At 61.0% G+C, this 57,146-nt stretch carries 49 protein-coding genes (1 of these 49 running past the window's edge); 23 read left to right on the top strand and 26 right to left on the bottom strand.

Going from position 1 to position 57,146, the window contains the following annotated elements:
• Nucleotides 1–1,553, bottom strand: the 5' portion of a protein-coding gene (locus tag ACK59Z_RS02050) for a glutamine--tRNA ligase/YqeY domain fusion protein (protein ID WP_108191020.1). 151 nt of this gene lie to the left of the window's left edge; the window shows 1,553 of its 1,704 coding nt (coding positions 1–1,553); its start codon is at nt 1,551–1,553; its stop codon lies off the left edge, out of view.
• 248 nt (nt 1,554–1,801) lie between these two features.
• On the opposite strand from ACK59Z_RS02050, the gene ACK59Z_RS02045 reads away from it, so the two are divergent.
• Nucleotides 1,802–2,302 (top strand): peptidylprolyl isomerase, encoded by a 501-nt coding sequence (locus ACK59Z_RS02045; RefSeq protein ID WP_003248071.1) that lies wholly within the window; start codon nt 1,802–1,804, stop codon nt 2,300–2,302.
• Nucleotides 2,299–3,021, top strand: coding sequence for a UDP-2,3-diacylglucosamine diphosphatase (locus tag ACK59Z_RS02040; RefSeq protein ID WP_047604957.1), 723 nt, complete (start codon nt 2,299–2,301; stop codon nt 3,019–3,021). The genes ACK59Z_RS02045 and ACK59Z_RS02040 overlap by 4 nt, the downstream gene beginning before the upstream one ends.
• Nucleotides 3,022–3,142: 121 nt before the next feature.
• Here ACK59Z_RS02040 and ACK59Z_RS02035 read toward each other — a convergent pair whose 3' ends face one another.
• Nucleotides 3,143–5,455 (bottom strand): acylase, encoded by a 2,313-nt coding sequence (locus tag ACK59Z_RS02035; protein WP_409292206.1) that lies wholly within the window; start codon nt 5,453–5,455, stop codon nt 3,143–3,145.
• Nucleotides 5,456–5,651: 196 nt separating this feature from the next.
• Here ACK59Z_RS02035 and ACK59Z_RS02030 point away from each other — a divergent pair, with 196 nt between their 5' ends.
• Nucleotides 5,652–6,026 carry a fe2+ zn2+ uptake regulation protein gene (locus ACK59Z_RS02030; RefSeq protein WP_108191018.1) on the top strand — a complete coding sequence of 125 codons (375 nt, stop codon included), beginning with the start codon at nt 5,652–5,654 and terminating at the stop codon, nt 6,024–6,026.
• Between the two features lie 36 nt (nt 6,027–6,062).
• On the opposite strand, the gene ACK59Z_RS02025 is transcribed toward ACK59Z_RS02030, so the two are convergent.
• Nucleotides 6,063–6,251: a hypothetical protein gene (locus ACK59Z_RS02025; protein ID WP_003248064.1), complete on the bottom strand. Its 189-nt coding sequence runs from the start codon at nt 6,249–6,251 to the stop codon at nt 6,063–6,065.
• A gap of 151 nt (nt 6,252–6,402) precedes the next feature.
• Between ACK59Z_RS02025 and ACK59Z_RS02020 the strand changes: the two genes are divergently transcribed.
• From ACK59Z_RS02020 to ACK59Z_RS02010, 3 genes are all read left to right on the top strand, one after another.
• Nucleotides 6,403–6,861 (top strand): hypothetical protein, encoded by a 459-nt coding sequence (locus tag ACK59Z_RS02020; RefSeq protein ID WP_003248060.1) that lies wholly within the window; start codon nt 6,403–6,405, stop codon nt 6,859–6,861.
• 251 nt (nt 6,862–7,112) lie between these two features.
• Nucleotides 7,113–7,481, top strand: coding sequence for a Mor transcription activator family protein (locus ACK59Z_RS02015; RefSeq protein ID WP_409292203.1), 369 nt, complete (start codon nt 7,113–7,115; stop codon nt 7,479–7,481).
• A 179-nt stretch (nt 7,482–7,660) separates the two neighbouring features.
• A complete protein-coding gene (locus ACK59Z_RS02010) occupies nt 7,661–7,927 on the top strand; it encodes an antitoxin Xre/MbcA/ParS toxin-binding domain-containing protein (RefSeq protein ID WP_409292201.1) in 267 nt (88 codons plus the stop codon).
• Between the two features lie 137 nt (nt 7,928–8,064).
• Here the strand turns inward: ACK59Z_RS02010 and ACK59Z_RS02005 are convergent, their stop codons facing one another.
• Nucleotides 8,065–8,433 (bottom strand): histone-like nucleoid-structuring protein, MvaT/MvaU family, encoded by a 369-nt coding sequence (locus tag ACK59Z_RS02005; RefSeq protein WP_409292199.1) that lies wholly within the window; start codon nt 8,431–8,433, stop codon nt 8,065–8,067.
• A gap of 489 nt (nt 8,434–8,922) precedes the next feature.
• On the opposite strand from ACK59Z_RS02005, the gene ACK59Z_RS02000 reads away from it, so the two are divergent.
• Together ACK59Z_RS02000 and ACK59Z_RS01995 are read left to right on the top strand one after the other, a co-directional pair.
• Nucleotides 8,923–9,129 (top strand): hypothetical protein, encoded by a 207-nt coding sequence (locus ACK59Z_RS02000; protein ID WP_409292197.1) that lies wholly within the window; start codon nt 8,923–8,925, stop codon nt 9,127–9,129.
• Between the two features lie 763 nt (nt 9,130–9,892).
• Nucleotides 9,893–10,450, top strand: a complete 558-nt coding sequence (locus tag ACK59Z_RS01995) for a TetR/AcrR family transcriptional regulator (protein ID WP_326431187.1) — start codon at nt 9,893–9,895, stop codon at nt 10,448–10,450.
• Between the two features lie 85 nt (nt 10,451–10,535).
• Here ACK59Z_RS01995 and ACK59Z_RS01990 read toward each other — a convergent pair whose 3' ends face one another.
• From ACK59Z_RS01990 to ACK59Z_RS01980, 3 genes are read right to left on the bottom strand one after another with little or no spacing between them, the layout of a single operon-like run.
• The gene (locus tag ACK59Z_RS01990; RefSeq protein ID WP_085616564.1) at nt 10,536–11,939 is read right to left on the bottom strand and encodes an efflux transporter outer membrane subunit; all 1,404 of its coding nucleotides are present in this window, start codon (nt 11,937–11,939) and stop codon (nt 10,536–10,538) included.
• Nucleotides 11,939–15,064 (bottom strand): multidrug efflux RND transporter permease subunit, encoded by a 3,126-nt coding sequence (locus ACK59Z_RS01985; protein WP_409292194.1) that lies wholly within the window; start codon nt 15,062–15,064, stop codon nt 11,939–11,941. The genes ACK59Z_RS01990 and ACK59Z_RS01985 overlap by 1 nt, the downstream gene beginning before the upstream one ends.
• A gap of 15 nt (nt 15,065–15,079) precedes the next feature.
• Nucleotides 15,080–16,213: a MexC family multidrug efflux RND transporter periplasmic adaptor subunit gene (locus ACK59Z_RS01980; protein WP_409292192.1), complete on the bottom strand. Its 1,134-nt coding sequence runs from the start codon at nt 16,211–16,213 to the stop codon at nt 15,080–15,082.
• Nucleotides 16,214–16,307: 94 nt separating this feature from the next.
• Between ACK59Z_RS01980 and ACK59Z_RS01975 the strand changes: the two genes are divergently transcribed.
• Nucleotides 16,308–16,886, top strand: coding sequence for a TetR/AcrR family transcriptional regulator (locus tag ACK59Z_RS01975; RefSeq protein ID WP_256573343.1), 579 nt, complete (start codon nt 16,308–16,310; stop codon nt 16,884–16,886).
• A gap of 46 nt (nt 16,887–16,932) precedes the next feature.
• Here the strand turns inward: ACK59Z_RS01975 and ACK59Z_RS01970 are convergent, their stop codons facing one another.
• Nucleotides 16,933–18,132, bottom strand: coding sequence for a PucR family transcriptional regulator (locus tag ACK59Z_RS01970; RefSeq protein WP_409292190.1), 1,200 nt, complete (start codon nt 18,130–18,132; stop codon nt 16,933–16,935).
• Between the two features lie 292 nt (nt 18,133–18,424).
• On the opposite strand from ACK59Z_RS01970, the gene ACK59Z_RS01965 reads away from it, so the two are divergent.
• Nucleotides 18,425–19,294 (top strand): phytanoyl-CoA dioxygenase family protein, encoded by an 870-nt coding sequence (locus ACK59Z_RS01965; protein ID WP_409292188.1) that lies wholly within the window; start codon nt 18,425–18,427, stop codon nt 19,292–19,294.
• A 116-nt stretch (nt 19,295–19,410) separates the two neighbouring features.
• On the opposite strand, the gene ACK59Z_RS01960 is transcribed toward ACK59Z_RS01965, so the two are convergent.
• The 7 genes from ACK59Z_RS01960 to ACK59Z_RS01930 form a co-directional block, all read right to left on the bottom strand.
• Nucleotides 19,411–20,373, bottom strand: a complete 963-nt coding sequence (locus ACK59Z_RS01960; protein WP_085616576.1) for a YCF48-related protein — start codon at nt 20,371–20,373, stop codon at nt 19,411–19,413.
• Nucleotides 20,374–20,383: 10 nt separating this feature from the next.
• A complete protein-coding gene (locus ACK59Z_RS01955) occupies nt 20,384–22,798 on the bottom strand; it encodes an efflux RND transporter permease subunit (RefSeq protein ID WP_409292186.1) in 2,415 nt (804 codons plus the stop codon).
• A gap of 8 nt (nt 22,799–22,806) precedes the next feature.
• Nucleotides 22,807–24,453: a DUF1302 domain-containing protein gene (locus ACK59Z_RS01950; RefSeq protein WP_326431176.1), complete on the bottom strand. Its 1,647-nt coding sequence runs from the start codon at nt 24,451–24,453 to the stop codon at nt 22,807–22,809.
• A gap of 24 nt (nt 24,454–24,477) precedes the next feature.
• A complete protein-coding gene (locus tag ACK59Z_RS01945; RefSeq protein ID WP_192440026.1) occupies nt 24,478–25,899 on the bottom strand; it encodes a DUF1329 domain-containing protein in 1,422 nt (473 codons plus the stop codon).
• A 472-nt stretch (nt 25,900–26,371) separates the two neighbouring features.
• Complete coding sequence (locus tag ACK59Z_RS01940) at nt 26,372–27,019, bottom strand: hypothetical protein (protein ID WP_143492640.1); 648 nt, start codon at nt 27,017–27,019, stop codon at nt 26,372–26,374.
• A gap of 177 nt (nt 27,020–27,196) precedes the next feature.
• Nucleotides 27,197–27,412, bottom strand: a complete 216-nt coding sequence (locus ACK59Z_RS01935) for a hypothetical protein (protein ID WP_054905267.1) — start codon at nt 27,410–27,412, stop codon at nt 27,197–27,199.
• A gap of 71 nt (nt 27,413–27,483) precedes the next feature.
• On the bottom strand, nt 27,484–28,371 hold the full coding sequence (locus ACK59Z_RS01930; RefSeq protein WP_409292375.1) for a phytanoyl-CoA dioxygenase family protein: 888 nt from the start codon (nt 28,369–28,371) through the stop codon (nt 27,484–27,486).
• Between the two features lie 388 nt (nt 28,372–28,759).
• Between ACK59Z_RS01930 and ACK59Z_RS01925 the strand changes: the two genes are divergently transcribed.
• From ACK59Z_RS01925 to ACK59Z_RS01880, 10 genes are all read left to right on the top strand, one after another.
• Nucleotides 28,760–29,338, top strand: coding sequence for a TetR/AcrR family transcriptional regulator (locus ACK59Z_RS01925; protein WP_326431172.1), 579 nt, complete (start codon nt 28,760–28,762; stop codon nt 29,336–29,338).
• A gap of 303 nt (nt 29,339–29,641) precedes the next feature.
• Nucleotides 29,642–31,168 carry an NAD(P)/FAD-dependent oxidoreductase gene (locus ACK59Z_RS01920; protein WP_326431170.1) on the top strand — a complete coding sequence of 509 codons (1,527 nt, stop codon included), beginning with the start codon at nt 29,642–29,644 and terminating at the stop codon, nt 31,166–31,168.
• The gene (locus ACK59Z_RS01915; protein WP_054905271.1) at nt 31,165–32,040 is read left to right on the top strand and encodes an alpha/beta fold hydrolase; all 876 of its coding nucleotides are present in this window, start codon (nt 31,165–31,167) and stop codon (nt 32,038–32,040) included. Before ACK59Z_RS01920 ends, ACK59Z_RS01915 begins: the two co-directional genes overlap by 4 nt.
• 218 nt (nt 32,041–32,258) lie before the next feature.
• Nucleotides 32,259–33,416: an iron-containing alcohol dehydrogenase gene (locus ACK59Z_RS01910; protein WP_326431169.1), complete on the top strand. Its 1,158-nt coding sequence runs from the start codon at nt 32,259–32,261 to the stop codon at nt 33,414–33,416.
• A gap of 12 nt (nt 33,417–33,428) precedes the next feature.
• Nucleotides 33,429–34,760, top strand: a complete 1,332-nt coding sequence (locus ACK59Z_RS01905; RefSeq protein ID WP_409292182.1) for an APC family permease — start codon at nt 33,429–33,431, stop codon at nt 34,758–34,760.
• Nucleotides 34,761–34,839: 79 nt separating this feature from the next.
• Complete coding sequence (locus tag ACK59Z_RS01900; protein ID WP_409292180.1) at nt 34,840–36,264, top strand: gamma-aminobutyraldehyde dehydrogenase; 1,425 nt, start codon at nt 34,840–34,842, stop codon at nt 36,262–36,264.
• Between the two features lie 45 nt (nt 36,265–36,309).
• The gene (locus ACK59Z_RS01895) at nt 36,310–37,560 is read left to right on the top strand and encodes a diaminobutyrate--2-oxoglutarate transaminase (protein WP_326431166.1); all 1,251 of its coding nucleotides are present in this window, start codon (nt 36,310–36,312) and stop codon (nt 37,558–37,560) included.
• Nucleotides 37,561–37,656: 96 nt separating this feature from the next.
• Complete coding sequence (locus tag ACK59Z_RS01890) at nt 37,657–39,036, top strand: aspartate aminotransferase family protein (RefSeq protein WP_196145913.1); 1,380 nt, start codon at nt 37,657–37,659, stop codon at nt 39,034–39,036.
• A gap of 54 nt (nt 39,037–39,090) precedes the next feature.
• Nucleotides 39,091–39,999 carry an NAD(P)-binding domain-containing protein gene (locus ACK59Z_RS01885; protein WP_326431164.1) on the top strand — a complete coding sequence of 303 codons (909 nt, stop codon included), beginning with the start codon at nt 39,091–39,093 and terminating at the stop codon, nt 39,997–39,999.
• Nucleotides 40,000–40,065: 66 nt separating this feature from the next.
• Nucleotides 40,066–40,218, top strand: coding sequence for a hypothetical protein (locus ACK59Z_RS01880; RefSeq protein ID WP_326431162.1), 153 nt, complete (start codon nt 40,066–40,068; stop codon nt 40,216–40,218).
• A gap of 49 nt (nt 40,219–40,267) precedes the next feature.
• Here ACK59Z_RS01880 and ACK59Z_RS01875 read toward each other — a convergent pair whose 3' ends face one another.
• The 7 genes from ACK59Z_RS01875 to ACK59Z_RS01845 all read right to left on the bottom strand — a co-directional run bounded on the left by ACK59Z_RS01875 (nt 40,268) and on the right by ACK59Z_RS01845 (nt 47,443).
• The gene (locus tag ACK59Z_RS01875) at nt 40,268–41,926 is read right to left on the bottom strand and encodes a cation acetate symporter (protein WP_409292177.1); all 1,659 of its coding nucleotides are present in this window, start codon (nt 41,924–41,926) and stop codon (nt 40,268–40,270) included.
• Nucleotides 41,923–42,246 (bottom strand): DUF485 domain-containing protein, encoded by a 324-nt coding sequence (locus ACK59Z_RS01870; protein WP_213660794.1) that lies wholly within the window; start codon nt 42,244–42,246, stop codon nt 41,923–41,925. Before ACK59Z_RS01870 ends, ACK59Z_RS01875 begins: the two co-directional genes overlap by 4 nt.
• Before the next feature lie 56 nt (nt 42,247–42,302).
• Nucleotides 42,303–43,955 (bottom strand): acyl-CoA synthetase, encoded by a 1,653-nt coding sequence (locus tag ACK59Z_RS01865; protein ID WP_409292175.1) that lies wholly within the window; start codon nt 43,953–43,955, stop codon nt 42,303–42,305.
• Between the two features lie 83 nt (nt 43,956–44,038).
• Nucleotides 44,039–44,806, bottom strand: a complete 768-nt coding sequence (locus ACK59Z_RS01860) for an SDR family NAD(P)-dependent oxidoreductase (protein WP_192440023.1) — start codon at nt 44,804–44,806, stop codon at nt 44,039–44,041.
• Complete coding sequence (locus ACK59Z_RS01855; RefSeq protein ID WP_213660793.1) at nt 44,806–45,978, bottom strand: acyl-CoA dehydrogenase family protein; 1,173 nt, start codon at nt 45,976–45,978, stop codon at nt 44,806–44,808. Before ACK59Z_RS01855 ends, ACK59Z_RS01860 begins: the two co-directional genes overlap by 1 nt.
• 53 nt (nt 45,979–46,031) lie before the next feature.
• Entirely contained in the window at nt 46,032–46,388 is a 357-nt protein-coding gene (gene lvaB / locus ACK59Z_RS01850) for a 4-hydroxypentanoyl-CoA kinase subunit LvaB (RefSeq protein WP_010953701.1), read from the bottom strand.
• Nucleotides 46,385–47,443, bottom strand: coding sequence for a phosphotransferase family protein (locus ACK59Z_RS01845; RefSeq protein ID WP_326431151.1), 1,059 nt, complete (start codon nt 47,441–47,443; stop codon nt 46,385–46,387). Before ACK59Z_RS01845 ends, lvaB begins: the two co-directional genes overlap by 4 nt.
• Before the next feature lie 202 nt (nt 47,444–47,645).
• Here ACK59Z_RS01845 and prpR point away from each other — a divergent pair, with 202 nt between their 5' ends.
• A complete protein-coding gene (gene prpR, locus ACK59Z_RS01840; protein ID WP_409292172.1) occupies nt 47,646–49,598 on the top strand; it encodes a propionate catabolism operon regulatory protein PrpR in 1,953 nt (650 codons plus the stop codon).
• A 292-nt stretch (nt 49,599–49,890) separates the two neighbouring features.
• Entirely contained in the window at nt 49,891–50,505 is a 615-nt protein-coding gene (locus ACK59Z_RS01835) for an HNH endonuclease family protein (protein WP_409292170.1), read from the top strand.
• Nucleotides 50,506–50,626: 121 nt separating this feature from the next.
• On the opposite strand, the gene ACK59Z_RS01830 is transcribed toward ACK59Z_RS01835, so the two are convergent.
• Genes ACK59Z_RS01830 through ACK59Z_RS01820 form a run of 3 tightly spaced genes read right to left on the bottom strand, consistent with a single transcriptional unit; the run spans nt 50,627 to nt 53,915 of the window.
• The gene (locus ACK59Z_RS01830; protein WP_409292168.1) at nt 50,627–51,532 is read right to left on the bottom strand and encodes a plasmid partitioning protein RepB C-terminal domain-containing protein; all 906 of its coding nucleotides are present in this window, start codon (nt 51,530–51,532) and stop codon (nt 50,627–50,629) included.
• Complete coding sequence (locus tag ACK59Z_RS01825) at nt 51,529–52,422, bottom strand: ParB/RepB/Spo0J family partition protein (protein WP_099452842.1); 894 nt, start codon at nt 52,420–52,422, stop codon at nt 51,529–51,531. The genes ACK59Z_RS01830 and ACK59Z_RS01825 overlap by 4 nt, the downstream gene beginning before the upstream one ends.
• Entirely contained in the window at nt 52,422–53,915 is a 1,494-nt protein-coding gene (locus ACK59Z_RS01820; RefSeq protein WP_260680790.1) for a recombinase family protein, read from the bottom strand. Before ACK59Z_RS01820 ends, ACK59Z_RS01825 begins: the two co-directional genes overlap by 1 nt.
• A 182-nt stretch (nt 53,916–54,097) precedes the next feature.
• Between ACK59Z_RS01820 and ACK59Z_RS01815 the strand changes: the two genes are divergently transcribed.
• On the top strand, nt 54,098–54,451 hold the full coding sequence (locus tag ACK59Z_RS01815) for a hypothetical protein (RefSeq protein ID WP_021782005.1): 354 nt from the start codon (nt 54,098–54,100) through the stop codon (nt 54,449–54,451).
• Nucleotides 54,452–54,858: 407 nt separating this feature from the next.
• Here ACK59Z_RS01815 and ACK59Z_RS01810 read toward each other — a convergent pair whose 3' ends face one another.
• Nucleotides 54,859–56,964, bottom strand: a complete 2,106-nt coding sequence (locus tag ACK59Z_RS01810; protein WP_143999712.1) for an AAA family ATPase — start codon at nt 56,962–56,964, stop codon at nt 54,859–54,861.
• Between the last annotated feature and the right edge of the window lie 182 nt (nt 56,965–57,146).

The following is a 57,146-nucleotide window of genomic DNA, read 5'->3' as shown; positions in this document are numbered from 1 at the left end:
CACCCGCTGAGTACTTGCAGCGAAGCCGGGTTGATGTTGTCCAGGAAGCTGCCGCCCTCCTCGGTCTTTTCCGGGTTCGGCGAGCGGAACAGGCGGTCGTACAGACGCACTTCGCACTCGACGCTGCCCTCGGCCGGCACCCAGTGGATCACGCCCTTGACCTTGCGGCCTTCAGGGTTTTTGCCCAGGGTGTCGGGGTCGTACGAGCAATGCAGTTCGACGATATTGCCGTCGGCGTCCTTGATGGCTTCGTCAGCACGAATCACGTAGCTGCCGCGCAGACGCACTTCACCGGCCGGTTCCAGGCGCTTGTAGCCCTTCGGCGGTTCTTCCATGAAGTCGTCGCGGTCGATGTACAGCTCGCGGGAGAACGGCAGCACACGCACGCCCATGTCTTCCTTCGGGTGACGTGGCAGCTCAAGCTGCTCGACCTGGCCTTCAGGGTAGTTGGTGATGACCACTTTCAGCGGGCGCAGCACACACATCGCGCGTGGCGCGGTGCGGTCCAGGTCGTCACGGATGCTGAACTCGAGCATCGACATGTCGACCACACCGTCGGAACGGTTGGTGCCGATCATTTCGCAGAAGTTGCGGATCGAAGCCGGCGTGTAGCCACGGCGACGGAAGCCGGACAGGGTCGACATGCGTGGGTCGTCCCAGGCATCGACGTGCTTCTCGTCCACAAGCTGCTTGAGCTTGCGCTTGGAGGTAATGGTGTAGTTCAGGTTCAGGCGGCTGAACTCGTACTGGCGCGGGTGTGCCGGCACCGGCAGGTTGTCGAGGAACCAGTCGTACAGCGGACGATGCCCTTCGAACTCCAGGGTGCAGATCGAGTGGGTAATGCCCTCGATGGCGTCCGACTGGCCGTGGGTGAAGTCGTAGTTGGGGTAGATGCACCACTTGTCGCCGGTCTGGTGGTGGTGGGCATGGCGAATGCGGTACAGGATAGGGTCGCGCAGGTTCATGTTTGGCGAGGCCATGTCGATCTTGGCCCGCAGCACACGCTCGCCGTCCTGGAATTCGCCAGCCTTCATGCGGGCGAACAGGTCGAGGTTTTCTTCCACGCTGCGCTCGCGGAACGGGCTGTTCTTGCCCGGCTCCTTGAGGTTGCCGCGGTATTCCTTGGCTTGCTCAGGGGTGAGGTCGCAGACGTAGGCCTTGCCGCGCTTGATCAGCTCGACCGCCCAGTCGTGCAACTGGTCGAAATAGTCGGAGGCATAGCGCACGTCGCCGGCCCAGTCGAAGCCCAGCCACTTCACATCGCTCTGGATGGCGTCGATGTACTCCTGGTCTTCCTTGGCCGGGTTGGTATCGTCGAAGCGCAGGTGGCAGACGCCGCCGAATTCCTTGGCCAGGCCGAAGTTGACGCAGATCGACTTGGCGTGGCCAATGTGCAGATAACCATTGGGCTCCGGCGGGAAACGGGTGACGATACTGCTGTGCTTGCCCGAGTCCAGGTCGGCCTGGATGATCGGCCGCAGGAAGTTCGCAGGGACAGCGGGGGCGCCTTTGGCAGCGGCGTTGGGCGCGTTGTCGGCAGTGGGCTTGCTCATAGGATCCTTGAATGCGTGTGTCCAGCCTGGGTAGGCCGATTGAATCAAAGGGCCTATCATAGCCGAAGCAGTCAAGCTGCTGACAGCCGCGCCCGGACAAACTGATGTGATTTATCACGGCTTTTTGCCGCAGCCTGGCAAAATGGCCAGTGCGCGCCATGTGTCGTGATCGCCTGAACATACGTCAGGTGATAACCGGCGCCCTGCGCACCCTAATTTCTGATTGCCTTGAAAGAGCGAGTTTCAGCATGTCCAAAGTCAAACTGACCACCAACCACGGCGACATCGTCCTGCAACTGGACGCCGAGAAAGCGCCACTGACTACCGAAAACTTCGTTCAGTACGTCAAGGACGGCCACTACAATGGCACCGTATTCCACCGTGTGATCAAAGGCTTCATGATCCAGGGCGGCGGCTTCGAGGCCGGCATGAGCCAGAAGAAAACCCGCGCCAGCATCCAGAACGAAGCCGACAACGGCCTGAAGAACAAGAAGTACAGCATTGCCATGGCCCGTACCATGGAGCCGCACTCCGCCTCGGCGCAGTTCTTCATCAACGCCTCCGACAACGACTTCCTCAACCACAGCGGCAAGAACGTGCAAGGCTGGGGTTATGCCGTATTCGGCGAAGTGATCGAAGGCCGTGAAGTGGTCGACGCCATCGAAAAAGTAGCCACCGGTTCCAAAGCTGGCCACCAGGACGTACCGAAGGACGACGTGATCATCGAGAAAGCCGAGATCATTGAGTGATTCTGCTGATCTCTGATCTGCACCTGCAAGAAGAACGCCCGGATATTTCCCGGGCGTTTCTTGATCTGCTCGATGGCCGCGCCCGCCACGCCAAGGCCCTGTACATCCTTGGTGACTTCTTCGAAGCGTGGATTGGCGACGATGCCATGACGCCCTTCCAGCAGTCGATCTGCCAGGCCATGCGCCGGCTGAGCGACAGTGGCACGGCCATCTACCTGATGCATGGCAACCGTGACTTCCTGATTGGCCAGGCCTTCTGCGATGCCGCTGGTTGCACCTTGTTGCACGACCCCAGCGTGATCGAGCTGGGCGGTGAACAGGTGCTGCTGATGCATGGCGACACCCTGTGCACCCGCGACCTGGGCTACATGAAGATGCGCCGCCTGCTGCGCAATCCGCTGAGCTTGTGGATCCTGCGCCACCTGCCGCTGTCGGCCCGCTACAAGCTGGCACGCAAGCTGCGCAGCGAAAGCCGCACGCAAGTGCGGATGAAGTCCACCGAAATCGTCGACGTCACGCCAGAGGAAGTCCCCAAGGTAATGGCGGCGCATGGCGTGCGCACCTTGGTGCATGGCCATACCCATCGGCCAGCGATTCACAAGCTGGTGGTCGATGGCCAGCCGGCACGGCGTATCGTACTGGGCGACTGGGACCGCCGCGGTTGGGCCTTGCAGGTTGACGAGCAGGGCTTTCAGCTGGCGCCGTTCGAGTTTTCCTGACCCGGCGGGTCGCCTTCTTCGCGGGTAAACCCGCTCCCACAGGCTCCGCATCAACGCTGCAAGCGGAGCGATTCCTGTGAGAGCGGGTTTACCCGCGAATGGGCCGGCGCAGGCTGACGCTTCAGGGCTGGCTGACTACCACCCCCTTGTCCCGCTCACTGATCACCACTTCCCGATACGCCGGGTCTGCCTTGATCTGCGCCTCGGTAAACGGGATCAGCGCCAGCTGCTTGGCCGCAAAGGCCTTGGTCTGGTCACTGGCATGCGCCGAAGCCTTCTCACTCGACTGGGAAAACGCAAGCAGGCCACGGGCTTCTGGCCCCTTGTCGGTAAAGCTGACCAGTTGCAGGTAGCTGGTGCCACTCACCACCAGCCGCTTGCCCTGCCCGTGCGGCACGCTGTAGATCGCGTTGTACACCCCTAGCGCCTGCGGGCCGCCTGGTACCGGTGTACCATCAAGGGCCTGTTGCACCTGCCCCCAGCGCGCTTCCCCGGCCACGCCACTTTCACTGACCTGCTTGAGCGACGCCAGTGCGGCCTGATGTACCAACCTGCTCACCGCCGCCTGCTCGACAGCCAGGCCGCGCGGGGTGTGCTGCGGGTCGGCCGGGTTGAATGCCACTCGCCAACTTTCCGGGTGCTCGGCCAGCGCATTGAACAGGTTCTGGAAGTGCACCAGGCCCATACCACTGTCGAGGTCGGCCTTGCCGTTCCAGGCGGTCAGGCTGCTGCACACGGCCTGCACATCTGCGCTGGCACCCTTGCACCATTGCAGCAGGTCTGGCAACACCAGGCTGGCCAGGTACACCTCGTCATCGGTGACCATGCGCTGCAGTTCATCTACACCTAACCGGGCTTTGCCCTGCAGGCGCTGCAAGGCAAAGCGGCCACGCATGCCCAGCGGCTGATCATTGCGGCTGATCAGTGGAGAGTAGCCGGTCAGCGGCTGCGCCGGGTTGGCCATCCAGGCCGGGTCGTTGGAGTTCTGAACGAAGTCTTCACGCTCCAGGCTTGGCAGCACCCGCGCCGGGAAGATGCCCGGTTGCGCCGCCTGCGCGTCAACCTTCCACTGGCATGCGCTCCGCGAGCCATCCAGCACCACCAGGCGCCCTTGTGCCTGCGGGCTGCTGCAGGTATCCAACAGTTGCTGGTCAACATAGGGCACTACCGACTGGTTCAGGTACAAGGCCCGCCCTCCCTCGTCCACGGCCAGCGTGTTGACCCAAGGGATACCTTGCAACTGCTCGACCGATCCCTTCAATGCCGCCAGGCTGTCGGCTCGGTTGATCTGGTACCACTGCTGCAACACCCGCGAGTTCTCAAGGTTGGCGTCTCGCACGCTGTAGGCCGCCTGCGCATCCCAGTCCAGGCGGCCTGGCCATTGCACCACCGGGCCGAACTGCGAACTGTAGACCGGCCGCTCAATCTGGCTCAGGCTGCCATCCGTGCCCTTGACCGCCACACGGATGGTTTGCCGGGCCATCGGCAGCGACTTGCCATCGAGCACATAGCGGGTCGGGTCTTTGGGGTCGAGTTGCAGGCGGTAGAGCGTGAAGTGCCTGGAGGTGTCGACGGTGTGCGTCCACGCCAGGTGCCTGTTGAAACCGATGTTGACCACCGGCAGGCCCGGTAGCGCCGCGCCCATCACATCAAGCTGGCCGGGAATGGTCAGTTGCATCTGGTAGAAGCGCATGCCGCCCATCCACGGGAAGTGCGGGTTGGCCAGCAACAGGCCGCGGCCATTGGCTGAACGCTGCGCGCCTACTGCCACCGCATTGCTGCCGCGCTCCGCGGCGAACCGCTCCTGCCGGGCCAACGCGCTGGCAAAGCCCGCTGACGATTGCGCACGGGCCAGCGTTGGCGGTTGCGCCCCTGCCAACGCCTCGACGAACTGCCCGACACCGCCCTCGGCCAGTAAACGGCGGGTCAGTTTGACCAGATCCTGGCTGCTGATGGGCCGCACCCACTCACCATCGCCACACTCGGCGGGCAGCCCTTGACGACGGCGTTCGACTAACGCCCGGTTGTAGCCGCTGGCGTATCCCGCCAGCAACGCCTGCACCGGCGCGGGTTGCGCCTGCAGGAAGGCATCGACCACCGCTGGGCTGTTGAGCCAGGTGAAGAACAGGTCGCTGGTCAGGTTGTCACGCTGCTCTAGGGTCTTGCCCTTGGCGCCGAAATAGCGTGAGCGCTCACCGCTCACGGTCAGCACTTCATTGGCGAGCAGGCATAGGTTGTCCTGGGCGTAGGCATAGCCGACGCCATAGCCCAGGCCACGCTCATCCTTGGCCACGATATGCGGTACGCCGTATCGGGTATAGCGGATCTGGGCACTGGCGTCGGCTATCGCGGGCTGCGCCTGCACACCGACGCTGAAGGCCACCAGGGCAGCGGCCAGGCCGGCGCACGTCATGGGACGGCAAAGTGGAAACACGGGCACTCCTCGGGTTCGGGGGTCATCCCGATCAGACGAATGGCCAGATGAATATTTTACGTATTACAAGGCGATGGAACGTCTTGATGAGAAACAGGCATTTTTTTCACGAATGGGTTGCAGTTTTTGCGTTCTCATTCGTCCTAGTAAGTGAGCCACCCACATTTCGGGTTCGTCCACGAAAAGGAGCATTCGCATGTACAACCCGCAAACCTCGATCCAGGCCGGGCGCGCGCCAGGCAAAGCGTCCAAGGGACAGGACGTATTTGCTGAAGAACGAATCGGCAACGAACAGATCCGCGAGCTGTTGCGCACCTTCGGCCTGCGCACCAGCCTGATCCGCCTCAAGGTTATCGATGCCTTGCACGCCGCCGATCGCAATGGCCGCAGTATTGGCGTACGCGGGGTGCACGCACAACTGGAACAGCTGGATATCCCGCTGTCGTTCCTCAGTGTGCGTGAAGTGCTCAAGCGCCTGTGTACCGAAGGCGTCATACAACTGGGTAGCGACAAGTGCTACAGGCTCAACCCCCAGGCGCGCGCCGTACTGGAGCAAACACCCTCGCGCTGAGCGCATGGCCGGCCATACCTGGCCGGCCCGCGCAGATCAGGGCTTGACCTTGCGCCGCAGAATGCCGTTGATCACCACGACCACCACGGCAATGGCGATGGCCAGCATCTGGAAGGTCTGCTCACTGATCGTGCCCTGCTTCTGCAGGTGGGACAGGCCCAGCATCAGGCCCAGTACCACCAGGATGATCAGAAGTGAATATTTGAGGCGCTGCACGTGTGTCATCGAATGTTCCTTGCAACATCAGGGGCAAATGGCTCGCAACGAGCCGCGGCAATGATACAACGGTCACCGCCCCCGGCGCTGGATTTCCTGCTGGGTGGGGTGACGTCAGCCTGAAAGCATGGGGCTTCCTAGCACCCACGCCGGAGGCACCATGTACAAACCCCTGTTGTTCGCATCGCTGTTACTGACCCCGCTCTCCCTTCATGCACTGGACACCCAGCAGACGCCGGCCGAACACCTGCTCGAACTGGGCCGCGAGTTGGCCACCCATGCCGGTGCCAGCCAATGGCAACAACTGTGGCAACGCGTACGCCAGGCCGGTTACCTGCAGACCGAAACTGCACCGGTACATTTCAGCGTGCCCACAGCCCGCTTGCCCGACCTGGCCCGACAAACGCTGGCGCAGGCCGACCAGGCACAGCCTCTGAATCAGACCCAGGTACTGTACCGCCGCCACTTTGCCGACCAGGTCATCGGCCAGCGCAACGGCCAGCCGTTGCACGCGCTGTGCCTGCTGGTCGATTGGCGCACGTTGCCGCCGGGCATGCGCGCCACCCCTCAAGCCTATCTGGGTAGCGCCAGCTTGCTGAGCAGCTATCCGTGCGATTGAGGGGTGCCGCACCCGCTCCGCATCATCGCGAGCGACCCGACAGGAAACCGGGAAGCACAGCCAGATGTCGACGCCATTTCCTACAGCGCCAGATATCGCTGCCTGCAAATCCTGTTCACCGAAGCTACAACCCCCAACCCATATGCCGCCTAGCGACGCGCCTCGGCTGTCGCACAGAATTTGCTCACACCTTCGACATAACGCCGCGGGTGATCGGGTCGCACATCCCATCTACCCCGAAGGAGCGCCATATGCAAATGCCAGATTTGAGCCAGATCGATATCAGCCAACTGCCCCACTCGCTGCAGGCACTGATCGACTGTATCGGCATCGAAAACGCCTACCAACTGACCTGCGCCTATGGCGGCAGGCCCAAGTACATCCCCAAGCACCGCGAGCGCACCAAGCTCGCTGACGTGCTGCCGGCCGAAGCGCTCGACGCACTGATCAAGCGCTTTGCCGGGGTCGCCCTGGAGATCCCCAAGGCTGACCACTTTCTGCGTCAGCTGCGCAACCAGCAGATCCAGAAGGAAAGCGCCAACGGTTTGTCCCGCAGCCTGCTGGCCAACAAGTACGGCCTGAGCCTGCGACAGATCGGCAACATCCGGCGCCAGGCGTAATTTTTCAACTTAAACAAAAAATTTTTCACAAAAAAATAAAATGAAGTCTCACTTACCGCCCCTACTACCAAGGATCTAACCGATGTTACTACCTCTCATCCTAGTACATACGGGGATGGCGCTGAGCGCTCAGCGAGTTCATAGTATTGAGGTGTTCATGCGCACCTCGGAGCGTCTCCATGAATGGTCAAATTATTTACGGAATCGCCGATCAGCTTTCGGCTCACTGCTGGACCATTCCCCATCACGCCTTCTTGACTAGGTGTAACTGGATCGTCCAAAAAGCTACCGGAGTATTGGGAAGCCATGAGGCTGCCGAACGGTGGCTAACCCATCCCGCTTTGGGGCTTGGACATCAAGCGCCTTGCACGATCCTGGGCACCAGCGAGGGCTATACTCAAGTTTATAGTTATCTTTGCCGAATTGAGTACTGCATTTACACATAAAACCTACAGATTAACGATAAGGCTGCCATACCAATATCAATTACCTTTGGGCATCAAAATCCATTTCCGCGGCCTTCCTCTAAGAAACCGCCTCTCAGGACGGCTTCTGGCTGCACATCACTGACGTGAAGAAGAGCTCATCGGGTAAGCCAGCTCTCCACCTCCTCTGGCCCGTACTCTGCTTTCCATTCCTTAAGCAGCTTGTGATTGCCCCCTTTGGTCTCGATGATCTCGCCGTTATGCGGGTTTTTGTACTGCTTAACCTGGCGTGCCCGGCGCGGGGCTCTCTCATCGACCGATGAAGCTACAGCACGACGACTGGCCTGGGGATCCAAGATGTTGATCACATCGCGCAGGTTGCAGCCATACTCGGCGAGCAGATCGCGAAGCTTGGTCTCGAATGCCATCTCTTTCTGAAGCTCAGAGGAGCTTTTCATTTCTTCCAGCTCAGCCAACTGAGCGGCCAATTTCTGTTCAAGCTGACGAAATTCTGCCAGACGGGACATAAGTACTTCCTCGTTACCAAATTATATTGATCGATTACATTTACCACATCTGAAAGGACTCCACTTAAATTTTCTTTATAGCCCGATGAATTCCGCCACTACGGCGACCTAGGTCAACCCACCTACCGGCCATGGGCTTACCCATGCCGTAGCTACGACAAGAGCCCAGCGCGACACATGATGGCTAGGCATACGCCCTATGTCCGCGCTGATCACTTCATGTCTGGCCATAGCTCCCTATAATGATCAAGAACTGGTCTGAGCGTGATGGTCATGAAGCGCACATCCATTGGACTCATCGGGACAGGCGAGCCGCTGATACGGCAAGCTCTGGAGTCCATTCGTAAAGCCCATGAAGCTGAACCTTCTGGTTTGCCCGCGGATGAGGTGCTGCGTCTTAAACTATTGACGGATTCGAGCTGTCATTGCCTTTCAGCTTGGCAAAGCTAGCGAGCCACCGTCGATCATTCGCTAGGGTGTTTCCATTAAATGACGCAAAAATCACCATTTCTTTATCCTGATCACCCTATGTATACCCAGGCAACGGACGCATTAAAGCGATATCACGAAGCTCAAGCTTCTGGCTGTCCTACCGAAGAAATCGAACGTCTCCGTCAAATTGCGGAAGCAGAGTTCCAAGCTGTAAACGAATATCAACTCCGAGCTCTGGGCTGCCATTTCCGCAAGAGCCATTGAGGGGCGCAGCAAGCAGGCTTCTCGAGGGTATATCCGTCACCTGAGCGCATCACTAAATGAGCAGTCTCCCAGCGAGCGAACACCGACCTGCCCCGGTTCCGCCCCTACCCCTTCGACGATTCAAAACTGCGCCTTTATACTCAGCCCCACCAACTCATCAGCTTTCGAAGGGGGCTTTTAGTTCTGACAATTAAATCTTATCCGATCTAATCGCGACAAAAACTAATTAATAATACGTTCAACGTATGAAATAATACATAATTACTAGGAATTGTCGTCTCAGTTCCCCTGGCGGTAGAAGCAGTGGCGCCGCGGCCGAGGCGTTAATCACCGCTTGCCCGTCGTGGGCGCCCGGTTAGAGATCGCGACGCCAAAAGGTCCGAGTTGCTGGCGGCGGCGATCGCGGTGATCGCGCAAGAAGGCTATGGCGGCGCTGCCTTTCGAATCCGAGTCCGTTAGCGCAGAGCGCGGGAAGGCCTTGATTGACGCCTTTATTGTCATGATTTCCTCATCCAAAATCGCCAAGTCCTCAGTCGCCTTCCCTAATCCCGGCGCCATCCCAGGAGTGCTTCACTCTGCCCCTGAACTTCGCCGCCTCCCTCGTTCTGGCACACCGAAGGAGGCGGTGCCGGTACACGTGCAAGCAAGCACCCGTACGTCTACGACCTGCAAGCCCTGGTTGAGCCATTATTTACTCAAATGGGTGTCCTATGAGTCGTTTTCCTTCACAATGCTTGCACGATATGCAGTGTGGAATCTTCTGATGCACCTCCCTACCGATGAGCGCCTGCTCAAAGCGCTGGCCGACGCGATCGTCGTCCACCCCCGAGCCACATTGAAGGAGCTGGCCGAGGCGGCGGGCGTGAGCAAGGCGACCCTGCACCGTTTCTGTGGAACCCGTGACAACCTGGTGAATATGCTGGAGCGCTATGGCGACCAGGTCCTCTCTCAGGTCATCGGCAACGCTGACCTGCACGGCAGCGACCCCAGCGCAGCCCTGCATCGCCTCATCGTCGAGCACCTCAAGCATCGCGAGATGATGATCTTCCTGCTCTTTCAGTACCGCCCGGACTCGTTCGACGACAGCGAGGCGAACCGCCCGTGGCGGGCCTATGCCGACGCACTGGATGCCTTCTTCCTGCGTGGCCAGCAAGCGGGCGCTTTCCGTATCGATATCAGCGCGGCGATCTTCACTGAAATGTTCCTGAGCATGGTGTACGGCATCGTCGATGCCGAACGACGCGGGCGAGCAGCCAGCGCGACATCCGTGCAGACGCTGGAGCTGCTATTCCTCGACGGCGCTGCGGCACCTGCTCGCTGACCTGCCTTCGCCAGCCCAAAAAAAGGCCCCAGGACATCGGTCTCTGGGGCCAAGTGGCTGGACATGCCAACCAAAGGAGGCTGTTTCAGCCCTTGCCCGGCCAGCCGCCACCGAGTGCGCGGAACAGGTCGACCAACGCAAGCTGGCGCTGGGTACTGGCTTCGATGAAGGCTGCTTCGTTCACGTAGCTGTTGCGCTGCGCGTCCAGATAACGCAAATGGCTGTCCACCCCACCCTCGTACCGCGCCTTGGCCAATGCCAGCGTCGCACGGCTGGTGTCGACCAGGGCCCGGCGCGCGGTTTGTTCGCGGCGCAGGGTGTCGGTGGCAGCCAGTGCGTCGGACACTTCGCGGAAGGCGACCTGGATCACGCCTTCATAGGCGGCCACGGCCGAGTCCTTACGTGCCTCGGCCAGGCTGAGCCCGGCACGGTTGCGCCCGGCGTCGAACAACGGCAGTGACAACTGCGGCATGAAGCTCCAGCTACGCGAGCCACCGTCGAACAGCCCGGACATCTGCGCACTGGCGGTCCCAAAGCTGCCGGTCAGGCTGATACGCGGGAAAAAGGCTGCCCGCGCCGCGCCGATATCGGCATTGCGCGCACGCAGCCGGTGTTCGGCAGCGAGGATATCGGGACGGCGCTCGATCAATGCCGACGGCGCGCCCGGCGCAATGTCATTGAGCACCATTGGCTCATCTGGGCGCTCAACGGGCATCGCCTTGGCCGCCTCGGCGCTGCCCAGTAACAGCACCAGCGCGTTGTAGGCCTGGCGCTGCTGGCGCACGGTGACTTCAAGCTCGGCACGAGACTGCTCGACCAGCCCCAACGCCTCCTGATGGTCCAGCGCCGTGGCCGTGCCGGCAGCGCGACGCTCACCGACCAACGCCAGAGAGTCCTCGCGGCTGGCCAGGGTCTGGCGGGTCAGCGCCTGGCGCCGCTCGGCACCGTCCAAGGTCAGGTAGGCCTGGCTCACCTCGGCGATCAGGGCGATGCGTGCGGCACGCCCGGCTTCCTCGGTGGCCAGGTACTGCTCCAGGGCCGCATCGCTCAGGTTTTTGACCCGTCCGAACAGGTCCACTTCATATTCCGGCAATGACAAGCCCACCTGATAAGTGCTGGTGACGCCTTCGCGGCCATCGTTCGAAAGTGCCGAAGGCAGGTGCTGGCGATTGCCCGCGGCGCTGGCGTTCAGCCCAGGCACCCGGTCGGCCCGCTCGATCCGGTATTGGGCGCGGGCCTGCTCGATGTCGAGCAGGGTCTGGCGCAAGGAGCGGTTGTTGTCCAGCGCACTGGCGATCAGCTGACGCAGCACCGGGTGGACAATGAAAGCCTGCCACTGCATCTGCTCCACCGAACGGCCGGCATGACCGGCAGCATCGCCCCATCCGGCCGCCACCGGTGCTTCTGGGCGCTGATAGGTGGGCGCCAGGGAGCAACCGGTCAAGGTCAAGGACAGGACCAAGGGAAGCACACGATTGAATTTGATCATCACTTGGCGACCTCGACCGGTTGCTCAGGTGCGGGCTTGCGCTTGAGCAGCGTCAACACCCAGACGAAACAGATCGGCACGAAGACCACGCCCAACAAGGTGGCACTGAGCATGCCGCCGATTACGCCGGTGCCGATGGCGCGCTGGCTTGCCGCCCCCGCGCCGGAGGCGATGGCCAATGGCACCACGCCGAGGATGAACGCCATGGAGGTCATCACGATCGGACGGAAACGCAGGCGCGCGGCCTCGATGGCGGCGTCGCCCAGGCTGTAGCCCTTCTCCCACAGTTCCTTGGCGAACTCGACGATCAGGATGGCGTTCTTCGCCGCAAGGCCAATGATGGTGATCAGCCCGACCTTGAAATACACATCGTTGGGCATGCCGGTGAGCGTCACCGCCCACACCGCACCCAAGGCACCAATCGGCACGATCAACATGACCGTCAGCGGAATCGCCCAGCTTTCGTACAGCGCCACCAGCAGCAGGAACACCACCAGGATGGCCAGGGCGAACAGGCTGGCCGCCTGGCCGCTGGACACCTTCTCCTGGTAGGAAAGGCCCGTCCAGGCGTAGCCGATACCCGGCGGCAGCTCGCTGACCAGACGCTCCATCTCGGCCATCGCCTGGCCAGTACTGTGCCCCGGCGAAGCGTCGCCGGCGATGCGGATGGACGGGTAGCCATTGTAGCGCACCAGTTGCACCGGCCCCTCTTCCCACTGGATGGTGACGAAGGCGCTGAACGGCACCTGCTCGCCGTTGGCATTCGGGGCATAGAGGCGCAGCACGCTTTCGGGGGTCATGCGTTCGCCTTGCTCAGCCTGCACCACCACGCGCTGCTGGCGCCCGGCATTGGTGAAGTCGTTGATCACCGCCGAACCGAAAGCAGTGGCCAAGGTGCTGTTGATGGCCTCGAAGCTCACCCCCAGCGTTCGGGCCTTTTCCCGGTCGATGTGCACGCGCAGCTGCGGCGCCTCGGCCAGGCCTTCCATCATCGCGTAGAGAATCACCGGATTGCCGTTGGCACGGGCCAGCAGTTGGTCGCGGGCGGCGAGCAGTGCTTCACGGCCAAGGCCGCCACGGTCCATCAGGCGCAGGGCGAAACCGCCGGAGTTGCCCAGGCCGTCGATGGGCGGTGGCATGACCGCGGTGATGGTGCCGTCACCGTTGGCGGCGAATTGTGCATTGATCGCTGCCGTTTCCGCCTCCGCCGATTGTGTCTTGTCACGCTGCGACCAGTCCTTGAAGGTTGGGAACGCCAGTGCTGCGTTGTCGCCCTGGCCCGAGAAGCTGAAGCCGCTGACGATGAACGAGTTGGCCACCGCCTCACGAGACATCAGGAATTTCTCCAACGCCTCGGCGGTGTAGTCTGTACGTACCCGGCTGGCGCCCGGCGGCAGCTGTACGTCGACGACGCTGTAGCCCAGGTCTTCAGCCGGCACGAAGGCCTCCGGCAAGCGCAGGTAGGAATAGCCCAGCACCACCAGGATGCCGACATACGCCAGCATCCAGCGCCCGGCACGCGCCACCAGCTCGCTGTTGAGCAGCGAATAGCGCTCGGTGATACGGGCGAAGCCACGGTTGAAGGCGCCGAAGAAACCGCCCTTTTCATGATGGCCATGGGGCACTGGCTTGAGCAGCGTGGCGCACAGCGCAGGGGTGAAGGTAAGGGCCAGGAAGCCGGAGAACAGGATCGAGACAGCCAGAGACACAGAGAACTGCTGATAGATCACCCCCACCGAACCGGACATGAACGCCAAAGGCAGGAATACCGCCGCCAGCACCAGGGTAATACCAATAATGGCCCCGGAAACCTGCCCCATGGCCTTGATGGTCGCCTCCACCGGCGACAGGCCTTCCTCGGCCATCAAGCGCTCGACGTTCTCCACCACCACGATGGCGTCGTCCACCAGGATGCCGATGGCCAGCACCATGCCGAACATGGTCATCATGTTCACCGAAAAGCCGAGCAGTTTCATGATCATCAGCGTCCCGAGCAGGCACGCCGGTACCACGATCGAGGGCACCAGGGTGTAGCGCACGTTCTGCAGGAACAGGAACATCACCAGGAACACCAGCACCATGGCTTCGATCAAGGTGTGGATCACCTTCTCGATGGCCACGTCGACGAAGCGCGAGGTGTCGTACGGCACCGAATACTCGACCCCTTCGGGGAAGAACTGCGACAGCTCGGCCAGGCGCTCCTTGACCTGCGTCGCTGTCTGGATGGCGTTGGCGCCCGGCGCCAGCTGCACCGCGCCGGCCACCGCCGGGTGGCCATTCAGACGTGCCGATAGGTTGTAGTTCTCGCTACCGATGGCCATGCGCGCAACATCACCCAGACGCACGCTGGAGCCATCCGGGTTGGCGCGCAGGACGATGCCGGCGAACGCCTCTGGCGTGTCGAGGGTGCCCTGCACGGCCAGGGTCGCGGTCAGCTCCTGCTCGCTGGCGCCCGGCGTGCTGCCGAAGCTGCCGGCCGGCACCTGGACGTTCTGGCCGCGAATCGCCGCGTTGATGTCGTCGATGGACAGGCCATAACCCACCAGCTTCTGCGGATCCACCCAGACGCGCATGGCCGCTTCGGACGCGAAGAACTGCAGCTTGCCCACGCCGGGCACGCGCAGCAGTTCGTTGTTGATGTTGCGCGCGGCATAGTCGGCCAGGGCCGTGGTATCGCCACGGTTGCCGACCGTGCTGGTCAGGGCGTAGATCAGCAGGAAACCGGAGCTGGCCTGCTCGACTTTCAGCCCTTGGGTCAGCACCGCCTGAGGCATACGCGCCTCGGCCTGTTTCAAGCGGTTCTGCACATCGACCTGCGCCATGTCCGGATCGGTGCCAGGCTCGAAGGTCACCATCACTTCGGCCACGCCGTTGGAGTTGTTGGTGGACTCGTAGTACAGCAGGCCCTTGGCGCCGTTGAGCGACTGTTCGATGATGCTGGTCACCGACTCCACCATGACCTTGGCCGAAGCGCCGGGGTAGGAGGCAGTGATGGAAATCTGCGGTGGCGCCACATTGGGGTACTGGGCCACGGGCAAGGATGGAATCACCAGCAATCCTGCCAGTGAAATGAACAACGCCACGACCCAGGCAAAGTTCGGGCGATGGATGAAAAACCTGGACATCTCACGTTCCTCGCGTCACTGGGCGGCAGCCGTTTGTTGCTGTGCCGGCGCCACCGGCATACCGGGAGCCAACCCTGCCGGGCTACCGACGATCACCTGATCACCTGGCTTGAGCCCTTCGTTGATTTGCCAACGCGAGCCTTGCATCACACCGGTTCGCACGACGCGTGCCTCGGCGATGCCATTGGCGGCGACCATGACCCGTGCCTGGCCATCGCTGCCTCGCTGGACCGCACGCTGAGGAACCAGGATGGCGTGGTTGTCGGTACCTTGAGGTGTGCGCACGCGCACATACATGCCCGGCAAGAGGATGCCGTCGGCATTATCGAAACGCCCACGCAGGACGACCTGGCCGGTACCGCGGTCCACACTCACATCGGTGAACATCAGCTCGCCTGAGCGCTGGAAATCGGTGCCTTCCACTTGCGCGGTCAGACCCTGGCTGTTGGCCGAGAGTGCGCCGTCCATGACCGCCTGCCGCAGGCGCAGCGCGTCAGCAGCAGATTGCGTGAAGTCGATGTAGATCGGGTCCAGTTGCTGTATCCGTGCCATCAGCGTCGCCTCCCCCTGCCCCACCAAAGCGCCTTCGGTGGCCAGCGCACGGCCAATGCGTCCGGAGATCGGCGCAGTGACAGTGGCGTAACCCAGGTTAAGGCGTGCGGCCTGCACATCGGCCTGCGCGGAACGTACTGCCGCACGGGCACTGCGCAACTCGGCAGTGGCGCTGTCGAAGTCCTGCTGGCTGACCGCCTCGATCTTGACCAGCGGCTCATAGCGTTTCACACGTGCCTGGGCTTCCTGCTGCACGGCCTGGGCACGGGCGAGGTCCGCCTCGGCGCGGGCCAGGGCGGCCCTGAACGGCGCCGGGTCGATCTGGAACAGCATATCCCCCGCCTTGACGTCAGCCCCTTCCTCGAAGCGCTTGTGCAACACGATACCCGGCACCCGCGCCCTTACCTCTGCGACCCGCATCGGCTCGACCCGGCCCGGCAACTCAGCGGCCAGAGTCACCTGCTCGGAGGCCAACGTCACGATTTCCACCGGGTAGCTCGCGTTGGCTGCGCCGTCCTGCTCTGCTGCGGGCTCGCACCCGGCCAAGGTAATCGCCACGGCCAGTACGCCCACTCTTATCGAACCTGTCTTGCCCATCACTCACCCGAGCCTTGATTGAAAACGGGGCGAATGCTACTTTTCAAACCCAAATGAGTCAATTATGTCTCAAAAAAATCAAACAAGACTCCTCATGACCACTTCAGGCTTCCCTCCTTCATCGCTTTCCACCAAGCTGGTGAATGCCCTCTATGCCGCTGCCGCCTTGCGACCCAGAGCGTCCATGGGTGAACTGGCGGCGTTGGCTGGCATCAGCCGGGCTACCTTGCACCGTTACTGCGGGACGAGAGAAAACCTCGATAGCCAGCTCGAACAGCACGCCAAAAACACGCTCATGCAGATCCTCGACAACAGCGGCGCGCTGGCTTCCACAGAGCCCCTGGCCGCGTTGCGTCAGCTGATTCGCGAACACCTGGCCCAAGGCGAACTGATCGCCTTCCTGGCTTCCCGTTACCCTGTGCACATGAGCGTGCAACACGACCTGCGGCTCTATCTGGAAACGCTCGATGCGTTGTTCTTCAGCGGCCAGCGACAGGGTGTATTTCGAGCGGATGTCACCGCGGCGCTGCTGACCGAGATGTTCGTATCGCTGTTGCACGGCATGGTCGATGCCCGCCAGCGAGGGCATGCGCCAATAGAGCGTGCAAAGATGCTGGAGAACGCGTTTCTGCAGGGCATTGCAACGCGGGCGCCCTGTTGGGCGCCCGCGTAGGGCAACCGCCGTTAAGCGCTATTGCGCCAAAGGAAGGGGATAACTGCTATTGCTCGTCGCCATCGAGCGGCGTACTCCAGATCACCAGCTCAAGAGCGGCGGCGATCTGGATGCGATGATCGGCAAGCGGGACAGGCAGCAGGTCCTGGGCGCGCTCCAGTCGGCGCAGCAAGGTATTGCGATGGGTGCCCAGCACCTCGGCGGTCTGGGTGATGTTGCAGCCGTTGGCCAGGAAGGCGTGCAACGAATGCTGAAGCACCGTGGGTTCGGTCGCCAGGCGCCCCAGGGTGCTCAAGACGAACTGCCTGGCCGCGCGGGCATCCTGGGTCATCAACGACACCATCCTCACCTGATCGATCGTGGCAACGGCGGGGGAACCCGCCAAACGGCCCATCAACCGCTGGGTGGTCAAAGCTTCCAGGTGCGAGCGCCGGAACCCATTCATCCCCGCGCCCGCCGAACCGATTGCCGCGCGAATCTTGGGAAATTGTCGAGTGACGCCTTGCAGCAGGTTCAGGTCCAGCGGCTTTGCCGCACTGCTCCAGGCCCACAGGGTCGCAGTGCCCGCAAATACGATCAGGGGCGCTACCGTGCCCGTGAGCTGCGCCAGCGCACGCGCCATATCTTCCAGGGGGCGAATCTCGGCGTCCGGGGTTTCGCTCCAGACGAGGCAGGCATGGTGTCTCTGCGCAAGGCTGTAGCCCAGTCGCCTGCCGAACTGCTCCGCGTCCACATCCCTGCCATCGAGCAGCCGGCTGACCAGGCTGCGTTTATCGACAGGATCATCATGGGCGTGGGCGCTCTTTTCTTCGAGGATGATCTGCGTCACCACACGCATGTTGCTGTCGATGAATTCCGAGATCGAACGCGACGAGACCTTCAGGAATTCCTCGAGCACCACGGGATCCTGCGTCAGGCTGAAGGCCATCTTCATCCATAGGTCCCAGGCTGCGTTCTGTGTCGACCTTGCAACATTCATCAGCAGCTCGGACAACCCCCTGCGGGCGAGCTCCCTGGCCGTGTCCACCATGTCAGCAGACACGTAGGGCTCCACCGGCTCACCAGGGCGCTGCAGGTTGGCATTGGCCCAATGCAGCAACTCTGCCCGGTTGGCGCGCCGGCACGACGCGAGGATAACCGGGTCCTCCAGCAACCTGGCATCTTCGGGTGAAGAGAACAGTGACTGGTTCAGCCGCTCGACCCACTCAGGTGGCAGCGCCTGAGCGAGTTCGGCGCCTTTGCGCATAAGCTCGCGAACGGCTTCCGAGGGGCGTGGCCAGGGCGATGGCGTGCTGGTCATGGGCGGTGCAAATCACTCAAAAATCGGCTGGAAAATGGTGCAGTTCGTACCTTGGCGCAGGGCCAGTGCAAACCTAGCATGAACGCACTGCCTGAACAAAAAGAACAAGGAGGCACCGTGGCGCTCCATGTCCCTTTCCTGGGTTTAGCGCAGTAGCAAGCAGGCCTGTTTCCTGATGCCCGTTGACCAAACGTCAACCCGCCTGCGCAACCGTTCCTTTCAATCCGGAGTGTTCTCAATGTCAGCCTCTCGCGACTCCACGCCAAGCCTGCCAGTTGTAAGCCGCTCGACTTGCGCGCAAGAAATTGCGCTGCTGAGCGACCAGGCAGGTGCCGTGATCATCCGCAACTTCATGGCCCCTGAACAAGTCGCACGAATCAACAGCGAACTCGACGCCCCCCTGGCCGCGCTCGATGCCGGCTCCAGGCACGAGCACGCGCTGATCGCCGAGTTCCATGGCCACCAGACCAAACGGCTTACCAACCTCGTCACTCACAGCAAGACCTTTCGTGAGGAAATTCTCGATGACGACCTCTTTCACGAACTGGGGAACGTGCTTTACGCCCCGGAGTGCGGTGACTGGTGGCTGACCACGGCCCAGTTGATCGAGATCGGCCCAGGCAACAAAGCGCAAATGCTGCACCGTGACATGATGCAGTACCAACCGTTCGTGGCCATGAACAGGCATGCACCACGCGCCATCACCAACCTGATGCTGGCGCTGACCGATTTCACCGAGGAAAACGGCGCCACGCGCTTGATCCCCGGGAGCCAGGACTGGGATGACTTTTACGATACAGGCACCCCAGAGATGACGATCCCCGCCCTGTTGAAAGCCGGCGATGCCATGCTGTTCGGCGGGAAAGTCGTTCATGGCGGCGGTGCCAACGTGACCGCCGACCATTACCGTCGCGGGCTGACCATCCCTATGCAGGCTTCGATCATCACGCCTGAAGAAGCCTACCCGTTGATCGTGCCGCTCGAGCTGGTACGCACGCTTTCTCCACGGGTCCAGAAGATTCTCGGTTTCCGCTCCCAATACCCCAATGGCAGCCCTGGCCTTTGGCAACATAACTACGCAGACCTGGCGGATTACCTTCAGCTCTAGCGTCCAGCGTTGACTTGCCTGGGCCTGATGGTGCCACGACCACCCAGACGCCCAGGCAAGGAAACACGCCAGGCATCGCTTTGCGATGCCTGGCCTCTGAACGAGTGGCCGGCCCTTCACTCCTGGCAGGGCATAACCCCTCGGCGTGAAAACAAGACAGGTACGCCCTCGGCGTTGAACAACGCCGCCGTCAGTGAAAGGCCATCAGCGGTCTGCGTTTCCTGAAAACTGTGCCCGCCATCGCTGCTCTGCACGCTCAGCCCATCCAGCCCGACCGCCAACACACGAGAGCCCGCTACCGCTACGCTCGTGACAGAGCCTTTGCTTTGCGTTGGCACTCGGCGAAAGCCCTTGCCGTCCGCTGAACCCTGCAACAGGGTGCCGCGCTGGCCACCCAGCAGCAGACGCCCATCGGCCAGTACTGCGCCAGACCACAGGGTGCCTTCGTAGCCGGTATCCAGGTAACGCCAGTTCTTCCCCTGGTCTTCGGAATGCAGCACCTGCCCATGCTCGGCCGTGGCGTACAGCCTGCCGCGGCTGTCGGCAAACAACCCCATCAGGTTGAGGTCGGCCCGCTTGGCCCCCGGCGGAGCCTGCAGCGGCTGCTCAGCCCACGTCTGGCCCCCATCTTCGGTCGTCAGCACCAACGACCAGAGGCCTACTGCAACACCCTGCCGGGCATTGAAGAAGTGCACCGCGAACAGTGGCCGGTCTTCTTCGGTGGCCAGTCGCTGGGCCTGCCAGGACTCCCCGCCATCGGTGGTGGCCAGGATCGCGCCCCAGTGGCCAACCGCCCAGCCGCGTTTGGCATCCACGAAAGACACGCCCGTCAATGGCGTGGACAGCGGTACCGACCTCGCCTGGCGCCACTGCATGCCCTGATCGTCGGACAACAGCACGACACCGTGGTCGCCCACGGCCACCATGCGCGCCCCCGCCCAACCGGCGGCCAGCATGGTGGCCTGCGTGGCATTGCTCGCCTGTACGGCCGGTACGGCCTGCAACGGCGCGGCCTGAAGAGACATCAGCGGCACTGCTGCTGCGAGCAAGGCTGCGGTGAATGAAACCCTGAACTTCATGCTTCTCTCCTCAGTGCACCAGCGCGCCAATCATGCGCACGGGGCGCTTACGTGGGAATACCCGCTCCAGCCACACGGCGAAGGCCGGCAGCACGGTCATGGCCATGACCATGTTGACGATGAACATGAAGGCCAGCAGCTTGCCCATGTCGGCCTGGAACTTGAGTTCCGAGAAGGCCCAGGTGGCCACGCCCACAGCCAGGGTGATGGCAGTGAAAATAGTGGCGACACCCACTTCGAGCAGCGCGTATTCCACGGCCTTGGTAATCGACTGCCCATGAGCCAGGTGCAGTTGCAGACGGTTGTAGATGTAGAAGGCGTAATCGACGCCGATGCCCACCGCCAGCACCATCACCGGCAAGGTGGCGATGGTCAGTCCGATCTGCAGCTCCTTCATGAACCAGTAGCCAATGAAGGTGCCGATGGTCAGCGGCAGGCAACACACCAGGACTGCCCGCAAGTCGCGATACACCACGAACACCAGCAATGCGATGGCGGCATAGACATAAAGCAGCATGGGTGTTTCGCTTTTTTCCACTTCTTCGTTGATGGCTGCCAGCACCCCGGCGTTGCCCGAAGCGAGGCGCACCGAGATGCCTGGCAGGGGGTATTCGCTGCGGAATGCCTTGGCGGCATCCACTACCCGGTTGATCGTGGTGGCTTTGTGATCGGCCAGGTACAGGTGCACTGCGGTCATGCTGCAGTCGGTGCGCATCAGCCCGGGCGTGCGCGCAACCTCGGTAGCCAGGGCGGCGTAGTTCATCGGGTCGATGGGCACCGCTGCCATCTTCGGGTTGCCTTCGTTGTAGCCCTCATTGAACTGGCGCATGTTGCTGGAGAACGACGTTACCGACAGGACACCGGGCACCCCCTGCATAGCCCACACGAAGCGATCCTGGTACTGGCCCAGGGCAACATCCTCGCAGGCCACCTGGCTGTCTTCGCCAGAGGGCTCCTTGTTGACTTCGAACACCACGCTGAGCCAGTCCAGGCCAATGTCGTAGTTGCCGGCGATGGAAACCGCATCGCGATTGAAGCGGGCGTCCTCGCGCAACTCCGGCGCGCCCGCCTGCAGCGTGCCCACGACACGGTCATGGCTTTGCCAGATCGCCACCAGGAATACCACCAAGGCAAAGCCAAGCACCCATTGTGCCCTGCGTGGCTCGGCGAGCCGGGCCAGGCCACGCAGCCAGCGGGTGCGGCGCTGCCGGGACACTTCCTGGGCGGCTGCGTACTTGTCATCGACACTCAGCAGCGACGCCATCAACGGCAACATCACCAGGTTGGTGATGATCTTGTAGGCCACGCCAAGCGAGGCCGTGATCGCCAGTTCCCGCACCATAGGGATCGGGATCAACAACAGCGTCACGAAGGAAACCAGCGCGGTCACCAGCGCCAGCGTCCCGGGAATCAGCAACCCCGTGAAGCTCGAACGCGCCGCCGCTTCGGCGCTCTTGCCGGTGGCGATCTCGCGGACGATGAAGTTGATTTGTTGCACGCCATGGGACACCCCGATGGCGAATACCAGGAAGGGCACCAGCACCGCCAACGGGTCGAGCCCGTACCCCAACAGGCGCAGGCTACCGAACTGCCACACCAGCGAGGCCAGCGAACAGACCAGGGCCAGCAGCGTGAAGCGCAGCGAGTGGCAATACCAGTACACCGCCCCCGCCGTCAGCAGCAACGCCAGCAGACAGAACTCCAGCACGGCTGAAGCCCCGTCAGCAATATCACCGATCTGCTTGGCAAAACCGATGATCTGGATTTCGAAATCGCCATCCTCGAATTGCTGGCGGATCTCTTTCTCCAGCCTGTGGTTGAACGCCACATAGTCAAGGTGCGCACCATTGGTGTCGTATTCGTTGAGTTCCACCGTGATCATCGCACTGCTCTGATCCCGGGAAACCAGCGTGCCGATGAAACCACCCTGGGCGGTGGAGCTGGCGATCGTCGCGATGACCTGGTCATCCAGGTGCTCGGGCGAAACCGTTCCTGGTACCAGTGGGTCAGCGCGAAAACCTTCTTCGGTGATTTCGTTGACGAAGGCATTGGGCGTCCACAACGAACGCACGCTGCTGCGGGAAACCCCCGGGAGGAAGGTCACCGCCTGGGTGACGTCATACAGCCGTTTCAGGCCCGGGGCGCTCCAGATATCGCCCTGTCGGGCCTTGACCACGATGGTCAGCCGGTTCGCTCCCAGCAGGTCGTTGCGATAGGCCTCGAATGTCTTGATGTATTCGTGGCCTACCGGCAATTGCTTTTCGAAGCCTGCATCCATGCGCAGTTGCACGGCGAACCAGCCCATGATCAGCGTGAACACCGCCAGGCTCGCCAGCACCAGACGACGATGCCCGAAGAACACACCCTCGACACGTGACAGCAGGCCAGGTGCCAGAGCTTCGGATAACTTTACAGAACCGTTCACGGCGGGCCTCACAAGGTGCGGGAAATCGCGATGCCGACATAGTCGCGGTCACGATAAAGCTGGTCGTAGGGCGTGTCGCCGCCCATGAACTTCGCGTAGTTGAGGGAGATCTGCCAACTGGCCGGGTTTCGCACGAAGTTCAGATACAGGTTCATGCTGCTCGCGTCTTCGGTGAAGGTCGCACTCAGGTTCGGCGTCCTGCCCCCCAGCGAGCGCGAGTAGAAGACACCTGGCGTGACCTGCCAACCCGGCAGCAACGTGCCGTCATAGGTCAGGCTGAAGTCCAGGTTGATGCCAGAGGACGTCTTGTCGCCACGAGGCTTGGGCGCTGTCGCAGGGTCCAGCTGCCAGGTATTGAGCCCTGCAGCGAGTGGCTCGCCATTGACCTCGTTATGCAGCCCTGGGTATTTGATGACCACAAGCTCGGACAGCAAGGTGCCCGTACTGGCTCCGGTGAAGTCGAGCAGCGTCGGGGAGTTCGAAGGCGTGAAGCTGTACAGGCCGGTGAGGTGCCACTGGAACTTCTTTTCGTCCTTCCAGCATTTGCCGCCATTGCTGGAGCATAGGTCGATGACCGGGTTGAGCATGACTGAATCCTTGGGCCGGTACGAAAGCTCCGTACCGACGGCCCAGTCACCGATCGGCATGTTGGCACTGATGCCATACATCATCCGGTCTTCCTGGTACTCCCAGGTGGGGGCAGCGGCGAAGGTGTCCGGGTCAAGAATGGCGACGCGCAATGACGGCAACTTGTCGTGATAACGCATCACGTAGAAGCCGTAGTTTATGTCGCTGTCCTCTGGTTGCCAGCGCAGCGAAAGGCCCCACTGGCCGCTGTCGCGGGCGTCCTTCTCGGAGAACCCGTAGTCCCCCCTGCCCTCACCCAGCGCGTTGTTGGTGGACCAGTAGCTGCCCACCGGCGGCAACTCGCTCTTGTTCCAGCGGAACTGATAGTAGGCCTCGACGTTGACACCCGAGCCAAGGCCCGAAGCGACACTGAGCATCGGCGCGGGCAGCACGGCCTCCTTGAGCTGCACGCCGGGACGTGCCAGGGCCTGGTAGTCGTAGGCGTTGGTGTTGTTGATGCCACCGGCCACGAACAGGCTTTCACCCCAGTTGATCACCTGGTTGCCCAGGCGCGCGCGGACCCGCTGCCCGCCCATGTCGAAGCCTTTGCTCACCCACAGGTCCAGCAGGCGAACCTTGAAGGCGAGGTCGTCGCGGGCGTCGTCACTCAGCCCGTTGCTGCCGACGCTCTCTGGGGTGTTGAACGACAGCGTGCCGGTGGTATCGGTGGCAGCGAAGTCGCGGATCCAGGTCCCGCGCGCCATGAAGGTGAAGTCTTCGGGCATCTTCAGCAACAGCTCATGGGTACCCTTGAGGTAGTTGGTGAACATGTCGCCGCGGTCGTAGTTCAGGTCGCCCTGGTCCGCCACGCCGGAACTCTGCGCCAGGCAGCCGGAGGGCACGTTGTGCCCGGTCGGCCCCTGGTTGATCAGGTTGCAGCCCCGCGACTCGGTACGCAGGCCCATGCCTGCGGTGATCGTGGAGTCGAAGGAGCCATTGAGGGTTTCGGTTTCAAAGGTGAACCCCATTGCCAGTGGGGTTGCGCACACGATGACAAGGCCTGACGCTTTCGTAATTATTTTTTTCATGTGGGCTCTCGATCTGGCGTCGGTTTAGCGCTCGCTGATGGCTCGCAGGTTGTCGGAGGTGAAGAAGTCGCGTTTCAGGCGAGGGTTGCCACTGTCTTCGGTGAGCCAGCGAATATCGTTCTTGCCCGCGCCGATCGAGGTCATGTCGAACAGGTAACGATGATCGGCGAGGTTGTACTGGACCTGGGCCTGCACATCGCACGCGCCGGTCTCGTAGACGGGGATCGAGAACCCTTCACGCACCTTCCAGATCTGCCCTTGCTTGTCATAGTCAACGGCCAGCAACGGGTTCCAGCTGTCCTCGTCGATGTAGAACAGGCGCTTGGGTGCTTGGTGGCGCATGCCCTGGCGAACATTGGCCTCGACGACCCAGACACGATGCAATTCGTAGCGGCGCGACTGTGGCGCGATGGAATCGTCGCCGGCGAAGCTTTCCACCTTGGCTGCGGTGTCATAGGCGCCAAAGGCGTTGTACGGCACCAGCAGCTCCTGCTTGCCGATCAGTTTCCAATCGAAGCGGTCCATGGCTCCGAAGAACACGTTCGCCTCATCGACGGTGTATTGGTTGTCCAGCCCGATCTGCGGAGCGTCGTAGGAATACGATGGCATGCGCCTGACCCGACGCTGGCCGGGGAAATAGTAGAAGGTGGTGGCCTGCTCGCCGGCTACAGTCGTCTGCACACCAGCCTGGCCGGCCAGCGCCGCTGGCTCCCGGTAACTGGAGAACGTGGCGTTTTCCAAGCGGCCAATGGACGAAAAAAGTGCACTGCCTTTCTTTCCCCAGGGCGTGAAGAAAAAGGTGTCTGACGACTGGCGTAACCACTCCCCACCCTTGCGCGGCGAAATGCCTGAAATGCTTTTGGGAATCTCGACACCAAGGCCGCGATAGCGCATCTTCATGTTCCACATCACCTCTGCGCCTGTACTGGGCAGAGGGAACGGGATGCCCGGCACATGGGCGTCCTCGAGGGCAACCCCTGTGGAGTCGAGCTTGGCGAAGCCAATGTTCTGCCGCGTGTTATCCGCCACGAAGTCCGGTACGCCACAGGTGCGGCGGGTCGGGTAGACCTCCATGCGATAGCCCGGAATCTTCTTGAACAGTTCGAGCTGGCCGGGGGACAGCTTGCTCGCATACTGCGCCACGCTATTCGAGTCGATGCTGTAGAGGGGTTTGTCATCCTTGAACTTCCAGTGGTCCCCCCGCACCTGGCCATAGCTCCAGCCCCCCCCTTGCGGCCCCGGAGCAGTCCAGGCCGGAATATCCCCGCTTGAACTAGCAGCCACCTCACCGCCCAATGGCGTCAGCTTCGAACCCAGCTCCCCGGCCCCCTGGGGTGCGGCCTGTACCGAGCACATCGCGGTCGATACCGCGAGGGTAACCAGCAGCTGCCTGAAAATACAGCCGGCGGACATGTCGTCTTTCTGCCCTGTAGATACTTCTTTCATTGGAGGCTCCTCGAACAAAGGGCCTGGACCGGCAACCCGACCATCCACACGGAAATGGGCACCTATCGCAAGCTGATCATTTGACATGGTCACGTGACCATGTCGGGTGATCAGAAAGCAATCCACATGCCAGAAGTCTCGTGGAATGATTAAGTTAGATAAATCAGGTATTTAGTCGATAGTGGCGATCTATGTTCCTCAGATGCCTGCACCTTAATGGGAAGTAAAGAAACATGTGTTACCAGCGCATGCCCAACCATGATGCATTGCTAATTATACTTACCCATTGCAAGCTGCCGTTTACATTGAGCAAGCCTTAAATATTTCCATTGGAAACCCAACCATGGAAATGAATCAATTACCCATAAAAAAACCGCCCCTGGAGGCGGTAAAGAAGCGGGCCTATGGCCCGACATGGAGTTACTTCGAATCAAGGGATTGGCGGCACAACGACGCACCTGCGCCGCTCAATTCAACGAACATTGAGTAACGCCTCAACTGAGGCACTTCTAGAACGCTGAAGTGCACCATAGGCATAGAACGATTGCACAATCGAGTACGACCAAGTCAAGAAAGCAAAGGTCATGAATACCACCTTTGAATCGTCACCCGGAATCGGAAAGAAGTCATACCGGAATGCTATCGTTAGCCCCGCCACTCCGCCCAAGGTGGTAGCCAGCGCATGCAGAAGCTCTCTGGCACAAACCAGTCGCCAAATGAAATAGGCCAGGTACGCTGTGTAAGCCAGCCACATCACCATATAAAAATAAGGCAGGAACTGCTTGAATGAACTCGACATGAAGTAAATGGCTGCAACCGTAAAGCCCGCCAGGAAAAACACAATGTCATTCACCGGGGACGGCTTGTAATCGTGCGTTACCGCCATCAAGCCAAGCGTTGCAATAACAGGAATACCAACGCCCCGGGAAAAAGCATCGAGGAATATGGCAACGTTATAATTTGCCAGCCAGCCCGTAACGAGGAAGATCGCGAAATTCGTTGCGGATATCCCGACAATCAAAAACTCTCCGCCGAGCAGATAATTTCTTCGCCCGATGAATGCCGCCCCATAATACAAGCCACAGATGATTAGCAATATACATGAGCCCAGGATACTCACTTCTATCAGTTCCACGAGAACAGCCTCTCTCAATCTGAGGATCGACATCACACTGCATGTCGAAATCGGCAACCAATCGGACGACTATTGCAAACCCAATCAGCGGGGAAATACGGGCTGAATTATTTGACCTGCACCGGTAACTTAAGTTATACGAGCAGGTCAGCATGGCCGCGATTAGTCGACCAGAGACCTCAGGTCGCTGTCGATTTTATTCAGCGTTTCCTGAGAAATAAACCCGCCAGAATATTTTGCCGCCGTCACTAAGGCAAAGCCACGGGCCATGCCAATTTGTGGGTGTTTACCGATACCGGGCAGGTGCTTTTCAAGGATCTGGCTCGTAGTGCTGTTATCCAGCAGCTCGCCAACTTTCGAGTCGATTGAGAACGCCATGGTGTCATCTCCTTGGTTGCGCCCAAAAGGGCAGAAATTCAATACGCAGCAGGCTGTGTAAACTCAGGATCTCAGAAGCCTTTTCCCGGTTCGGAAAAAGCAGGCATGCCCAAGAGCTCTTGTGGGTCACGCATCTGGCCATCAATTTCCACCCAGCCCAGCAGCGTGGAGCTCACACTCCAGCCCAGCAGGCGTTGCATTTCTGCGGGGAGCTGGCGAACCCGTTCAATGGGAATGGAAAGGAAGTGATTTTCTTCGAGGCGCAGGATGGCCAAGTCGTAGGCCATGGTCAGACCAGTACGAGGAAACGCTGTGGTATTGGCGCCACCGCCGTGATAGACCGACCCCAGCCACAACAGCGCAGAGCCTGCTTTCATCTCGGCGGCGATGGTTTCTTCCTGGGTCGGCCCGCGCTCGTCATCCCATTGATGACTGCCCGGAATAACGCGCGTGGCACCGTTCTCTTCGGTGAAGTCCGAGATGGCCAGCATGATCTGCAGACGGGCCTCGCGCCCGAAATGGGGATGTCGCCACAGCGAGGTGGCATCGTCGCGGTGCAGGGGCTGAAGGCCTTGGCCCGGGCCGATCTGAATGGCCTGGGTAATGCTGAGTTGAATGTCAGGTGCCATCTCGATGCGGTCGCTGCCCACCCAGACATGGGTTGGTGTCTGCAGGATCTGCCTGGCCGCGCCGATGAACAACGGGTTTAGTGCCACCTCCACCGCCGTATCGCTTCGCCCGATGATGCGACCGATACGACGGGTCTGCATGCCTGCGAAATAGGGGTCTTCTCCGCAGGGCGTGACATTCAAGTAGGTGTCCAGCTCTTCGGTGAGGCACTTGAGCGTCTCTGGCGAGACGAAATCAGCAATGATGACCCCGCCGTCACGCCGAATGATTTCCACCACTTGTTCCACCGACGCATCACTGGTGACCGTCGAGAGTTTTTGTGTATCCATCTGCCTTCTACCTGTCCGGTTTTTCATTGTTCTATCCAGCGAGCCCGGGCAACCGCCTCGTCCCACCGGCGCAACCACCACAGCAACCTCTTATGCCGCTGCCGAAGCCCGTAATGATCTGCTCGGCATTGCCATGATTATTGAATATAGTCATTTGATCAAGTCATTTGATCTGGTTTTTTTACCACCTCGCCACTGCCCCGGCCTCGGTGAGGTACGGCAGTCAGCATCTGCCTCTGGGCAATGGCCACATACCGACGGCAAGACCGCAGACGGAAAGGGTTGCATCGACTCATCTCATGGATTGGGCCAGGACTTTGCGATAGCATTCGTCACCGCCGACGCCGGACCCGGCGGTTGGCGCAAGGCCAAAAGGGGAGAACGCTGAATGGCTCGGATAGGCGCGGAAGAACGCAGACAGGATTTCATTGAAGCGACCATCAGGGTGATCGCAGAACACGGCATAGCCAACGCCACGACGCGGCGCATTGCGGCAGCGGCAGATTCGCCGCTGGCCTCGCTGCATTACGTTTTTCACACCAAGGAAGACTTGTTCTATGCGGTCTACGAGTCCTTGATCAACATGCCGCAGCAATCGCTGCAGGCTCCGGCAAACGCTCTCCCCGCCGAATCGGTAGGGGAAATGCTGCGCCAGTTGGTCAAGTGGTTCATCGCACACCCCGAACGGGCCATAACCCAGTTCGAGCTGTTCTTCTGGAACCTGCGCAATGACCCGGAAATGGCAGCGAAGATCTATACCGTTTCCATCGAAGCCACCCAACAGGCCATCCAGAAGGCGACCGGCGATGCGCTGGATCAGGCCGCACGCACCACAGTCAGTCGGCTGCTCATCAACCTTTTCGATGGTTTGCTTCTCTCCTGGACCGCCCACGGCAACCTCGAACGCCTGGAGGCTGAGACAGAAACGGCTTGCCAGGCGGTTAAGCTGCTGGTGGCCAGCTACTGAGACGTCATTCAGATTGCCGTGGTCCGGTGTGACACGGCAATCCGGTATCCATAGGGTCTGACAGACAAACGGACTGTCGCCTCTTGCCACCCAAACCCACATACCGCCCTGTCATAACGACGCCAAAACCTGGAGTCGCCCGACGCGCAATACCCCCTACCCCAATCCCACCAGGTTCAAATCATCCCAAAAAAATTGCTTCTCGGTGCATTTTGCACCTTGCCCCGGGTAATCTGTCGTCTCATCATGGTCAAATGATCAAGTCAAAAGATCACCCCCTATAACACAATAATGGGAAGCCCTATGTCCTCGCACACTGCTCTTCCGGTTGAGCCACTCGATATATTGATCATGGGAGCCGGTGTGTCTGGCATCGGCGCGGCCGCCTATCTGCGACGCCATCAGCCTCACAAGACCTTCACGATTCTCGAGTCTCGTGAGCGAATGGGCGGCACCTGGGACCTGTTCCGCTATCCCGGCATCCGCTCTGACTCCGACCTGTACACCTTCGGCTTCGACTTCAAGCCCTGGACCAAGGCGAAATCATTGGCGGACGCCGCAGACATTCTCGAGTACCTGCGTGAAGCGATCGACGAGCATGAGCTGGAGTCCTTGATCCAGTACAAGCAGAAAGTCATCTCGGCGAACTGGCAAACGGACAAGGGCTTGTGGGCGGTGCGGGTGGAGGACGGTCACCTGGGGCAGGCCCGCACAATCGAATGTCGCTGGCTGTTCAGCGCGGGCGGCTACTATAGGTACGACCAAGGATTCAGCCCCCGCTTCGAGGGAGCCGAACAGTTCAAGGGGCAGATCGTTCATCCGCAACACTGGCCAGAGAACCTGGATTACACGGGCAAACGTGTCGTAGTGATTGGCAGCGGCGCGACGGCAGTGACCCTGATTCCGGCGATGGCGGACAAAGTCGCCAGCATCACCATGCTGCAGCGTACGCCCTCCTACATCATCAACCAACCAGCCAATGATGCGGTTGCGGCGTTTCTGCGCAAGATCCTGCCCGAGCAAACCGCTTACTCTCTGACACGCTACAAGAACGCCAGGATCACCCTGGCCTTCTGGGCCTTCTGCCAGCGCTTCCCCAAGCTTTCCCGCAAACTGCTGCTGTGGCTGACGCGCAAGGAGCTGCCGAAAGGCTACCCGGTCGACGTCCATTTCAATCCGCCCTACAACCCTTGGGACCAGCGCTTGTGCACGGTACCTGAAGGCGATCTGTTCAAGGCGATCAGCGCGGGTAAGGCCGACATCGTCACCGACCATATCGAGCGGTTCACCGAATCCGGTCTGTTGCTGAAATCCGGCAAGGCGTTGGAAGCTGACATCGTAATTACCGCCACGGGGCTGAATGTGCAGATGTTCGGGGGGATCAGTCTGTACAAGGACGATAAGCCAGTGGTGCTGAGCGACACTCTTGCCTACAAAGGAACCATGCTATCCGGTGTACCCAACTTCGCGTTCGCGGTGGGCTACACCAACTCCTCCTGGACCTTGAAAGTGTGCCTGCTGTGCGATCACTTCTGTCGCTTGCTGGGTTTCATGGACAACCACGGCTACAACGTTTGCGAACCCCGGGCGCCAGACGGGATCGAGACCCGCCCTCTGCTGGATTTCGGTGCCGGTTATGTGCAACGCGCCTTGGACAGCATTCCGCGCCAAGGGCCAAGCGAGCCCTGGGTGATGTCGATGGATTACTTCCGCGATACCAAACTCCTGCGCCGCGGCGCTGTGGCTGACAAGTGCCTAGCGTTCTCCTCCGTACCCAGCACGCCCCGGTGCGCGAACGTCGAGCTGCAACAACAGGGTAGCCGCGGATGAGCCCCGACCGCTTCTGCGAACTGCCTGGCAAGCGCCCTATTTGCTATCGCAGCCACGGGCTCGAAACGGCGCCTGCGGTCATTCTCATCGTCGGCCTGGGGCTGCAATTGACCTACTGGCCGCAACCGATCATCGCCGGCCTGGTCGAGCGGGGGTTTCGCGTCATCACGCTGGACAACCGCGACTCGGGCCGGTCGTTCTTCACCGACGTAGTGCCTCCCACGGCCATGCAGCAGTTCTTGCGCAAGCGCACCCCCGGCTATGACCTGGGTGACATGGCCAATGACGTGATCGGGCTCATGAACGGCCTGAACCTGGCAACGGCGCACGTGGTGGGCATGTCGATGGGCGGCATGATCGCCCAGATCCTCGCTGCCCGTTACCCCGAGCGTATCAGGACGCTCACCTCGATCTTCTCGACCACCGGATCGCTGCGCGTCGGCCAGCCGGCGTTGAAATCCATTCGGCAGTTGCTGCGCCGCCCGCCGCGCAGCGAGCAGGAAAGCGTTCGCGACTACCTGGACATCATGCGCCTGATCGGCTCGACCCTGGAATGGAATGAGCCCGCCTTCCGTGACTATGCCCTGTTGGCCTGGGAGCGAGGCGGTGGCGAGGCCAGCAACATCGGCACGGCCAGGCAGATCGGCGCGATCATCAATTCCGGCGACCGCACCCAGGAACTGCAACGGGTTCATTGCCGCACCCTGGTCATCCATGGCGATGAAGATCTCATGGTCGCGACCAGCGGCGGGTACGCCACGGCAGCAGCTATCCGTGGTTCCAGCCTGGTGCTGCTGCCAGGGATGGGGCACGACTTCCCACCTTGCCTGTCCGGCACGCTGCTGTCCCTGCTGGCAGGACACATGCTGTAGCACGATCACCCTTTCAGGGGCGTGCAGCTTGGCCGCCCCTCTTTTTACCCCCCGAAGGAGGCCTTCGACCAGGTTCAAGCAAAACCAAGAACAACAAAATGCTGGCTTGCGCGAAATGCCAGGCCACACATCACCCGCTTGAGCTGTTATCCACGGCCTGGCGCAGGTGCTCCTCTACTGCCCTTTCAACAATGACAACAATTGAGCAAGAGGTACGTATGGACTTCAAGTTTTTACTCCCCAGCAAAATCGTGATGGAACCTGGTCTGCGCGAGCGCACCGGTGAACACCTGCACTCACTTGGCCTGGCCCGCGTGCTCATCGTGACCGATCCTGGGGTCAAGGCGGCGGGCCTGCTGGACAGCGTCTACGCCAGCCTGGAGAAGGCAGGCATCGCCTTCGAGGAAGTGTCGGACATCAAGGCCAATCCGCGCAGCGAGGACGTCAATCAGATCGCGCAGCGATATCGCGGCAAAGGTATCGATGGCTTGTTAGCCGTAGGCGGGGGCAGTGCCATGGATGCAGCCAAGGCCATCAGCGTGCTGCTCAGCCATGAGGGACGGATCGAGGACTACGAAGGGTCGTTCACGCTCACCCATGCCATCCCGCCTATCGTTGCCATTCCGACCACGGCTGGCACCGGCAGCGAAGTAACCTGCTTCTCGGTGATCACCGACACCGCCCGTCATTACAAGATGAGCGTGCATGATTACCGACTCGGGCCAGTCCTGGCCTTGCTTGACTCTCATATCCTCGACACGCTGCCCGCGTCGATTGCCGCCGCAACCGGCATGGATGCCCTGACCCACGCCATCGAAGCCTACACCTGCCGCGTGTCGAACCCCATCAGCGACGGCCTGGCGCTGCATGCCATCCGCCTGATCAGCCAACACCTGAAGCCCGCCGTGCTGGAACCCGGCAACCTGCACGCCCGCGAGCAGATGCTGGCGGCCAGCCTGATCGCCGGCATGGCCTTCGGTAATGCGGACGTAGGTAGCGTGCACTGCATTTCCGAAGCCATCGGTGGCATGTACGACACGCCACACGGCGTGGGCAACGCGATCTTCCTGCCCTTCGTGTTCGGCCATAACCGCGATGCCGACATCATTCGCCATGCGCAGGTCGCCTACGCACTGGGCATCGACCCCAACCTCTCGCCGGTCGAGGCCGCCGAGGCCGCCGTCGGCTACCTGTTCCAGATGAGCAAGGACCTGGGCATCCCCCGCTTCGCCGAGGTGAAAGGCGTGCGCGAGGAAGACTTCCTGGCCATCGCTGAAAAGTCGAAGAAGAACTTCTCCGATGGCAGCAATGCGAAGGAGATGACCGTGGAAACCTACCGTGAAATCGTCGCCACTGCTTACCACTTCGTATCGTGAGGGCTGTCAGTCATGAGCGAATCAACCCCCAGCGCTTCGCTGAAGCGCACCCTGGGCCCGTTTTCGGTCCTGTTGTTCGGTCTGGCGTTCCTTGCCCCGTTGATCGTCTTCGGCACCTATGGCGTGATCTCGCAGGCCAGTGGCAACACCACGGCGATGGCCTACCTGATCGCGGCGACGGGCGTGGTGTTCACGGCGTTGAGCTATGGCCGGCTGGTCAGGGTGTTCCCGGTAGCCGGTTCGGCCTACACCTATACCCGCAAGATGCTCAGCGCCAACCTCGGCTTCATGGTGGGCTGGGCCGCACTGCTCGATTACTTCTTCATTCCGATGCTGATCTGGCTGCTTGGCGCCAGCTATCTCAACATGGCCTTTCCAGATGTGCCGCAGTGGGTGTGGATTACCGGTTTCATCGTCTCTACCTCGCTGCTGAATGTGCTGGGCATCCAGGTCGCCAACCGCTTCAACCTGCTGTTGATGGGCGCGCAACTGGCGATCATCGTGGTGTTCATCGGCCTGTGCGTGCATTACATCGTGGCTGCCAATGGCCCTGGTGGGCTGCTTTCGGCCAAGCCGTTCTTCAACCAAGATGTGCCCTTCGCCACCAGCATGGCCGGCGCCGCCATTGCCGCGTACTCGTTCCTGGGCTTTGACGCGCTGTCCACGCTCAGCGAGGAAACCCGCGACCCGGGTCGCACGCTGCCGCGTGCCATCCTGCTGGTCGCCTTGATCGGCGGCTCGGTCTACGTCGGCTCCTCGTACTTCATGTACCTGGCGCACCCCTCCCCCACCTTCGAGTTCGTGGACGGGGCCGCCTTCGAGATCGCCCGCATGATCGGCGGCGACCTGTTCTTCGCGCTGGTCCTGGCGGGGATCATCATCGCCCACTTCGCCGCGGGCATGTCGTTCCAGGCCAGCGTGGGCCGGCTGCTGTACGCCCTCGGCCGGGACAACCAACTGCCGCGCAAGCTGTTCGGGGCCTTGCACCCTCGCTACAAGACCCCGGTCTTCAATATCCTGCTCTGCGGCATTTTCGGCACCGCGGGCTTTGGCCTGACGATCGCCACCGCGACGTCGCTGGTCAACTTCGGCGCGTTTCTCGCCTTCACCGCCGTCAACCTCTGCGCGTTGCGGCTCACCTTCGACGCACAGGTCAAGGACAGCGCTGGCCTGCTGCGCGGCGTGCTCTTCCCACTCATCGGCCTGGTCACGGCCGGCTGGATGCTGGCCAGCCTGGATAAAGACGCACTGATCATGGGCTGTATCTGGCTCGCCCTGGGCGCGGTTTACCTCGCCTGCCGGACCAGTTTCTTCCGCAACCCGGTGCCCGACGCGCTGGCGTAGCGGCCAGCTTCCTATCGAATGCCCTGACGACAACCACAAGGCAAGGCCCTGGCCTTGCCGTTCAATGGCGAGAATCGACATGCAAACCAAACTCCTGATCAACGGTGCCCTGGTGGCCGGCGAAGGCGAAAACCTCGACGTGTACAACCCGTCCCTTGGCAGTGTCCTGGTACAGACCACCGAAGCCAGTCGCGCCCAAGTCCATGCCGCGGTGCAAAGCGCCGATGCAGCCTACGACGCCTGGTCGCAAACGCCGCCCAAGGACCGCGCGGCACTGCTGCTCAGGCTCGCTGACCGCATCGACGCCCAGGCGCCGGTGTTCGCCCGCCTGGAGGCGGACAACTGCGGCAAGCCGTTCACCGCCGTGCTGCAGGACGAACTGCCAGCCGTGTCCGACGTGTTCCGCTTCTTTGCCGGTGCCGTGCGCTGCCTGCAGGGCTCGGCGGCGGGCGAGTACATCCCGGGCCACACCTCGATGATCCGCCGCGACCCGGTGGGCGTGGTCGCCTCCATCGCGCCGTGGAACTACCCCCTGCTGATGGCGGCCTGGAAACTGGGCCCAGCCTTGGCCGGCGGCAACACCGTCGTGCTGAAGCCGTCGGAACACACGCCGATGAGCACCTTGAAACTGGGCGAGTTGCTCGCCGACATCTTCCCCGCCGGTGTGGTCAACATCGTGCACGGTCGCGGCGCCTCGGTGGGTGAGCCGCTGACCAGCCACGCCCAGGTACGCATGGTGTCGCTGACCGGCTCCGTGCGCACCGGCAGCCGCATCATCGAAGGCACCGCCGACAGCGTCAAACGCATGCACATGGAGCTCGGTGGCAAGGCACCGGTGTTGATCTTCGACGATGCCGACATCGACGCCGCCGTCGAAGGCATCCGCGCCTTCGGCTTCTACAACGCCGGCCAGGACTGCACCGCCGCATGCCGCCTATATGTGCAGAAGGCGGTGTACCTGGAGTTCGTGCGCAAGCTCGGCGAAGCCGTGTCCAGCATCAAGTGCGGGCTTCAGGATGACCCGGCGACCGAGATGGGCCCGCTGATCACCCAAGAGCACCTGGAGCGTGTCGAGGGCTTCGTGAACCGTGCCAAGGAACTGCCTCACATTGAGGTGGTCACCGGCGGCAAGCGCGCTGCGGGCGGCGGCTTCTTCTTCGAGCCGACGGTCCTGGCCGGCGCTACGCAGGAGGACGAGGTGGTGTGCCGTGAAATCTTCGGCCCGGTGGTGACGGTTTCGCCATTCGAAGACGAAGCCCAGGCACTGGCATGGGCCAATGAATCGGACTACGGCCTGGCCTCGTCGGTATGGACCGCCGATGTGGGTCGCGCCCATCGCTTGGCCGCTCGCCTGCAATACGGCTGCACCTGGGTCAACACCCACTTCATGCTGGTGAGCGAAATGCCCCATGGTGGCGTGAAGCTGTCCGGCTACGGCAAGGACCTGTCGATGTACGGGTTGGAAGACTACACCGTGGTTCGCCACGTGATGTTCAAACACTGACCGCCCACGACCCAGATAGCCCAGATCATTTTTCAAGAGGTTTGCATGAACATCGAGACATTCGAAAGGCTCGAGTCTAACGTGCGGATGTACTGCCGTGACTTGCCGCTGGTGTTCGATACCGCCCAAGGCAGCAAGATCCGGGGCGAAGACGGCCGCGAGTACTTGGACTTCTTCGCTGGCGCCGGCGCCCTGAACTATGGCCACAACGACCCGCGCATGCGCGATGCCTTGATCGCGTATCTGTCGTCCAACGGCGTGACCCACGCCCTCGACCTGCACACCACCACCAAGCGCCAGTTTCTCGAAGCGATCGAGCGCGACCTGTTCAAGCCACGCGGCTGGGACTACAAGGTGCAGTTCACCGGCCCGACCGGTGCCGACGCCGTCGAGGCGGCGTTGAAACTAGCGCGCAAGGCGACGGGGCGTACCAAGGTCGTCTCGTTCTATGGGGCTTACCACGGCATGACCGCCGGCGCCCTGGCCGTCACCGGCAACCGCACTCGCCGTGGCCCTGGGCTTTCCACCGACGTGGTGTTCGTGCCGTACGAAGACAGCCCCTACGGCGAATTCGACAGCATTGGCTTCCTCGAGCGCCTGGCCAACGACCAGGGCAGCGGCTCGGAGCTGCCAGCGGCGGTGATCGTCGAGTCCGTGCAGATCCAGGCCGGCGTCTACCCGGCTTCCAACGAATGGCTGCAACGCTTGCGCAAGTGGACCAGCGATCACGGCGTGTTGCTCATCTGCGACGAAATCCAGGCCGGCTGCGGGCGCACCGGCGACTTCTTCGGCTTCGAGCGCTCCGGGGTGGTGCCAGACCTGATCACCTGCGCCAAATCGATCGGCGGCTTCGGCCTGCCGATGGCGATCGTGTTGATTCGCGCCGGGCTGGATGTGTGGCAACCGGGCGATCACATCGGCACCTTCCGCGGCAACCAACTGGCCTTCTTGACGGCCCAGATCGCGCTCGGCTATTGGCGCGATGAGTGGTTCCTGAAGTTGCTGGCCACCAACTGCGCGGCCATGGAGCGCGCGGTCGCCGGTTTCGCGGAAATTCCTGGCGTCGCCTCCGCGCGCTGTCGCGGCATGATCGCCGGCATCGACTTCGGTCGCGGCAACGTCGCATTCGCCAAGGATGCCCAGCAGCGTGTGCTGCAGGCGGGTGTGCTGGTCGACCGCTGCGGCCCGAACGGCGAAATCATCAAGCTGATGCCACCGGTGAACACCCCGACCGACCAGCTTGAAGAAGGCCTGAAAGCCTTCGGCGAATCGGTCGCGGCAGCGTTTAGCCAGTAACTGCACGGGCCTGCGGTGCGGCCTGTATCGATACAGCGCCGCATGCAGGCTCATCGCATGCAGTCGACAACCCGTTCGTGGCAGGAAATCACACCAATGAGCAACGTCACTTCAACCATCCAGAATGACTTGGCTTCATTCATACACCCCAACACCAACCTGGCGCAGCACCAGGAAATCGGCCCCCTCGTGATCGCCGGCGGCGACGGCGTGCGGGTCTTCGATGAGCAAGGCAACGCCTACATCGAGGCGATGTCGGGCCTGTGGAGCGTTGCCTTGGGCTTCAGTGAAAAGCGCCTGGTCGACGCCGCCGTCGAGCAGTTCAGGCAACTGCCCTACTACCACAGCTTCAGCCACAAGACCAACGCCCCGGCGGCGGCGCTCGCCGCCAAGCTGGCCGAGCTGGCGCCGGGCGACCTGAACCATGTTTTCTTCACCAATTCAGGCTCCGAAGCCAACGACTCGGTGGTGAAGATGCTGTGGTACGTGAACAACGCGCTGGGCAAACCGCACAAGAAGAAATTCATCTCTCGCCAGCAGGCCTATCACGGTGCCACCATCGCTGCCGGGAGCCTTACCGGCATCCCCTCGATTCATCGCGACTTCGACCTGCCGGCCATCCCGGTTCACCACCTGACGTGCCCGAACTTCTACCGGTTCGCCCGGCCAGGGGAAACGCAGGAAGCCTTTTCGGCCCGCCTGGCGAACGAACTGGAGCGCTACATCCTCGCCGAAGGGCCGGAAAGCATTGCCGCCTTCGTCGGCGAACCGGTGATCGCAGCGGGCGGCGTGATCCCTCCTCCCACTGGCTACTGGGCGGCGATCCAGGCAGTGTGCAGGCGCTACGACATTCTTGTGGTGATCGACGAGATCGTCACCGGTTTTGGCAGGCTGGGCACGATGTTCGGGGCTCAGCTGTACGACATCCAGCCCGACATCATGGTGCTCTCCAAGCAGCTCACCTCTTCCTACCAGCCGCTGGCGGCCGTGGTGGTGTCCGATGCCATCAACGATGTACTGGTGAGCCAGAGCCAGCGCCTGGGGGCATTCGCCCATGGCCTGACCTGCACGGGCCACCCCGTCGCCACCGCGGTTGCGCTGGAAAACATCCGCATCATCGAAGAGCGCGACCTGGTTGGCCATGTCCAGCGCCTAGCCCCCATGTTCCAGCGCCACCTGCGCGCGTTCGAAGACCACCCGCTGGTCGGCAACGTCCGAGGCGTCGGGCTGATGGGCGGGATCGAACTGGTTGCGAACAAGGCCACCGGCCAACCGTTCGCCCAACCAGGTGCACTGGGTGGCTACGTGTTCAAACAGGCCCACAAGCATGGGCTGATCATTCGCGCCCTCTACGACACGATCGCGTTCTGCCCGCCGTTGATTACCACGCAGGGCGACATCGAAGCGATCTTCAGCGCCTTCGAGCGCACGTTGGCTGACGCAACAGACTGGGCCCGATCGCAGAACCTGCGGTGAGCAAAGGCTCTCCCGTGGGGCCTCACATAAAACAACAATCAAGAGGCTTTGAACGTGCGCGAACAAAATGATGAAAGTTTCGAGTTTGATGTGTCCGTGGTCGGGCTCGGTGCGATGGGAACGCTCATGGCACACGCGTTGCTCAAGCAAGGCAAACGCGTGGCGATCTGGAATCGATCACCCGGCAAGGCTGCGTCGCTCGTCGCCGCTGGCGCTCACCTGTGCGACAGCGTTGAAACCGCGCTGGTTGCAAGCCCGGCCACGATCTTCGTGCTCCTGGACAACCACGCGACCCACGAGGTGCTCGGGATGCCAGGTGTGATGCATGCACTGGCCAACCGTACGATCGTCGATTACACCACCAACGCCCAGGACGAGGGACCGGCGCTTCAGGGCCTCGTCAATCGGGCGGGCGGCCATTACGTCAAAGGGATGATCGTGGCCTACCCGCGCAACGTCGGCCATCGCGAAAGCCACAGTATTCATACCGGCGATCGTGAGGCCTTCGAGCAGCACCGGTCGCTGCTTGAAGGGCTCGCCGGCCATACGGTGTTCCTTCCCTGGGGCGAAGCATTGGCCTTCGCGAGCGTGCTCCACGCCCATGCGTTTGCCGTGATGGTTGCGTTCTTCGAGGCCGTGGGTGCGAGCGAACGGTTTGGCCTGTCGGTTTCGAGGACAGCCAGGCTCCTGCTCGACACGTCACGCTTTTTCGTCGCCGACGCACTCGAGGAAGCGGCACGCCGGCTCGAAGCGCAGGATTTCGCAGGCGACCAGGCGAGGCTCGATGTACATGTAGATGCCTTCGCGCACATTGCCCAATCCCTGCATGCACAGGGGGCCTGGACGCCAGTGTTCGACGCGGTATGCCAAGTCGCGCAGCGCGCGGCATCAATGGGCTATGGCGACCAGGACATTGCAGTCATCACCCAGTCATTCGCCCACGACAAAGCGCCTGGGCACTAACCGCGTGATACTGGCCTTTCGGATCGAACCTGAAGACAACAACAATAAAAATCGCTGGAGGATCATATGCGCCGATTTGGTTTTCTACTGGCCGTGTTGACGCTGGCCGTTTTCCTGAGTGCCCTGCTTGCCCCCAGGCCTTCTCTCGTCAACCGAGCGGCGGCGCAGCACATGGGGCATCCGATCACCAACATCGGCGAGATTTTCAGGGGGTATTAACGAGGTATCACCTGGCCGCTGGCACGCATCCGCCAGCGGCCGCAGGTAATCAATGATCGACCGCACCGCTGGCGCCAAGGCCGGTCTGGCCCCTTACGAACTGGTCGGCGAACGCCGCCCTTTCTGCCTTGGCTCGCGCAGTCCGGTCTAGCCGGGAAACGCCATACGCCACCGCAAACGCCAGCGGCATGGAGAACAGCGCAGGCTGGGTATAGGGGAACAGCGGCTCGGCAAAGTGCAACACATCCACCCACACGAGCTTGGAAAGCACCACGAAGCCCATGGCGCTGATCAACCCCACGTAGCCACCGGCCAACGCGCCGCGCGTGGTCAACCCCGACCAGAACATCGACAGGAACAGCACCGGGAAGTTGGCCGACGCTGCGATGCCGAACGCCAGCGCGACCATGAAGGCCACGTTGATGTTTTCGAACACGATGCCCAGAGCTATCGCCACCAACCCAAGCCCGAGGGTGGCCAGCTTGGTCACCCGCAGCTCCTGCGACTCGCTGGCCGCGCCCTTCATGATCACCCGCGCATAGAGATCATGGGCGATGGCGGAAGCACCCGCAAGCGCCAGGCCTGACACCACGGCCAGGATGGTGGCGAAGGTCACGGCAGACAAAAAGCCCAGCAGCAGGTTGCCGCCTACCGCCTTGGCCAGGTGCATGACCACCATGTTGCCCCCGCCCAGCAGCTTGCCACCCACCAGCCCGCCTTCGAAAAACTGCGGCTGCTGGCTGACGATCACGATCGACGCCAGGCCCAGCAGGAAAATGACATTGAAAAAGTAGCCGATGAATCCGGTGGCATAGAGCACCGACTTGCGCGCCTCACGGGCATCGCTCACGGTGAAGAAGCGCATCAGGATATGCGGTAGCCCGGCAGTGCCGAACACCAGCCCCAGGCTCAGCGACAGCGCGGTCAATGGGTCGGCCAGCAGGCTGCCGGGCGCCAGCAGGCGCTCGCCCAGGGTATGGGTGTCCATGGCCTGGGTGACCAGCGTGTCATAGCTGAAGTCGAACTCGCGCAGCGCCAGGAACAGCACCAGCGAACCGCCTACCAGTAGCAGGAACGCCTTGATGATCTGCACCCAGGTAGTTGCCACCATGCCGCCAAAGGTGACATACAGCATCATCAGCGCGCCAACGATCACCAGGGCGATGTGGTAGTCCAGGCCGAACAGCAGCCTGATCAGCTGCCCGGCCCCGACCATCTGCGCCACCAGGTAGAAGCACACCACGGTCAGCGAGCCGATGGCGGCCATGGTGCGCACCTTGCCTTGGGCGAGGCGGTACGAGGTGATGTCGGCGAAAGTGAAGCGGCCCAGGTTGCGCAACCGCTCGGTCATCAACAGCAGCAACACCGGCCAGCCCGCGAAGAAGGCGATGAGGTAGATGTAGCCGTCCATGCCGGAGGTGTAGATGAGCGCGGTGATCCCCAGCAACGTCGAGGCGGACATGTAGTCACCGGCCAACGCCAGGCCGTTCTGCCAGCCCAGGATGCCGCCACCGGCGCTGTAGAAGTCCGCCGTCGAGCGGGTGCGCCGCGCTGCCCACCAGGTGATGCACAAAGTGAAGAGCACGAACACCATGAACATGCCGATGGCATGCAGGTTCAGCGGCTGACGTTGACCCGCGTCGAGCGCAGGCGATGCCAACAGCAGGCCGGAGTGCAGCAACAAAGCCAGAGGCAGTAGTGTCTTCATGCGCCCTGCTCCTCTTCCAACCCGGCAACCAACGCCTGCGTCAAGCGGTCGAACTCGCCATTGGCCCGGTACACATAGAACGCCGACAGCGCACAGAAGAACACGAACAGGAAACCGCCGGCCGCGACGCCGAAGGTCATGTTCGACCCCTCGGCCAGGCGCCTGGCGATCAGCTCGGGCCAAAACGATACCAACGCGATGTAGCCATAGAACGTGGTCAGGATCAGCACGAACAGGCTCAGGGTAAAACGGTTTCTGCGCGTCACCAGTTGCTGGAACCGGGCACTGGCGCGAACACGCGCGTATAACAGGCTGGACATGGGACACCTCGATCAATGTACTTGTTGTTATGGGGTGTGCAGGTGTTGCCGCTCGATCAAGGCTCGGCGTCGGCGGTCTGCGCCTCCTGTTGCCGGGCCCACTCGCGCAGGACGAACTTCTGGATCTTGCCGGTGGCGGTCTTGGGCAGCTCCGTGAGCGACACATGTCGCGGCGCCTTGAAATGCGCCAGGCGCTCACGGCACCAGCGGATCAGGTCCGCTTCGGTGACCGTGGCCAGCGCATCTGGGCGCAGGGTGACGAACGCATGAGGGGTCTCGCCCCAGCGCGAATCCGGGCGCGCCACCACTGCGGCCTCGACCACATCGGGGTGCTGGTAGAGCACTTCTTCGATCTCCAGCGAGCTGATGTTCTCGCCGCCGGAAATGATGATGTCCTTGGCCCGGTCCTTGATTTCCACGTAGCCATCCGGGTGCAGCACGGCCAGGTCGCCCGTGTGCAGCCAGCCGTTGGCCAATGCGGCCCGGGTGGCCTCTGGGTTGTGCAGGTAGCCTTTCATCACGGTGTTGCCGCGCACCACCAGCTCGCCAAGGGTAAGGCCGTCGGCTGGAACCGGGCGGCCGGTATCGGTATCCAGCACCGTGGCCTCCTCGAGCATCGGGTGGGCGACACCCTGGCGGCTCATGAACTGCGCCCGGGCCTCAAGTGGCAACTCGTCGACCCCCGGCTGCCACAGGCACAATGTGCTGGGGCCGTAGCTTTCGGTCATGCCATAGGCATGGGTGATGTTGAAGCCACGCGCCTCCATCGCCGCGATGACCGCACTGGGCGGGGCAGCACCGCCAGTGATCACCGATACCGGCACCGGAGGTGCACTGGCATGCTCGGCGTGGATCAGCATCGACATCACCACCGGGGCGGCGCTCAGGTGAGTCACGGCATGCTCGGCGATGGCGGCGTTGATCGCATCAGGCTGGACCTTGCGCAGACACACGTGGGTGCCACCGGACAACGTCACCGCCCAGGTATGGCTCCAGCCGTTGCAGTGGAACATCGGCAAGGTCCACAGGTAGACGCTGCGCGGCCCCAACTGGAAGATCAGCGCCCCAGCGCAGGCGTTTAGGTAGGCTCCGCGGTGATGCAGCACCACGCCCTTGGGGTTCCCCGTGGTGCCGGAGGTGTAGTTGATGGCGATCGACTGCCATTCGTTCTGTGGCGCACTCAAGGGTCGCGCGGGGTCGCCCTGGGCCAGGAACGCTTCGTAGTCCAGGTCGAGGGCCAGGTCGGCGCGCTCGGCCTGATCATCGTCGATGCCCACCAGCAAAGGCGGCGCATCGAGCATGGCCAGCGCCTGACTGGCCACGGCACCGAACTCGCGATCGCAGATCAATACCTTGGCCGCGCAGTGACGCAGAATGAAGGCAATGCTGCGCACCTCCAGGCGGATGTTGATGCACACCAGCACCGCCCCGGCACCGGGCACGCCATAGTGGGCCTCGAGCATTTCCGGGATATTCGGCGCCAATATCGCCACCCGCTCGCCCGGCTGAACACCGACCCGCTCCAAGGCACTGGCCAGGGCGCGGCTGCGCTCATGCAATTGACGGTAGCTGTAGCGCCTTGCGCCATAAACCACCGCATCGCGCTGCGGGTACACCTGGGCGGCACGCTTGAGGAACGACAGCGGGGACAGCGGGACATGGTTGGCTTCGTTGGGAGCAAGCTCATGTTCGAGGGTTGGAACCATCATGGCAGGCACCTCATCGACACATTGCTCAGATTTTGCACGCACACACCTACCTCCTGTTCTTGTTGTTATTGCGCCAGGGCGCGTTACAGGCTGCTGCACAGATGGCCGCCATCGACCACGATCTCAGCGCCGCTCATCGCCCGCCCAGCATCGCTGGCGAGCAGCAGCAAGGCGCCGTCCAGGTCCGACGGCACGCTGAAGCGTCGGCTGGGGATACGCGAACGCAACTTGTCACCGGCCTCGCTGGCCAGGAAGGCCTCGTTCAAATCAGTCATCACGTAGCCGGGCGCTAGGGCATTCACCCGGATGCCATGGCGCGCCAACTCCAGCGCCATGGCGCGGGTCAGGTGGGCCAAGCCGGCCTTGGCCGCCAGGTAAGGGCCGACGGCACCGGCCACACGGCAGGCGAGGATCGAGGTGACATTAATCAAGCTGCCCCCCTTCCCCGCCACCACCATGCGCCGGGCGCTTTCCTGGGCCACGGCCCAGGCGCCCTTGAGGTTGGTGTCGAGCACGTGGTCCCAGGTTTGATCATCGCAGGCCAGCAAAGGCTGGCTGTCGCTCACCCCCGCATTGTTGACCAGGACATCCAGTGGGCCGGCGGCATCGAGCACCCGGCAGATGTCCTCACGGCTGGTCACATCGAGGGCAAAGGCCCGCGCCCGCCCTCCAGCCACCTCGATGGCCTCCACCAACGCCCGCAGCGGCGCCTGGCGCCTGGAGGTCACCACCACCTCGGCGCCTGCAGCGGCCAGGGTCATAGCGAAGTGACGGCCCAGGCCGCTGGAGGCCCCGGTCACCAGGGCGCGACGCCCGTCAAGGGCGAACAGTCGGACAAGGTTCGGCTGCATCAGTGGACCTCCAGGCGCTGGTCGAGCAGCTTCTTCGCCAGGCTCATGCGGTGCACTTCGCTCGGACCGTCATAGATGCGGAACGGGCGAATGTCGCGGAAGATCCGCTCCACCACGGTGTCCCCGGTCACCCCGCGGCCACCCAATACCTGGACGCAACGATCGACCACCCGCCACAGCGCCTCGGCGCTGATCACCTTGGCCATGCTCGAATCGACATTGGCGCGCCGGCCCTGGTCGAGCACCCAGGCGCAGTGCCAGACCGCCAGTCGCACCACGTGCAGGTCCATCATGTTGTCGGCGAGCATGAAGCCCACGCCCTGGTGCTCGCCCAGCGGCTTGCCGAAGGCGTCACGGGTGCGCGCATAGTCGCAGGCGATGTCGTGGGCGCGGCGCGCGGCACCGAGCCAGCGCATGCAATGAGTCAAGCGTGCGGGCGCCAGGCGCACCTGGGCATAACGGAAGCCCTTGCCGATCTCGCCGAGGACATCGCTCGCCGGGATACGCAGGTTGTCGAAACGCAGCTGCCCGTGACCGCCGGTAAAACAGCTGTCCAGCGAGTCCAGCTGACGTTCATGGATGATGCCGTCGCGCTTCATGTCGGTCAGGAACATGGTCGCCGTGCCATCCTCCATGCGCGCCATGATGATGCCGAAGTCGGCGCCTTCGGCCCCGGTAATCAGCCACTTGCGGCCATTGATCAGGTAGTCGTCGCCATCGCGGGTGGCGGTGGTGCGCAGCATTGAGGGGTCCGAGCCGGAGCCGGGCGCGGGCTCCGTCATGGCGAAGCAGGAACGGGCATGGCCCTGGACCAGCGGGCGCAACCAGCGGTCTTTCTGCGCCTCGGTGGCGACCACGTCCATCAGGTGGATGTTGCCTTCGTCCGGCGCATGGATATTCAGCGCTACCGGGCCCAGCGGCGAGTAGCCGGCTTCTTCGAAGACGATCGCCTTGGCCACATGGCTCAGTTCCAGACCGCCCATTTCGCGGCTGGCGTGAGGCGTCAGCAAGCCAGCGGCGCGGGCGCGGGCCACCAGGTCCTGGCGCAGTGCGTCGCTGGGGCCGTGGCTGTCCTGGCGGGGGTCGTTCTCGAATGGGATGACCTGTTCGGCAATGAAGTCTCGAGTCGTGGCCTGCAAGGCGAGCAGTTCGTCCGGGAGAGTGAAGTTCATGGCTGTCCTTGTGTGTTCTTGTCTATCGGAGGAATGGGGTGGTCGATTCGGTTTCAGGGCAAGGCCTTGGGGTTGCTGATCGCCAATCGGGCAACGGTGATCTGGCGCAATGTCTCGACCAGGGTGCGCCGGGTTTGCGGGGCGTCATGGCTGCCCTGGCGAATGGCGCGAGCCAGTTGGCGGCGCAGGTCGGGCAATGTCGACGGCGCGTCATCGACCAAGGCGGCCAGACGCGCCTGTTCCTGATCCTCGGCCTGAGCACCCAAGCGGTTTTCGCGGGCCGCAATGGCCATGGCGTTCGCGATCATCAGGGCCGGGTAACGCAACTCGCCAGGCAGCGCTGGCAGCAGTTGTTCCAGAAGCGTCGCGCGGGCAATCTCGAGCAATTCGTGGGCGTTGGGTTGGGTCATGGCGCTTCGGCTCCGGTCATGTGCAGGATGTCGAGTTCGAGCTCCGGCAACAGCCGGGCTGTCAGTGCCAACTCGAGCGACGGTTCTTCACCGGACAGATGGCGCTGCCCTTGCTGCAAGGCAATCACCGCCCAGCGCAGGGTGGCCATGACTTGCCAGTAGTGGAGCTGACTGCGCTCGATGCACAGCGAGGAGACCTCGTGATAACCCCGCAGGAAGTCCTCCAACTGGCCGATGCCACCGGCTTCGAGGTCTGGGCGGGTGAAGCGCCAGCAGCGGGCGGTGAACCAGCCGAGGTCCTCGCAAGGGTCGCCCCAGCCGGTGAACTCCCAGTCGAGCACGGCCTCCAGCCCGTCTTCGCTGGTCAGGTAGTTGCCGGTGCGGTAGTCACGGTGCAACAGGCACAGGGTGCTGCTGCGCGGCGCATGCAGCTCGCACCAGCGCAGGCCCCATTCCAGCACCGGATAGGCATCGGCGAGGGTGTCGAGGTAGCGGCGGTAGGCATCGATGGTCGCCAGGGCCGGCGAGCTGTCCGGAACGGACAGGAAGCCCAGCGTGGCGCACGGCGGGCGGACCTGATGCAGACGCGCCAGGTTGGCGCCAAGCTGCGCCGCCAGTTGCACCCGGCCCTGAGGGCCGGCGCCGGCGCTGAGCGCGCGACCGGCAGCGATACCCGGCACATACTCCATCAGGAAGAACGCCCGCCCATGCACGCGCACATCGCGGCACAGCCAGAGCGGTCGTGGCACTTTCACGCCGGCCTGGTGAACCACCTGCAGCACGGCGAACTCCTGTTCACGGTCAAGGCTGGCGGGTAGCGCTGAAAGCGCATCGCTGCGCAGTACCCAGCGCCGGGCACCGGCCCACGGGCCGCCTTCGATCAGCAGGTCCAGCAGCCAGTTTTCCTGGATGGCGCCACCGCTCAGGCGCTTGCGCGCCTGGATGACTACCCGCGTTGCCGAGGCCTGCTCGCGGATGAACTCGGCCAGGCGATGATCGTCAGTCATGGCCGCGAACGTATCGCTGGCCTGGGAAATCGTTGGTGAACTGCTCATGGGTCTGTAGGCCCTGCCTTTGGTTTCTGGGTTGGCACAAGCCCAAGAGCAAGGCCTGGGCCAACTCGTCAAGCGTCAGCCACAGGCCGCATGCAGCCTGGGTTCTGACAACTCACCGATGAGCGAAAGTCAGGCTGCTCGTTGCATATTTGCAAGCTATTGATTCATTATCGAAACATTTCAAATATGAACAGGCCCCGTGATGGATGCTCTTGCCTCCCAGGTCGTCGTGCTGATCAGCCACTTGCAGCGCCCCCAACAACGGAGCCGGCTCGCCCATGTGGTGGCCGGGCTCACGACGGACTACCCCGATACCCGTATCGAAGTCCTCGACACCTCGGTGGCTGAAGCACTGCAAACCGCCCGAGAACTGGAGCAGGCAGGCAAGGTCGATGTGTTCGTCTGCGCCGGGGCGACCGCCGCCTACCTGCGCAAACACCTGACACGCCCGGTATTGGCGATGCGCGTGGGCAGTGGCGACCTGCTACGGGCATTGGGGCAGGCCCGCGAACGCTCCTCCCAGGTGGCCGTGCTCAGCTACAACCACATCAACCACGACCTGCAAGCCATGGCCGCGCTCTTCACCGTCCAGGTTCACCAGGCCGCCTACACCTCCCTGGAAGAGGCGCGCCAGGCCGTCGAACAGGCGGCCCAGCTAGGCTGTCGCAGCATCATCGGCTCGTCGACGGTGGTGGAGCTGGCGGAGCAGGCAGGGCTGCATGGCGTGCTGTCGCTGAGCGAAGAAACCGCGCGCAAAGCGCTGGAGGAAGCCCTGGGCATTCTCGACACTCAACGCGTCGAGATCGCCAAACGGCGGCATCTGAATGCCGTGCTGCGGCATATCCCCGACGGCGTTGCAGCGGTCGACAACCAAGGCGTGGTGCAGTCGCTCAACCCGGCCCTTGCGCAGCTGCTGGACCTGCCGGTTAGCGCAGCGTTGGGCCGGCCGCTGCAGCAGCTGTGCCCGGAACTGGACATGCAGCAGGCGCTGCAGGAAGGCACGGGTGAAGAAAATCGCGTGATGCGGCTCGGCTCGCACGTCGTGGTGAGCAATTTACTGCCTATCCTGGAGAACGGCGAACGTACCGGCCTGGTCCTGACCTGCCAGGACATCACTGTTGTGCAACGTGCCGACCAGCGCATCCGATCCACCCGCCGCCCCGGTGCTTTCACTGCCCGTTACCGGCTCGACCAGCTCAACGGCAACAGCAAGGCCAACCGCGAGATGCTGCAGTTGGCCAAGCGTTTTGCCACCAGCCATTCGACCATCCTGATTACCGGTGAAAGCGGCACCGGCAAGGAACTGCTCGCCCAGGGAATCCATAACGAAAGCCCGCGCCGGCAAGGCCCCTTTGTCGCCATCAACTGCGCGGCGTTTCCCGAGTCGTTGCTGGAAAGTGAATTGTTCGGCTATGAGGAAGGCGCCTTCAGCGGCTCGCGCAAAGGTGGCAAGCAAGGCCTGTTCGAAGCGGCACACCGCGGCACGCTGTTCCTCGACGAGATCGGCGACATGCCGGTTTCGCTGCAAACACGCCTGCTGCGCGTGCTGCAAGAGCGCGAAGTCCTACGCCTGGGCAGCACCGAACCGATTGCCATCGACGTGCGCATCATTGCCGCCACCCACCAGGACCTGCGCAGCGCCATGGACGATGGCGATTTCCGTACCGACCTGTATTTCCGGCTCAACATCCTGCGTCTGCAGACCACCCCGCTGCGAGAGCGCCCTGAGGACATTGCCCTGATCTGCCGGGGCATCAGCCAGCGCCTGCTCGTTCAGGGGCAACCACCGGGAGCTGCAGACATCCACGCCGCACTGCTGCCGTACCTTGAACGCTATGCCTGGCCGGGCAATGTCCGGGAACTGGAGAATGTGATCGAGCGCGCGATGCTCTCGGCACGCGAACTGCTTGAAGAACACCGCGTGAACGAGCAGTACCTGGCACGCGTGCTACCTGAACTTTGCGAAGGCCCTCCCCCTTCACCCGCCCGGAAAAAGTCGTCAGGCGAAACGGACCTGCACACCATCGGCAAGGTCGCGCAACTACGCTATGTAAAGGAAACGTTGGAAAGCTGCCACGGCAACCTCGACGAAGCCGCCCGCCGTCTCGGCATCAGCCGCACAACCTTGTGGCGGCGCTTGCGATCTGCCAACTGAATGAAAGCCCCAACCCCATGTTCAACCCATGACGTCTGGTTGGACAGTCTCAAGGCCCGATACCGTCTAATCATCCGCCAACTTGAATGGCTCGACGTACATCGCCGGGTTGCTAGCGACTTTGTTGTGGGGGGCGCTCAACCTGTTTAGTTAACTGGAGATACTCATTCTGCGAGCGCTTCGCCCTATATCAGATCCGGCGACTATGCGCGGTGTACTGTATCGTCCGGCATTCTTGCTCAGTCGCCTGAGGACCATGCTGATGCAGTCGGAGCAGTCGGAGTAGGACAGTATGGCGCCCGGAGGTGCGTTTTCGCGATGTGCATGTTCAGCCGGTCTGGACGCGACTGACCGCTTTCGACCCAAACCGGCCCTTCGCAAAGGGCCGCAATGGGCAAACGCTGCGAGTCACGGACGCTGCCTTCGACCCAGCGCAATCCTTCATCACGTTCGACTACAGCTGACGGGGATCGGTGAATTCCGTAACGCCTGCGTCAGCGTACCGTTGTACCCAGACCGGCTGGATACCGCAAAAACCTGTTCGCTGTTAACGGAACTCGAAAGCGGTTTACGGCTATCCGTTAAAAGCGAAGAGCCAGAAGTACCAGACCTATCAGCGCTTGGTATAGAACATATTTCGCCGCGCAGTTGGAACGTCCCACTGGCCGCTGAAAGATGGCAGCGTGGCAGCCGACAGCGACGCGTCGATATCGAAGTGATAGTGCGCTCTTGCGCTACATTGACGCCCTGGCAGCTCCTGATTCGTGAACGGCATGAGAGCATCTCAATGCTAGGCAACTTGACGCTGCTTAACTTCAGCGTCAATAGGACGGCGCAACACTGCGATTTCGCGGCGAAACGCGACAAGCTGATGCCAATGCTGGCCTTGGACTCAATGTCCCATTGATTGCTAGCTCTGCGTGGGACGAAGCCGCGATTTCAGCCAGAGTCCATGCCCTCGCCAAAATAGCATTGACGATCTGTCCTAAAAACGAATGATGACCTCCCACCCAGCACAGCAGATGGGTCTATTCACGCTCCAGACTACGAGCATCTGCGGTGACCGCCTCCACAACCCCCGCCAGCTCCCGTACCAGGTCAGGCTCGAAGCGCTCCAGGTAAGCTGCGATAGTCTGATTGCGCAGCATGCGAGACACATAGCCCTTGGCAACCACGAGTACCAGCATGGTTTCGCCAAGGGTGTCTTCAACCAACCGGTAGTCGTGGTAGAGCTTTTCCATCTCCCGCTCCATGCGTGCAATGTCTTCAGCAGTCACGCCCTCACTGACTTTCTTTGCCTCGACCAGCTGTTCAGGACGCGTTGCGGCCAAGACCATTTCGGCGTAGCGGCCAGTAAAACAGTTAGCGGACATCATCATCTCGACTAATTCGATCTGGCGCATAGGCTTCATCTTGCGCAGCACACGAAAGACCGCCTGACTGACCATTCGCGTTTTCAGCATCTCAGCGACTTCCGGCGCAATTCCCCGCAGCAAACGCTGGCGCTCGCGGATGCGTCCAACGTTGACGCTCAAGACTTCGGCAATCCGCTCGGCGGTCGTTCCTTTGCGAATGGCCTCCAGAATCATCTTGTGCTCTTGAATTGGGGTAAGTCGGTTGATCTGCCGGTTGTAGGTGAAGCCTTCGTCATCTGTCGCCAACAGACACAACGCGTCTTTTGCACCCAACTGTACGAGCGCAGCTAGTCGCAAATGACCATCCAACAACAGATAACGGGGCTCCTCTCCTGCCTCGTGAACCGGCTCGGGATGCACCGCAAGCGGTTCAACCACCCCCAGCTCACGGATGGAAGCTAGGATCGCCGCATACTTGACGGAGGTCAGCATATCGTGGGTGACTTGGCGAGAGGGCAAGATCAGCGGTAAGCGGACGGTAATTAGATCAGGCTCAAAGGCACGCTTGACGACAGTCATGCGTCCCCCTGAATACGCTCGGCCAATACCTGCGGCATATCTTCAATGCCTTCGCTGCGTAACATTGAGCGAAAAAATTCATCGGCTAGTAACCGACGCAATGCGGTCACGACGAAGAGCAATCGTTGCTCACTGATGTCGGCCTTCTTCACCATCAGGCGCTGACGGCGCACCTCAGTCTGATAGGCGGTTAGCAACTGGCGGGGAGTGGTCATGCGCTCGCCTCCCTGATGCTTACCATAATCTTTCCCTAGAACCCGTCGACGGTCGATCAGACGGCGCACCTTGATGAGTTCATCCCCTTTCAACAGCCCACTTTCATAGGCCTCGACCATGGCGGCCTGGACCTGGGCATCGTCGGACCGTGCCACATGGATCGCGACTTTAATCGGTAGCCAGCCCTTTTCGACAGCAGCGATCAAGCGCTCCTCTCCTTGCCGCAACAGGATCAGAATCCCGCCGACATAGGCACGGTTCAAGCAGGTTTTCTGGGCAATCTGCCTGATGGAGTAACCACGCTCGTGCAGTACGTTGATCGCCATCAGCAAGTCGCGGTTCGAATGCTTGCGTCGCGCCAGATTCTCCACCAAGCTGATGAGATAGCGGTCCGCCTCAGCCGCCGTCACCACGACCGCCGGAATGGCCGACTCCCCCAGGACCTTAAAGGCTTCGAAGCGCCCCTGCCCACAAATAAGGTCGAAACTCGAACCATTACGGGTCACCGTGATCGGTCGTTTCAACCCCAGACTCGCAATGTTTTCCACCAGGCGTGCAAACACTTGTTGATTGCGACTACGCGGGTTGAGCACGCGAATATCCGCGAGTGGGATCTGCGCAATAGGCGCTGCCTGCGCCACATGAAGTGCAAGATGCTCTCCCGATGTGGCCATTACGCAGCGCTCCCCAGGGGTATACGTCGACTCAGGTCCGCCAGGATATCCAAGCTGTCGAACCGGTAGAGTTCCAGTTCGCGCGGATTAGTATCTCCCAGACGCAGGTGAGGTGCCGCCAAATCGATCATGGGAAAGAGGTAGTAATCAAGCACTTCCTGCTCACCTGGGAGCATGCGAACAGCGACCGTCAGGTCCGGTAATAAACCGAAGTCGAAGCGTAGCTGCCAACGTCTGCGCGGCGACTCTGAGCATTGACAGCGGCATAGCACCACCGAGATCGAGAACTCATCATTAACCCAAACCAGTTGGGTCTGGGGGTCGACCGAGATGCGTCCACCGACAAGACGAATGCGCTCCTGCGTGTCGACCAAGATCTGCGGATACAGCTCTCGCAGCCGGCGATTGGCCTCCAGAAAGCTGTAGTCCCGTGCGGGTGAATAACCAATCAGGCTGTAGCTGCGTAGCAAACTACCAAAGCGCTGGCGATAACAACTGCTGGATGGGCAATCCTCTTGCTCATCGATGATCAAACCAGACAGACAACCTCGCTCCGCAAATAGTTGCTTCAGCGTGGCCAGCATTTGCTCATCAGTCCAGTGCCGTGACCGCGCACGGATGATGGCCTGCGCCGCTAGAAACAAGGCGTGGTCGACCACTGAGGAGAAGGCACCGTCCGCCCGCACCAACTGATCAACTGGATTAGGTGTACGGGGCTGTTTCAGCTTGCCAGACGTGCGATTCCATACGTTGTTACCGATGTACTTTTCGTTGATCAGGACCTGATGCACTACGCCCCGTGTCCACGGCCGCTGGAAGTCTGTTAGCAGGCCACGCCGATTCAGTTGCGTTGCAATTTCAGCTTCGGTTCGACCTTCCCTGACAAAGGCCTGGTAAATGTCTTGAACGACCTGTTGTTCGGACTCAGGACCTGGAGTGAGGATCACCCGATCCGTCTGAAGGCTTTTGTACTCTCCCCGACCCAAGATTGCTTTAGGCTGCCCAGTCTGATCGATAAGTTGACGACGCAATCCATAGCCAGCCGGGCCTCCTTGTCGGTAGCCCAACTCGATCAGGCGCGACTGCCCCGCAAATACCTTGACGGACAGTTCACGGCTGTACTCACCGGCCATCATGCGCTTAACACTCTTGATAATGCTGGAGACCGGTGAGCCATCGTTAACGAACTGTTCGGCGCAGTATTCGACCCTGACACCCGCCTGCCGACATCGTACTTCGTAGCTGGCGCTCACATCAGGGTCCTGAAAGCGCCCCCAGCGACTTACGTCATAGACCAGAACCACAGAGAACTCGGACTGACCCGCGTCAACGTCTCGAAGTAGCTGCTGAAGAGCTTCCCGACCATCCAGGCTCAAGCCACTTTTCCCTGCATCGGTGTACACCCGGACGATCTCCAGCTCATGCGCTGCCGCATAAACGCGAATCGCATCCAGCTGGTTCTCAGTGGAGTACTGCTGGTGTTCCGTCGACATGCGGACGTAGGCAGCGGCTCTATTGCTGCCCTCTGCCAGGGATAGCTGTGCTCGTCTCATTTGTTGATCGATGCCCCCTCAGCGGCTTGGGGTCTACACCCATGCCAAGCCGTAGATTGCACTACGCCTACCGGCCTTCGTCAGATGCGCCACAAACGAATATAAATAGGAGCCACAGAAAAATGATCGCGAAAATGGGCAATCCTTTTCCAATCAATGCAGAAATCTACGCCGGCGCCGTAGCCGCTGCCTTACGTACCGAATTAGGCACGTCACATCGCGCAATCAAGACGCTGCGCAATTGGACCGATGCCAGTGAACGCACCGCTAAGCACTGGCTGGCGGGCAGCCATGGTCCCAGCGGCCTTCATTTGGTTGAATTAATGCGGCATTCGGACCATGCGCTTCAGGCAGTGCTTGAATTGGCACAGCGGAACTCGTCCGTGGCTGTGGTCTGGCTTCCCGCTTTGCGCGAGCGCTTGCTTGACGTCGCGGAAATGATCGAGGCTTGCCTGGGGCCTGGCAGCGCTCGCTGACAGCCCTTTGCGCGGTCTCCCGGTCTCTATTGCTGTAGCCTGAATCCTCCGTGTTCAGAAGATTCCAAGCCATTTAAAGTATGTAGATTCTGCATTTGAAGAGTGCGGGATATTCAAGGCTAAAAGGCTGGTAGCGGGACTACTGTTCAGCTGAATGCCCGCAATTTGCCGATTGCTGCCGCTCTCCACATGCAGCTTTGGGTCGAAAGCAGCCGGTCACGAATGCCCGCTTTCGACCCGAAGGAGACGGTGGCCTTTATGGCTTTGGGTACGGTTTCAGCTTCAATGTAAGCAATGAGGGGGAGGCTACAGAATTCGGAAAAAGTCGAACGGTAAGATCTCCGAATTCTGTGGGATTCCCTTCTAGGTCAGAAAGCCCCCCAAGCGATCAGATCCGTGGTACTGACTTACGCAACGGTGGGAGCGGGCGTAAGCAGCGCGACACACTCCTCGATGACATATTCCGGAATGCTCTCGAATTTATGCGGGTTGAGCTGCATTACGTACTCATTCTCGATGTGATAGGACTCGTTGATGAATTTGCGGATGACGCTGTCGTCGTGCTCATCATTGATGAGCCGGAACAGCTGGATTTTTTCATAACCCACAGCGGTAGCGTAAAACTTGGCCTTGATGGCCACCACATCCTTCACCTCAGCCACCAGGGCAATGTAATTAAAGTCGGCGATATGGTTGTTGCGGATTTGTGACTCGGCATCTGCCTGTTCGGCAGTCGTCATGTCCCGAATAGAAGATCCTGACTGAATCGTCGGGGTATCCCGCCCCTTGAAAAGGCTAGCAAGTAGGTTGTATTCCAGGCCTGTGTCGTCCAGCAGCTCGAAGTGTCGTCGCAGGTAGATTGCCTTAAGGACGGTGTCGGTAAGTGCCTCGATATTATCTTTGCAGATTTTGGCGAAGGTCTGGATATCGTTCCTCTCGATCGGAACTTCCGTTACAACCCCGGCGCGCGAAGATAAGAAGCAAGCAGATGGTTCGGCGGCTTTGAATATGGCGTTGGTACTTTTTATGACATCAATCGCGGGCTCGATGTCGTGGGTGAGCATCAGCGTGGTTATGCCGCGCAGACTGGCCTTACCCCGGAATAGCTCCTGGAGGATCGCAAATTTCTTGTTCTTGTCGAAAGATGAGATAGGATCATCCAATACGACTAAATCCGGTTTTTCACTGAGGACTTGATGCATGAATAGCACAAGCGCAAATGCGTTTTTTTCCCCGTAGCTCAGATGACGTGAGGCCGTCTCGATGTAATTCTCCTGGTCTTTGTGGATTAGCTTCATTTTGTAGGATTCTGGTTCGGCTACGATTTCAACAACGTATTTGTAGCCTGCAGACTTCAGGAAGCCATTGATGCTGTTCTGGTTGTCTTCGATGTTTTTTTTAATTTTCGCTTTATGTCGATTGATTTTCCCTTTGAGGCTACCAACTTTCCCAATCAAGTCATCCAGCTGAAGGTTGATAGGGTCGACGGTCTTGCGCGTCTCCTCAGAATCAAGCTTGTCGATTAAATTGAGCTCAATTTTCAAAGGTGTCAGTTGGTCGCCAATTTCTTCGAAATCGCGTAGAGAGAAAAAAGATATAGTTCGCAACCCCTCCAGCTTGTTGATCAATGCATCAATGTCCGCTTTGAGGCCCGTCAGGAAGCTTTGCTCCTCCGCCTGCAATTCAACCTTTGCCTTTGTCACATTCTCCAAATTCTCCCGACACTTCTCGCTGAAATATTTTCCTAGCCTGTCAATGATTCCGCGAAGGAGGTTAATGTGCCCGACGGCGTTGGAGTCATACTCTCTTTCGACGGCTAAGGCTGTGTCCTTCTGTTCTACGCTAGTCAGCGCTATTGAACAGTAGGGGCAGCTATCTGCTAATTGTAGAAATTCATTGCCTTTTACCTGCCATGCGATCCATTTGGCAGGTTCCTGACTTTTAATAAACGTCGAAAATGGTTGCAGGACATCAGGAATGTTTTCCAACTTATTGCCAGATCCGAATGCCTTGTGGATCTTGCTTGTCTTGGGGATGGCACCTGTCTTAGACTTTCCGAAGGCCTCCCGTAATTCCTTCAGATCGGTTACGACTTGTCCGATTTCAGCATTGTCGGAGAACGCTTTTCGGATACCCGAAAGCAGCGAATCGATATCAGCCATCTCCGCCAGATATTCCGGAGTTCTGATGAAAATCTCAAAACTATTTTTCACAATCTCATCTTTCTGGAACACGAATTGCTGCACATAGCTGTCGTCAAATACGAGGACTTTCCTGAGTTTGTCCACTCCCCGAACCTCCGGGGCTGGCATATCAGGCTTGCCGCGGTGCTTGAATGGGATCAACTCGTGGAGAGAGCCGTCAGCACGAATATGGCTGATAATAGCTTTCGCAATGGTGCTTTTTCCAAGGCCGTTTGGCCCATATTTTATGTTTAGCGCCCCTTCAGAAATAACTACATCTGCGCGGTCAATACTGTTGCAGTTGAGTACGGTAACTGTGTAGTTAGCCATGCGACCCCCTTAATCTTGAACAGAGTAGGCAATTAAAATTAGCAGCTATTTCTACAGTCGTCCGCGAATGTCCGATTTATTTGATTTGTAACCGGGAATCCACAGTATCCGGAGATTTTTGTACGTTAAACCGCGAGCGTCCACTTTTGGCCGATTTCTGCCCTTCGTGAACGGCAGCTTCG

This window comes from Pseudomonas sp. KCJK9058, from assembly GCF_046230975.1.
Classification (GTDB): Bacteria; Pseudomonadota; Gammaproteobacteria; order Pseudomonadales; family Pseudomonadaceae; genus Aquipseudomonas; species Aquipseudomonas alloputida.
Note: the sequence above shows the minus strand (reverse complement) of the source record. Positions and strands in the feature narration are given on the sequence as shown.

Excerpts from the sequence above, each read along its gene's own strand:
- ACK59Z_RS01900 (WP_409292180.1), top strand. The coding sequence starts at position 34,840 with ATGCAAACCAAACTCCTGATCAACGGTGCCCTGGTGGCCGGCGAAGGC.
- ACK59Z_RS01990 (WP_085616564.1), bottom strand. The coding sequence starts at position 11,939 with ATGATCAAATTCAATCGTGTGCTTCCCTTGGTCCTGTCCTTGACCTTG.
- ACK59Z_RS01925 (WP_326431172.1), top strand. The coding sequence starts at position 28,760 with ATGGCTCGGATAGGCGCGGAAGAACGCAGACAGGATTTCATTGAAGCG.
- ACK59Z_RS01915 (WP_054905271.1), top strand. The coding sequence starts at position 31,165 with ATGAGCCCCGACCGCTTCTGCGAACTGCCTGGCAAGCGCCCTATTTGC.
- ACK59Z_RS01830 (WP_409292168.1), bottom strand. The coding sequence starts at position 51,532 with ATGACTGTCGTCAAGCGTGCCTTTGAGCCTGATCTAATTACCGTCCGC.
- ACK59Z_RS01865 (WP_409292175.1), bottom strand. The coding sequence starts at position 43,955 with ATGATGGTTCCAACCCTCGAACATGAGCTTGCTCCCAACGAAGCCAAC.
- ACK59Z_RS01810 (WP_143999712.1), bottom strand. The coding sequence starts at position 56,964 with ATGGCTAACTACACAGTTACCGTACTCAACTGCAACAGTATTGACCGC.
- ACK59Z_RS01880 (WP_326431162.1), top strand. The coding sequence starts at position 40,066 with ATGCGCCGATTTGGTTTTCTACTGGCCGTGTTGACGCTGGCCGTTTTC.
- ACK59Z_RS01975 (WP_256573343.1), top strand. The coding sequence starts at position 16,308 with ATGACCACTTCAGGCTTCCCTCCTTCATCGCTTTCCACCAAGCTGGTG.
- ACK59Z_RS01835 (WP_409292170.1), top strand. The coding sequence starts at position 49,891 with ATGGCGCCCGGAGGTGCGTTTTCGCGATGTGCATGTTCAGCCGGTCTG.
- ACK59Z_RS01890 (WP_196145913.1), top strand. The coding sequence starts at position 37,657 with ATGAGCAACGTCACTTCAACCATCCAGAATGACTTGGCTTCATTCATA.
- ACK59Z_RS01825 (WP_099452842.1), bottom strand. The coding sequence starts at position 52,422 with ATGGCCACATCGGGAGAGCATCTTGCACTTCATGTGGCGCAGGCAGCG.
- ACK59Z_RS01935 (WP_054905267.1), bottom strand. The coding sequence starts at position 27,412 with ATGGCGTTCTCAATCGACTCGAAAGTTGGCGAGCTGCTGGATAACAGC.
- ACK59Z_RS02025 (WP_003248064.1), bottom strand. The coding sequence starts at position 6,251 with ATGACACACGTGCAGCGCCTCAAATATTCACTTCTGATCATCCTGGTG.
- ACK59Z_RS01930 (WP_409292375.1), bottom strand. The coding sequence starts at position 28,371 with ATGGATACACAAAAACTCTCGACGGTCACCAGTGATGCGTCGGTGGAA.
- ACK59Z_RS02010 (WP_409292201.1), top strand. The coding sequence starts at position 7,661 with ATGAATGGTCAAATTATTTACGGAATCGCCGATCAGCTTTCGGCTCAC.
- ACK59Z_RS01860 (WP_192440023.1), bottom strand. The coding sequence starts at position 44,806 with ATGCAGCCGAACCTTGTCCGACTGTTCGCCCTTGACGGGCGTCGCGCC.
- ACK59Z_RS01920 (WP_326431170.1), top strand. The coding sequence starts at position 29,642 with ATGTCCTCGCACACTGCTCTTCCGGTTGAGCCACTCGATATATTGATC.
- ACK59Z_RS01985 (WP_409292194.1), bottom strand. The coding sequence starts at position 15,064 with ATGTCCAGGTTTTTCATCCATCGCCCGAACTTTGCCTGGGTCGTGGCG.
- ACK59Z_RS01945 (WP_192440026.1), bottom strand. The coding sequence starts at position 25,899 with ATGAAAGAAGTATCTACAGGGCAGAAAGACGACATGTCCGCCGGCTGT.
- ACK59Z_RS01895 (WP_326431166.1), top strand. The coding sequence starts at position 36,310 with ATGAACATCGAGACATTCGAAAGGCTCGAGTCTAACGTGCGGATGTAC.
- ACK59Z_RS01970 (WP_409292190.1), bottom strand. The coding sequence starts at position 18,132 with ATGCGCAAAGGCGCCGAACTCGCTCAGGCGCTGCCACCTGAGTGGGTC.
- ACK59Z_RS02030 (WP_108191018.1), top strand. The coding sequence starts at position 5,652 with ATGTACAACCCGCAAACCTCGATCCAGGCCGGGCGCGCGCCAGGCAAA.
- ACK59Z_RS02000 (WP_409292197.1), top strand. The coding sequence starts at position 8,923 with ATGACGCAAAAATCACCATTTCTTTATCCTGATCACCCTATGTATACC.
- ACK59Z_RS01855 (WP_213660793.1), bottom strand. The coding sequence starts at position 45,978 with ATGAACTTCACTCTCCCGGACGAACTGCTCGCCTTGCAGGCCACGACT.
- ACK59Z_RS01870 (WP_213660794.1), bottom strand. The coding sequence starts at position 42,246 with ATGTCCAGCCTGTTATACGCGCGTGTTCGCGCCAGTGCCCGGTTCCAG.
- ACK59Z_RS02020 (WP_003248060.1), top strand. The coding sequence starts at position 6,403 with ATGTACAAACCCCTGTTGTTCGCATCGCTGTTACTGACCCCGCTCTCC.
- ACK59Z_RS01995 (WP_326431187.1), top strand. The coding sequence starts at position 9,893 with ATGCACCTCCCTACCGATGAGCGCCTGCTCAAAGCGCTGGCCGACGCG.
- lvaB (WP_010953701.1), bottom strand. The coding sequence starts at position 46,388 with ATGACCCAACCCAACGCCCACGAATTGCTCGAGATTGCCCGCGCGACG.
- ACK59Z_RS01875 (WP_409292177.1), bottom strand. The coding sequence starts at position 41,926 with ATGAAGACACTACTGCCTCTGGCTTTGTTGCTGCACTCCGGCCTGCTG.
- ACK59Z_RS01960 (WP_085616576.1), bottom strand. The coding sequence starts at position 20,373 with ATGAAGTTCAGGGTTTCATTCACCGCAGCCTTGCTCGCAGCAGCAGTG.
- ACK59Z_RS01910 (WP_326431169.1), top strand. The coding sequence starts at position 32,259 with ATGGACTTCAAGTTTTTACTCCCCAGCAAAATCGTGATGGAACCTGGT.
- ACK59Z_RS01845 (WP_326431151.1), bottom strand. The coding sequence starts at position 47,443 with ATGAGCAGTTCACCAACGATTTCCCAGGCCAGCGATACGTTCGCGGCC.
- ACK59Z_RS01820 (WP_260680790.1), bottom strand. The coding sequence starts at position 53,915 with ATGTCGACGGAACACCAGCAGTACTCCACTGAGAACCAGCTGGATGCG.
- ACK59Z_RS02045 (WP_003248071.1), top strand. The coding sequence starts at position 1,802 with ATGTCCAAAGTCAAACTGACCACCAACCACGGCGACATCGTCCTGCAA.
- ACK59Z_RS02015 (WP_409292203.1), top strand. The coding sequence starts at position 7,113 with ATGCAAATGCCAGATTTGAGCCAGATCGATATCAGCCAACTGCCCCAC.
- ACK59Z_RS02005 (WP_409292199.1), bottom strand. The coding sequence starts at position 8,433 with ATGTCCCGTCTGGCAGAATTTCGTCAGCTTGAACAGAAATTGGCCGCT.
- ACK59Z_RS01815 (WP_021782005.1), top strand. The coding sequence starts at position 54,098 with ATGATCGCGAAAATGGGCAATCCTTTTCCAATCAATGCAGAAATCTAC.
- prpR (WP_409292172.1), top strand. The coding sequence starts at position 47,646 with ATGGATGCTCTTGCCTCCCAGGTCGTCGTGCTGATCAGCCACTTGCAG.
- ACK59Z_RS01950 (WP_326431176.1), bottom strand. The coding sequence starts at position 24,453 with ATGAAAAAAATAATTACGAAAGCGTCAGGCCTTGTCATCGTGTGCGCA.
- ACK59Z_RS01980 (WP_409292192.1), bottom strand. The coding sequence starts at position 16,213 with ATGGGCAAGACAGGTTCGATAAGAGTGGGCGTACTGGCCGTGGCGATT.
- ACK59Z_RS01905 (WP_409292182.1), top strand. The coding sequence starts at position 33,429 with ATGAGCGAATCAACCCCCAGCGCTTCGCTGAAGCGCACCCTGGGCCCG.
- ACK59Z_RS01965 (WP_409292188.1), top strand. The coding sequence starts at position 18,425 with ATGTCAGCCTCTCGCGACTCCACGCCAAGCCTGCCAGTTGTAAGCCGC.